Origin of the sequence: Flavobacterium labens (genome assembly GCF_048286755.1) — a bacterium.
Lineage (GTDB): Bacteria > Bacteroidota > Bacteroidia > Flavobacteriales > Flavobacteriaceae > Flavobacterium.
This window is the reverse complement of sequence record NZ_JBLVPL010000007.1, coordinates 1-57,671: the sequence shown is the minus strand read 5'-3', so window position 1 is coordinate 57,671 and position 57,671 is coordinate 1. Positions and strand designations below refer to the sequence as shown.

General features: G+C 32.2%; 49 protein-coding genes and 1 other RNA gene (1 of these 50 running past the window's edge). 37 read left to right on the top strand and 13 right to left on the bottom strand.

Annotated features, from left to right (window positions below; all coding sequences use genetic code 11):
- The 3 genes from pfkA to ACNQF8_RS13595 form a co-directional block, all read left to right on the top strand.
- Positions 1-625: the 3' portion of a 6-phosphofructokinase gene (gene pfkA / locus ACNQF8_RS13605; protein ID WP_417953774.1), read on the top strand. It extends 362 nt beyond the left edge of the window; the window shows 625 of its 987 coding nt (coding positions 363-987); its start codon lies off the left edge, out of view; its stop codon occupies positions 623-625.
- Between the two features lie 74 nt (positions 626-699).
- Positions 700-1,704: a type I glyceraldehyde-3-phosphate dehydrogenase gene (gene gap / locus ACNQF8_RS13600; protein ID WP_417952125.1), complete on the top strand. Its 1,005-nt coding sequence runs from the start codon at positions 700-702 to the stop codon at positions 1,702-1,704.
- A gap of 140 nt (positions 1,705-1,844) precedes the next feature.
- Positions 1,845-2,696 carry an N-acetylglucosamine kinase gene (locus tag ACNQF8_RS13595; RefSeq protein WP_282716405.1) on the top strand — a complete coding sequence of 284 codons (852 nt, stop codon included), beginning with the start codon at positions 1,845-1,847 and terminating at the stop codon, positions 2,694-2,696.
- 25 nt (positions 2,697-2,721) lie between these two features.
- On the opposite strand, the gene ACNQF8_RS13590 is transcribed toward ACNQF8_RS13595, so the two are convergent.
- On the bottom strand, positions 2,722-3,102 hold the full coding sequence (locus ACNQF8_RS13590) for a RidA family protein (protein WP_315208164.1): 381 nt from the start codon (positions 3,100-3,102) through the stop codon (positions 2,722-2,724).
- A 41-nt stretch (positions 3,103-3,143) separates the two neighbouring features.
- On the bottom strand, positions 3,144-5,894 hold the full coding sequence (locus ACNQF8_RS13585) for a putative LPS assembly protein LptD (protein WP_417952124.1): 2,751 nt from the start codon (positions 5,892-5,894) through the stop codon (positions 3,144-3,146).
- 83 nt (positions 5,895-5,977) lie between these two features.
- Between ACNQF8_RS13585 and ACNQF8_RS13580 the strand changes: the two genes are divergently transcribed.
- The 11 genes from ACNQF8_RS13580 (at position 5,978) to ACNQF8_RS13530 (ending at position 19,857) form a co-directional block, all read left to right on the top strand.
- On the top strand, positions 5,978-7,147 hold the full coding sequence (locus ACNQF8_RS13580; protein ID WP_417952123.1) for an N-acetylmuramoyl-L-alanine amidase family protein: 1,170 nt from the start codon (positions 5,978-5,980) through the stop codon (positions 7,145-7,147).
- Positions 7,148-7,195: 48 nt separating this feature from the next.
- The gene (locus tag ACNQF8_RS13575; RefSeq protein ID WP_417953775.1) at positions 7,196-8,365 is read left to right on the top strand and encodes an N-acetylmuramoyl-L-alanine amidase family protein; all 1,170 of its coding nucleotides are present in this window, start codon (positions 7,196-7,198) and stop codon (positions 8,363-8,365) included.
- A 50-nt stretch (positions 8,366-8,415) separates the two neighbouring features.
- Positions 8,416-9,381: an MlaD family protein gene (locus ACNQF8_RS13570; protein ID WP_417952121.1), complete on the top strand. Its 966-nt coding sequence runs from the start codon at positions 8,416-8,418 to the stop codon at positions 9,379-9,381.
- A gap of 5 nt (positions 9,382-9,386) precedes the next feature.
- Complete coding sequence (locus ACNQF8_RS13565; protein WP_417952120.1) at positions 9,387-10,718, top strand: 4Fe-4S dicluster domain-containing protein; 1,332 nt, start codon at positions 9,387-9,389, stop codon at positions 10,716-10,718.
- 103 nt (positions 10,719-10,821) lie between these two features.
- Positions 10,822-11,613, top strand: a complete 792-nt coding sequence (locus tag ACNQF8_RS13560; protein ID WP_114755209.1) for a (Fe-S)-binding protein — start codon at positions 10,822-10,824, stop codon at positions 11,611-11,613.
- A gap of 44 nt (positions 11,614-11,657) precedes the next feature.
- Entirely contained in the window at positions 11,658-12,140 is a 483-nt protein-coding gene (locus ACNQF8_RS13555; protein WP_131915911.1) for an ABC transporter ATPase, read from the top strand.
- Positions 12,141-12,153: 13 nt separating this feature from the next.
- Positions 12,154-15,150, top strand: a complete 2,997-nt coding sequence (locus ACNQF8_RS13550; RefSeq protein ID WP_417953776.1) for a glycoside hydrolase family 3 N-terminal domain-containing protein — start codon at positions 12,154-12,156, stop codon at positions 15,148-15,150.
- 155 nt (positions 15,151-15,305) lie between these two features.
- Positions 15,306-15,929 carry a phosphatase PAP2 family protein gene (locus ACNQF8_RS13545; protein WP_417952118.1) on the top strand — a complete coding sequence of 208 codons (624 nt, stop codon included), beginning with the start codon at positions 15,306-15,308 and terminating at the stop codon, positions 15,927-15,929.
- A gap of 205 nt (positions 15,930-16,134) precedes the next feature.
- Positions 16,135-18,147, top strand: coding sequence for a heavy metal translocating P-type ATPase (locus ACNQF8_RS13540; RefSeq protein WP_417953777.1), 2,013 nt, complete (start codon positions 16,135-16,137; stop codon positions 18,145-18,147).
- A 76-nt stretch (positions 18,148-18,223) separates the two neighbouring features.
- Entirely contained in the window at positions 18,224-19,357 is a 1,134-nt protein-coding gene (gene bshA / locus ACNQF8_RS13535) for an N-acetyl-alpha-D-glucosaminyl L-malate synthase BshA (RefSeq protein WP_417953778.1), read from the top strand.
- A gap of 71 nt (positions 19,358-19,428) precedes the next feature.
- Complete coding sequence (locus ACNQF8_RS13530; protein ID WP_417953779.1) at positions 19,429-19,857, top strand: protease complex subunit PrcB family protein; 429 nt, start codon at positions 19,429-19,431, stop codon at positions 19,855-19,857.
- A gap of 48 nt (positions 19,858-19,905) precedes the next feature.
- Here the strand turns inward: ACNQF8_RS13530 and ACNQF8_RS13525 are convergent, their stop codons facing one another.
- Both ACNQF8_RS13525 and ACNQF8_RS13520 read right to left on the bottom strand, forming a co-directional pair.
- On the bottom strand, positions 19,906-20,409 hold the full coding sequence (locus ACNQF8_RS13525; RefSeq protein ID WP_417952114.1) for a hypothetical protein: 504 nt from the start codon (positions 20,407-20,409) through the stop codon (positions 19,906-19,908).
- A 117-nt stretch (positions 20,410-20,526) separates the two neighbouring features.
- Positions 20,527-21,366, bottom strand: coding sequence for a UDP-2,3-diacylglucosamine diphosphatase (locus ACNQF8_RS13520; protein ID WP_417952113.1), 840 nt, complete (start codon positions 21,364-21,366; stop codon positions 20,527-20,529).
- Positions 21,367-21,560: 194 nt separating this feature from the next.
- On the opposite strand from ACNQF8_RS13520, the gene aroC reads away from it, so the two are divergent.
- The 3 genes from aroC (at position 21,561) to ACNQF8_RS13505 (ending at position 26,476) form a co-directional block, all read left to right on the top strand.
- Positions 21,561-22,619, top strand: coding sequence for a chorismate synthase (gene aroC / locus ACNQF8_RS13515; protein WP_417952112.1), 1,059 nt, complete (start codon positions 21,561-21,563; stop codon positions 22,617-22,619).
- Between the two features lie 149 nt (positions 22,620-22,768).
- On the top strand, positions 22,769-24,049 hold the full coding sequence (locus ACNQF8_RS13510; RefSeq protein ID WP_417953780.1) for a dicarboxylate/amino acid:cation symporter: 1,281 nt from the start codon (positions 22,769-22,771) through the stop codon (positions 24,047-24,049).
- A gap of 219 nt (positions 24,050-24,268) precedes the next feature.
- Positions 24,269-26,476 (top strand): response regulator, encoded by a 2,208-nt coding sequence (locus ACNQF8_RS13505; protein WP_417952110.1) that lies wholly within the window; start codon positions 24,269-24,271, stop codon positions 26,474-26,476.
- 128 nt (positions 26,477-26,604) lie between these two features.
- On the opposite strand, the gene ACNQF8_RS13500 is transcribed toward ACNQF8_RS13505, so the two are convergent.
- From ACNQF8_RS13500 to ACNQF8_RS13490, 3 genes are all read right to left on the bottom strand, one after another.
- The gene (locus ACNQF8_RS13500; protein WP_417953781.1) at positions 26,605-27,057 is read right to left on the bottom strand and encodes an Hsp20/alpha crystallin family protein; all 453 of its coding nucleotides are present in this window, start codon (positions 27,055-27,057) and stop codon (positions 26,605-26,607) included.
- A gap of 174 nt (positions 27,058-27,231) precedes the next feature.
- Complete coding sequence (locus ACNQF8_RS13495; protein WP_417952380.1) at positions 27,232-28,485, bottom strand: DEAD/DEAH box helicase; 1,254 nt, start codon at positions 28,483-28,485, stop codon at positions 27,232-27,234.
- A gap of 139 nt (positions 28,486-28,624) precedes the next feature.
- The gene (locus ACNQF8_RS13490; RefSeq protein ID WP_417952108.1) at positions 28,625-29,656 is read right to left on the bottom strand and encodes a formimidoylglutamase; all 1,032 of its coding nucleotides are present in this window, start codon (positions 29,654-29,656) and stop codon (positions 28,625-28,627) included.
- Between the two features lie 105 nt (positions 29,657-29,761).
- On the opposite strand from ACNQF8_RS13490, the gene ACNQF8_RS13485 reads away from it, so the two are divergent.
- Positions 29,762-30,646 (top strand): hypothetical protein, encoded by an 885-nt coding sequence (locus ACNQF8_RS13485; protein WP_417952107.1) that lies wholly within the window; start codon positions 29,762-29,764, stop codon positions 30,644-30,646.
- Positions 30,647-30,696: 50 nt separating this feature from the next.
- On the opposite strand, the gene hutI is transcribed toward ACNQF8_RS13485, so the two are convergent.
- The gene (gene hutI, locus ACNQF8_RS13480) at positions 30,697-31,935 is read right to left on the bottom strand and encodes an imidazolonepropionase (protein WP_417952106.1); all 1,239 of its coding nucleotides are present in this window, start codon (positions 31,933-31,935) and stop codon (positions 30,697-30,699) included.
- A 12-nt stretch (positions 31,936-31,947) separates the two neighbouring features.
- Positions 31,948-33,021, bottom strand: a complete 1,074-nt coding sequence (locus ACNQF8_RS13475; RefSeq protein WP_417953782.1) for a glutaminyl-peptide cyclotransferase — start codon at positions 33,019-33,021, stop codon at positions 31,948-31,950.
- Between the two features lie 88 nt (positions 33,022-33,109).
- Between ACNQF8_RS13475 and ffs the strand changes: the two genes are divergently transcribed.
- From ffs to fsa, 9 genes are all read left to right on the top strand, one after another.
- An RNA gene (gene ffs / locus ACNQF8_RS13470) (signal recognition particle sRNA small type) lies at positions 33,110-33,207 on the top strand.
- Positions 33,208-33,287: 80 nt separating this feature from the next.
- Positions 33,288-34,091: an SDR family oxidoreductase gene (locus ACNQF8_RS13465; protein ID WP_417953783.1), complete on the top strand. Its 804-nt coding sequence runs from the start codon at positions 33,288-33,290 to the stop codon at positions 34,089-34,091.
- 175 nt (positions 34,092-34,266) lie between these two features.
- The gene (locus ACNQF8_RS13460; RefSeq protein WP_417953784.1) at positions 34,267-35,448 is read left to right on the top strand and encodes a tyrosine-type recombinase/integrase; all 1,182 of its coding nucleotides are present in this window, start codon (positions 34,267-34,269) and stop codon (positions 35,446-35,448) included.
- A gap of 3 nt (positions 35,449-35,451) precedes the next feature.
- On the top strand, positions 35,452-36,150 hold the full coding sequence (locus ACNQF8_RS13455) for a hypothetical protein (protein ID WP_417952102.1): 699 nt from the start codon (positions 35,452-35,454) through the stop codon (positions 36,148-36,150).
- Positions 36,151-36,233: 83 nt separating this feature from the next.
- Complete coding sequence (locus ACNQF8_RS13450) at positions 36,234-36,509, top strand: helix-turn-helix domain-containing protein (RefSeq protein WP_417952101.1); 276 nt, start codon at positions 36,234-36,236, stop codon at positions 36,507-36,509.
- A 7-nt stretch (positions 36,510-36,516) separates the two neighbouring features.
- Positions 36,517-38,658 (top strand): VapE domain-containing protein, encoded by a 2,142-nt coding sequence (locus ACNQF8_RS13445; protein WP_417952100.1) that lies wholly within the window; start codon positions 36,517-36,519, stop codon positions 38,656-38,658.
- 316 nt (positions 38,659-38,974) lie between these two features.
- On the top strand, positions 38,975-39,277 hold the full coding sequence (locus ACNQF8_RS13440; RefSeq protein ID WP_417952099.1) for a hypothetical protein: 303 nt from the start codon (positions 38,975-38,977) through the stop codon (positions 39,275-39,277).
- A 114-nt stretch (positions 39,278-39,391) separates the two neighbouring features.
- On the top strand, positions 39,392-39,952 hold the full coding sequence (locus ACNQF8_RS13435; protein WP_417952098.1) for a hypothetical protein: 561 nt from the start codon (positions 39,392-39,394) through the stop codon (positions 39,950-39,952).
- Positions 39,953-40,261: 309 nt separating this feature from the next.
- A complete protein-coding gene (fsa, locus tag ACNQF8_RS13430) occupies positions 40,262-40,918 on the top strand; it encodes a fructose-6-phosphate aldolase (RefSeq protein WP_073353076.1) in 657 nt (218 codons plus the stop codon).
- Positions 40,919-41,033: 115 nt separating this feature from the next.
- On the opposite strand, the gene ACNQF8_RS13425 is transcribed toward fsa, so the two are convergent.
- The 3 genes from ACNQF8_RS13425 to ACNQF8_RS13415 all read right to left on the bottom strand — a co-directional run bounded on the left by ACNQF8_RS13425 (position 41,034) and on the right by ACNQF8_RS13415 (position 44,631).
- Complete coding sequence (locus ACNQF8_RS13425) at positions 41,034-42,695, bottom strand: MFS transporter (protein WP_417952097.1); 1,662 nt, start codon at positions 42,693-42,695, stop codon at positions 41,034-41,036.
- A 192-nt stretch (positions 42,696-42,887) separates the two neighbouring features.
- Entirely contained in the window at positions 42,888-43,589 is a 702-nt protein-coding gene (locus ACNQF8_RS13420; RefSeq protein ID WP_417953785.1) for a LytR/AlgR family response regulator transcription factor, read from the bottom strand.
- Entirely contained in the window at positions 43,579-44,631 is a 1,053-nt protein-coding gene (locus ACNQF8_RS13415) for a sensor histidine kinase (RefSeq protein WP_417952095.1), read from the bottom strand. The genes ACNQF8_RS13420 and ACNQF8_RS13415 overlap by 11 nt, the downstream gene beginning before the upstream one ends.
- 297 nt (positions 44,632-44,928) lie before the next feature.
- Between ACNQF8_RS13415 and nagB the strand changes: the two genes are divergently transcribed.
- From nagB to ACNQF8_RS13365, 10 genes are all read left to right on the top strand, one after another.
- Positions 44,929-46,866 (top strand): glucosamine-6-phosphate deaminase, encoded by a 1,938-nt coding sequence (gene nagB / locus ACNQF8_RS13410; protein WP_417952094.1) that lies wholly within the window; start codon positions 44,929-44,931, stop codon positions 46,864-46,866.
- A gap of 23 nt (positions 46,867-46,889) precedes the next feature.
- Positions 46,890-48,917, top strand: a complete 2,028-nt coding sequence (locus ACNQF8_RS13405; RefSeq protein ID WP_417953786.1) for a beta-N-acetylhexosaminidase — start codon at positions 46,890-46,892, stop codon at positions 48,915-48,917.
- Between the two features lie 182 nt (positions 48,918-49,099).
- Positions 49,100-50,719, top strand: coding sequence for an ABC-F family ATP-binding cassette domain-containing protein (locus ACNQF8_RS13400; RefSeq protein WP_417953787.1), 1,620 nt, complete (start codon positions 49,100-49,102; stop codon positions 50,717-50,719).
- Between the two features lie 459 nt (positions 50,720-51,178).
- The gene (locus ACNQF8_RS13395) at positions 51,179-52,363 is read left to right on the top strand and encodes a DUF418 domain-containing protein (RefSeq protein ID WP_417953788.1); all 1,185 of its coding nucleotides are present in this window, start codon (positions 51,179-51,181) and stop codon (positions 52,361-52,363) included.
- 85 nt (positions 52,364-52,448) lie between these two features.
- Complete coding sequence (gene pyrR / locus ACNQF8_RS13390; protein ID WP_282716456.1) at positions 52,449-52,988, top strand: bifunctional pyr operon transcriptional regulator/uracil phosphoribosyltransferase PyrR; 540 nt, start codon at positions 52,449-52,451, stop codon at positions 52,986-52,988.
- A 52-nt stretch (positions 52,989-53,040) separates the two neighbouring features.
- Positions 53,041-53,967 (top strand): aspartate carbamoyltransferase catalytic subunit, encoded by a 927-nt coding sequence (locus tag ACNQF8_RS13385; RefSeq protein WP_417952089.1) that lies wholly within the window; start codon positions 53,041-53,043, stop codon positions 53,965-53,967.
- Between the two features lie 71 nt (positions 53,968-54,038).
- Positions 54,039-54,371, top strand: a complete 333-nt coding sequence (locus ACNQF8_RS13380) for a ribonuclease Z (protein ID WP_282743709.1) — start codon at positions 54,039-54,041, stop codon at positions 54,369-54,371.
- A gap of 96 nt (positions 54,372-54,467) precedes the next feature.
- Entirely contained in the window at positions 54,468-55,373 is a 906-nt protein-coding gene (locus ACNQF8_RS13375; RefSeq protein WP_417952088.1) for a ribonuclease Z, read from the top strand.
- Positions 55,374-55,468: 95 nt separating this feature from the next.
- Positions 55,469-56,113 carry a pyridoxamine 5'-phosphate oxidase gene (gene pdxH, locus ACNQF8_RS13370; protein ID WP_417952087.1) on the top strand — a complete coding sequence of 215 codons (645 nt, stop codon included), beginning with the start codon at positions 55,469-55,471 and terminating at the stop codon, positions 56,111-56,113.
- A 163-nt stretch (positions 56,114-56,276) separates the two neighbouring features.
- Complete coding sequence (locus ACNQF8_RS13365) at positions 56,277-56,780, top strand: CAP domain-containing protein (RefSeq protein WP_417952086.1); 504 nt, start codon at positions 56,277-56,279, stop codon at positions 56,778-56,780.
- A gap of 329 nt (positions 56,781-57,109) precedes the next feature.
- Here the strand turns inward: ACNQF8_RS13365 and ACNQF8_RS13360 are convergent.
- Positions 57,110-57,671, bottom strand: a 562-nt coding sequence (locus ACNQF8_RS13360; RefSeq protein ID WP_417953789.1) for an OmpA family protein, incomplete at its 5' end; no start/stop codon positions are given.

Genomic DNA, 57,671 nt, shown 5'->3' with positions numbered 1-57,671 from the left:
TTTTCCAGTAATGGGAATTCCGGGAACTATTGATAATGATATTTTTGGGACGAGTCATACTTTAGGGTACGATACGGCATTAAATACTGTAGTTGACGTAATTGATAAAATTAGAGATACTGCAAGTTCTCACAACCGATTATTCTTTGTAGAAGTAATGGGTAGAGATGCTGGTCATATTGCTTTGAATGCTGGTATTGGTGCAGGAGCAGAAGAAATTTTAATTCCTGAAGAGGATTTAGGTTTAGACAGATTATTAGAGTCACTGCAAAAAAGTAAAGCTTCAGGTAAATCATCAAGTATAGTTGTTATTGCTGAAGGAGATAAAATTGGGAAAAATGTATTCGAATTAAAAGATTACGTTGAAGCTAATTTGCCTGAATACGATGTTAGAGTTTCGGTTTTAGGTCACATGCAGCGAGGTGGTTCCCCTTCTTGTTTTGACAGAGTTTTAGCCAGTAGATTAGGTGTAAAAGCCGTTGAATCGTTATTGGAAGGAAAGTCAAGTTATATGGTTGGATTGCAAAATGATAAAGTAGCGTTAACGCCTTTAGAACAAGCAATCAAAGGAAAAACAATGATTGATAGAGAATTATTAAGAGTTTCGGACATTATGTCCACATAAGTGGTTAAAGTTTATTGTGAGGAAATTAGACTTTAGGTTGAGTTAATAAAAATAAACAAAAAAATTAAAGTAAAATGTCAAAAGTAAAATTAGGAATAAACGGATTTGGAAGAATTGGAAGAATTGTATTCAGAGAATCTTACAATAGAGATAATGTAGAAGTTGTAGCTATCAACGATTTATTAGATGTAGATCACTTAGCTTACTTATTAAAATATGATTCAGTTCACGGTCGTTTCAATGGAACTGTTGAAGTTATAGATGGAAAACTTTTTGTAAACGGAAAAAATATTCGTATTACTGCTGAAAGAAATCCTGCAGATTTAAAATGGAATGAAGTTGATGTTGATGTAGTTGCTGAATGTACTGGTTTCTTCACAACAATTGAAACTGCAACTGAGCACATTAAAGGTGGTGCTAAAAAAGTAATTATTTCAGCTCCTTCTGCTGATGCTCCAATGTTTGTAATGGGAGTAAACCATGAGGAAGCTCTAGCAACTGATATGGTTGTTTCTAATGCATCTTGTACTACTAACTGTTTAGCTCCATTAGCTAAAGTTATTAATGATAACTTTGGAATTGTTGAAGCGTTGATGACTACTGTTCACGCAACAACTTCTACTCAAATGACTACTGATGGTCCTTCAAGAAAAGACTGGAGAGGTGGACGTGCTGCTTCATGTAACATCATCCCATCTTCTACAGGTGCTGCTAAAGCGGTAGGGAAAGTTATTCCTTCATTGAACGGAAAATTAACAGGTATGTCAATGCGTGTTCCTACAACTGATGTTTCTGTAGTTGATTTAACTGTAAAAGTTGAAAAAGAAACTACTTACGAAGAAATCATGGCTGTATTGAAAAATGCTTCTGAAACTACAATGAAAGGTATTTTAGGATATACGGAAGATTTAGTTGTTTCTCAAGATTTCGTTTCTGATTCAAGAACATCTATCATTGATGCTAATGCTGGAATTGGATTGAACTCTACTTTCTTCAAAATCATCTCTTGGTATGATAATGAATATGGTTATTCTAGCAAATTAATTGATTTATCTGTACATATTGCAGGTTTAAAATAATTCTTTATATTTACAAATCCCGTTATATTATATTTAACGGGATTTTATTTTTTGTTCCATTTTTTAAATGCAAATTTTATACGGCACGTATTTTAAATTAGAAAAACAAAATACAAAAAAACCAAAAAAACCAAAAAAAAATGAGATTATTAGTTGATAGTGGTTCTACCAAAGCTGATTGGATAGCGATTGATGATGCCGGAAAAGTATTGTTTACCACACAAACATTAGGGTTGAATCCAGAAATTCTAGATGGAGATGAAATTATTGAACGTCTAAATGATCGTTTTGATATTTTGCAAAATAAAAAGGAGGCTACTCATTTATTTTTCTATGGCGCAGGTTGTGGAACAGATAGAATGAAAATTTCACTTTCACAAATTTTTCAAAACTATTTCCCTAACGCAATTATTGTAGTTGAAGAGGATACATATGCTGCAGTTTACGCTACAACTCCTAAAGGTGAAAAAGCTATTGTTAGTATATTAGGAACCGGATCTAACTGTAGTTATTTTGATGGAAAAGAATTGCATCAAAAAGTACAATCATTAGGTTATATCGTTATGGATGATTGTAGCGGTAATGTTTTTGGAAAAGAACTAATCAGAAAGTATTATTTTAATAAAATGCCAAAAGAATTGGCAGTAGAATTTGAGAAAGAATACGATTTAGATCCTGATGCTATCAAAAGTAAACTATACAAAGAAGCAAATCCTAATGCTTATTTAGCAACATTTGCAAAGTTCTTAATTCAACATAAAGATACTGAATTTTGTAAAAAAATAATTTTCAAAGGAATGAAGTCTTTTGTGAAAAATTATATTAAACAATATGATAATTGCAAAGAAGTACCTGTTCACTTTGTAGGATCTATTGCATTTTATTTGAAAGATGAATTGCAAGAGACTTTCGATAAGTATGAATTAAAATTAGGTAACGTACTTAGAAGACCTATTGATGGTCTTATAGCATATCATATTGCCAACAAATAAAAATCTAAATAATTGCAATACTTAACTAAAGTATTGCAATCATTGAAATTTCTACATTTACATTTTTTGGCAAACATGCCACTTGAACCGTTTCACGAGCTGGAGCGGTTTTTTCGTTAAAATAAGAACCATATACGGTGTTTATTTTTCCAAAATCATTCATGTCCATGATGAATATAGTTGTTTTTACAACGTTTTCAAATGTCATTCCTGCTGCTTCAAGTACGGCTTTCATATTTTGCATTACTTGTTCTGTTTCTACTTCAATGTTGTCAGTAACCAATTCTCCATTTGCGGGATTAATTGCAATTTGGCCAGAAGTATATAACGTATTTCCTTTAAGAACTGCTTGGTTATAAGGTCCGATTGGAGCCGGGGCATTCTCTGTAAAAATTATCTTTTTCATAAAACAGTTGTTTTTTATATAGTGAAAAGTTTAAGAATCAATTATCGGTTTATGGTACTTCGCTTGTCCCATTTGATATCACTAAGAACACCAGATTTTATCCCGATAAAGAAACCCCAATTTGCATTTGTTCCAAATGGAGACCAGTTAAAATCCATTCTCCAGCTCAATAAATCCCTCTCAAAACGAAGCTGTGTGAAAGTAACTCCTTTTTGTACAAAATCATAACCTGTAGATACTCCAGCTTTCCATTTTGGTGTTATATCAGCATTAGCTGAAATCATTATCGAATTCCCAATGATTTTATTTTCTCTATTGTTATTTCCGTAAGTCAAAGAGTAGGCAAATGTCATGTCCCAAGGTAACTTTGAATTGAAAAATTCCGAGATTTTATCTTCGCCTTCATCTCCTTCCTCTTCTTCAAATTGACTTCTTCGGCTGTCGCCCAAATCAGTATTTGTTCCAAATAGATCATCTTCACGACCACCATTTCTCTGACTCTGGGTGTTCTTCTCCTTGTCTGTTTTGTCTTTTCCTTGGCTCGAAATAGAATAATTTAAGGTCATATTAGAACTGGTCATTCTAAAAAGACTTCCGCCATTATCAATATTAAACACATTAATTCGGTTTCCAGAATTGTCAATGGCATAAGGATCTAATGTTGCTCCAAAATTGACATTCATTTTGTTATCTAATAATGTAGTACCACCGCTAACTCGTATTGGTGAAAAAGCTAGAGAAGTTACACCATCGGCATCAAGATTATAACTAGTGGAAAGGTTTAAGTTGTTAAGAAGCATTATTTTTTTAGGCTCGACCTTAGTACTGTCTTTGTCTGTAACTTTTGCTTCAAAAGTATTGCTCAAATCAAAACCTAACGTGTTGGAATTATTTAATCCTGGAGCACCAAAAATTCCATTTTCAAATCTTGAATATTGCTTTGTCATGGTTCCGGTTGCATCAGAAGCATAAGTATCATAATATTTTTCAAAACTAGGAGTGTAGCCATACGAAACAGATGGTCTCATGACGTGTCTTATGGATTTGATTTTTTTGTCTTTACCAAAATTAAATGTTCCATATATTGTAGTTCCTACACTAGATGAAAAGGAGTAAGTTCTGAAAGCATCAAATCCATTTATTGTTTTATCAACAACTTTGCTTTGGTCAACATCATAACTTCTTTCAATTGTTTTGGTATACCAAATTTCTTCATAGTTCATGGAAGTAGAAGCACTGAAATATTTGAATAATTTAAAATTGGTACTTAATGGAATACTATGTTGAAAACCAACTTTTGCATCTCTGAACATTTGCGGTTTAAAGAATAAAGAATCAGTTGTTACAATACTGTTTCTACCGTTTAAATTATATTGTAAATTGATGTTTTTGAAAAAACCTTTTTTGACTCCATCTTTGCCTACAAAAGGATAAATCCTGTCCACACTTAATTGAAGTGTTGGTAAAGTCATATTAATTTCTTCTGTTTGAGTGTTTTGTGAATGTGTTGCTGTTAACGACATTCTAACTTGCGGAACTGAAGTAAATGTTTTTGAATACGATATCGAAGAGCTTAAAGTGTTATTAAGATTCGACCCAATATTGACTTGATTTATGGATTGCTTAAAATATTTACTGCTACCAAGATTCACAGATGCTGAAAAACTGGAGTTAGGATTTGATTTAGAGTCTTTGGAATGAGACCATTGAATGTTGTAAATGTTTTGTTTCAAATAATCCGGATAGCCTCTTTCGCTAGTAATTAAATTTTCAAATCTAATGTTTAAGTTTCCTCTATAATTATATCTTTTGGCATAACTGGATTCAAAACGCAACCCATAACTTCCATTAGTATAATAATCTCCCAACACGGTTAAATCATAATTGTCGCTAAGGGCAAAGTAGTATCCTAAATTTTGAAGCGAAAATCCCCTGTTATTAGAATCGTTATAGCTGGGCAAAATCAATCCTGAAATACTGGTTTCTTTGCTCATTGGAAAAAAAGCAAAAGGTAAAGCTATAGGAGTAGGAACATTTGCAATAACCATATTAGTCAATCCGGTAACTACTTTTTTACCCGGAATAAATTTCACTTTATTCGTTTGGAAATAATATTCAGGATTATCAACATCTTTTGAAGTGGTAAAACGAGCTCCTTTTAAAAAATAGACAGAATCATTTTCTTTTTTTGTTATAGCAGCTTTAATTTTGAATTCTCCTTGATCTGATCTGGAATTCCAGATTAAGGCTTTTTTTGTTTTAAAATTAAAACGGATAGAATCTGGTTCTACTACATTTGCGCCTTGTTTGAAGTTTGGGTATTGAGTATAAGCACCTGTTGAATCTTTGATACGTCCGGCATAGACTTCATTTTTTTCATAATCCATAACGATTATTCCAGATTTCAATTCGACATCTTGATAGTATAATTCCGCTTTATCATATAAGGTAATCAGCTTTTTCTTTTGGTCAATTTTAGCATATTGATCCGCCTTGTATCTCACTTTTCCATCAAGAAATGCTTTTTTAGGCTTTACACTGTCTTTTTTTATGGAATCGGTTTCTTTTGTAACCGTTATAATAGGTCTGTTCTTTTTATTAGTATCTAAATTGGTCGTGTCAGCTTGTTTGTTTGCGGATATAGCTGTCTTTTTTTTTGTTATATCTTGAGAATATAATTTACCAGACCCTAATGACAGGAAAATTGATAATAAAACGATATTAAATAAGTTTGTATGCAAAGGTTTAAATGCTATTTTTGTAAAATTATGGCCTGTTTTTTGACATGTCAAACTTACATATTATTTTTTGTCAAAAATAGCCAAATAAAAAATTTTATGACGGTAGTGTTTTAATTAAATTAACTTTTGGATTTATGCGTATTATATATAAAATAAAAATAATATTAACTTTTATTTTGACGATAATTTCTTTATCGAGCTTCAGTCAGTCTAATGTTTTCAAGGTGACTTTAGATGCAGGTCATGGAGCACATGATTTTGGAGCTGTTTATGAAGGACGTGTAGAAAAAAACATTGCTTTGGCAGTAGTTTTGAAAGTTGGAAAAATATTAGAAACTACACCACAGATTAATGTCAATTATACCCGAAAAACAGATGTGTTTATTGATTTAATTGAAAGAGCCAATATTGCCAATAGATTTAACGCTAATATTTTTGTTTCGATTCATTGTAATGCTAATAGAAATACGGCCGCAGATGGAACTGAGACATATGTAATGGGTTTGAGTAAAGTAGCGTCAAATCTTGAGGCTGCTAAAAAAGAGAACTCTGTAATAACATTAGAGAAAGATTACAAACAAAAATACGAAGGATTTGACCCTAACTCTCCGGAGACCATGATAGGAATGACCTTGATGCAGGAGGAATATTTGGACAATAGTATTTCATTAGCAAGTAAGGTAGAAGATTCTTTTGCAGATTTAGGAAAAAAAATAAGAGGAGGAGGAGTAAAACAGGCTCCTTTCATGGTGCTTCACAAAGCTTACATGCCTAGAGTATTGATAGAAATGGGATTTATCTCGAATTCTATTGAAGGAAATACATTAAATTCTGAAGACGGTCAAAATGAAATTGCCAGAGCTATCGCTGATGCAATTATCAGTTATAAGAAAGAATATTTTGGAAATGGTGAAACTGAAATTTTTGAAGAATTGCCTTCGCAAAAAATTAATGAAAAACCTATAAGAGATACGGTTGTTCCTGCGAAACCGAAAATGATTCCGCAAGCCGCAGCAGAATCATCACAAGTCAAAAAAACGGTTGATAATACTAAGCCTATTTTTAAGGTGCAGCTTTCAGCTAGTAGTAAAAGATTAGATTTAGTTCCAAGAAATTTTAATGGACTTAAAAATATTTCTGTAGCCTATGAAAACAGGGTTTACAAATATATGTATGGAGAAACTTCGGATTATGATGAAGCAAAAAAGCAATTAAGCGAGGCAAAAGAAAAAGGATATGATTCCGCATTTTTGATTGCATTTAAAAACGGAGAGAAAGTTAATATTCAAGACGTAATTAAATAATAGCTTATCTTTTTTATATTAAATTAGTAAAAAAAAAACATACACATTTTGAAAATAACTGTAGGATTCAAAACCACAATTTTAGCTCTATTTCTATTTTTCTACTCAAATACGTTTTCTCAATCCAATCAAAAGTTTACTGTTATTTTAGATGCGGGTCACGGAGGGAAAGATCCAGGAAATTCCTATCATGGCTTTGTTGAAAAAGAAATTGCGCTTAAAACGACTTTGAAATTAGAAAAATACCTCAAAAGAGATAATAATATTCAAGTTGTTTATACACGAAAATCAGATGTTTTCATAGAATTAAAGGATAGACCAAAAAAAGCAAATAGTATCGATGCTAATTTATTTGTTTCTATACATTGTAATTCAGTTGATAATCCAATTCCCTTTGGTACAGAGACTTTTGTAATGGGTTTGGCAAGAAGCAAAGGTAATTTAGAAATTGCTAAACAAGAAAATTCAGTGATATTATTGGAGAAAGATTATAAGCAAACCTACAAAGGTTTTGATCCCAAGAATCCTGAAACATTGATTGGATTAAAAATTCTGCAAGAAGATTATTTAGATAGAAGTATAAATCTAGCTTCAAAAATTGAGAGTAATTTTAAAAATAAATTGCATCGAAAATCAAGAGGGATAAAACAGACACCTTTATGGGTTTTGGATGCGGCTTATATGCCAAGTGTATTAATTGAATTGGGTTTTTTATCAAATAGCGAAGAAGGACATTATTTAAATTCAGAAGAAGGACAAAATAATATGGCAGAAGCTATTGCATCAGCTATTATTGCTTATAAGAAAGAATATTTTGGAACGCAATCTAATGATGATTATGAAGAACTTCCATCTAAAAAAGTAGTCAAAAATGAAGAGAAAGATTCTTCAAAGAGTACTAAATCAAAACGAATTATAGAAAAACAAGTTTCACAAAAGCAAGAGTCGAAAACACAAAATTCTGATGTGGTTTTTAAAGTTCAATTTGCAGCAGGAAATAAAAATATTAAATTAAATCCGTCAAATTTTAAAGGATTAAAAAATGTTTCGATGACTACAAGCAATGGGCCTTTATATAAGTATGCATATGGCTTAACATCAGATTATAAGACTGCAAAAGAGGATTTGAAAGTTGTAAAATCCAAAGGCTATACTTCAGCGTATATAATAGCAATTAAAGATGGAAAGAATATTAGTATTCAAGAAGCGCTTAAATAATTACAACAAGTCAAATATTTTATATTAAATTTGTAAAAAATACTTAAATTTTGAAAATAACACGAGAAATTAAAACTGCTATTCTAGTAATTGCATCTATATTATTATTTATCTGGGGCTACAGTTTTTTGAAAGGAAGAGATCTTTTTACCAATTATAAAACATTTTATGTAGAATATAAAAGTGTAGAAGGTTTAGCGACATCTGCGCCTGTTACGTTAAACGGATTAGTTATTGGTAAAGTCAGCAGTATAACAATTGATGAAAATACGGGTGTATTATTAGTTGAATTACAATTAAAAACTGATTTCCCAATTTCTAAATCGAGTACAGCTTCTATTTATGAGCCTGGATTTATTGGAGGAAAGCAGATTGCAATTATTCCTAATTTTGATGATAAAACATTAGCTGTTGATGGTCAAAAATTGCAAGGCGGAGTAAAACTTGGTCTGACTGATAAAGTTGGAGATCAATTAGCACCACTTCAAGAAAAATTAGAAAAGTTATTGGGAAGTACTGAAAAATTAATTTCAGGGTTAAATAATGTTTTGGACCAAAAAGGACAGCAGGATTTAAAACTTACCTTAGCGGAATTGAGTAAGACAATTGAACAATTTCATAAAGTTTCTTTAAGCGTTAATACTTTATTAGATGCGAACAAAACTCAAATAAACGGAGTTGTTACCAACTTTAATAAAATGTCCGGAAATTTTTCTAAAATATCTGATTCCTTGAATAAAGCTGATTTAGGAAAAACGGTTAAAAATCTTAATGCTACTTTAGCAAGAGTCGATGGTATCATGAGCAATTTAGAATCAGGTAAAGGTTCTATGGGTAAATTATTAAATGATGAAGCTTTTTACCAAAACATTAAAAGTTCTACAAAAGAATTAGAATTACTATTGCAGGACATCAGACTCTATCCAACAAGATATGTTAATATATCAGTTTTTGGAAAGAAAAATAAACCTTATGTTGGTCCTACGAACGATTCTGTACCTAATGTAAAAAATTAGTAATTATGAGCTATTTAGATAATATTTTATTTGCCATTCTTTTGGTAATTGGTTTTGGATATTTTTTCAACAGTGTAAAAAAAATTAGACGGAATATTAATCTTGGAACTGATGTAAATCGTTCAGATAATCCGAAAGCGCGTTGGACTAATATGGCCATGATTGCTCTGGGTCAATCTAAAATGGTGAAAAGGCCTATTGCGGGAGTATTGCATATTATAGTTTATGTAGGTTTTGTAATTATAAACATAGAATTATTAGAAATCATTATAGACGGGCTCTTTGGTACGCATCGTGTTTTTGCTTTTTTAGGAACAACTTATGATGTGTTGATCGCTTCTTTCGAAATTTTGGCCCTTTTAGTTTTGGTTGCTGTTTTTGCTTTTTGGAGTAGAAGAAACGCAATCAAACTAAAGAGATTTGTGAGCTCAGATCTAAAAGGCTGGCCTAAAAGTGACGCGAACTATATCTTATATTTTGAGTTAGTTCTAATGACATTGTTTTTATTAATGAATGCATCTGATTTGCATTTACAGAATGTCCCTGGAGGTTTTTCTCACTTTATTAAAGCTGGTTCATTTCCAATAAGTCAATTTATTGAACCATTATTTAATGGAATGTCAAATGAATTAGTAATGCTTCTTTCTGAAATATTTTGGTGGTTGCATATTACCGGAATTTTGATTTTCATGAACTACCTTTATTTTTCTAAGCATTTACACATTCTGTTGGCATTCCCCAATACGTATTTTGCGAATCTAAATCTTCAAGGTCAATTTGATAATTTAGAATCAGTTACTAAAGAAGTGAAGTTAATGATGGATCCTAATGCTGATCCTTTTGCAGCAGCTCCAGTGGATGAAAATGCGGTTCCAAGTAAATTTGGTGCAAGTGATGTTCAGGATTTAAATTGGGTTCAATTATTGAATGCTTATACCTGTACAGAATGTGGTCGTTGTACTTCATCTTGTCCTGCGAATATAACTGGAAAAAAATTGTCTCCACGTAAAATCATGATGGATACAAGAGATCGATTGGAAGAAGTAGGAAGAAATATTGATGCCAATAAAGGTGTTTTTATTCCGGATAATAAAACATTATTGAACGACTACATTACACCAGAAGAACTTTGGGCTTGTACTTCTTGTAATGCATGTGTAGAGGAATGTCCCGTAAATATTAGTCCGCTTTCAATTATCATGGATATGAGACGTTATTTAGTAATGGAGCAAAGCGCTGCACCAATGCCAATTAATGCAATGATGACTAATATAGAGAATAACGGTGCCCCATGGCAATACAATCAGCAAGATCGATTGAATTGGAAAAATGAATAGTCGTTAAATCGTTTAATTTGTTATTTGTTTAACGAATAACCGATTTATAAATTAAGAATTTGTGATTAAGTAAATAAGCAAATAACCGAATCAACAAAATAGTATGTCAGAGAATTTAATTGTGCCAACTATGGCCGAAATGTTAGCCCAAGGAAAACAACCAGAAGTTTTATTCTGGGTAGGTTGTGCTGGAAGTTTTGATGATAGAGCAAAGAAAATAACTAAAGCGTTTGTTCGAATTTTAAATCGTGCAAATGTTTCTTTTGCCGTTTTAGGTACTGAAGAAAGTTGTACTGGAGATCCTGCAAAAAGAGCCGGAAATGAGTTTTTGTTTCAGATGCAAGCCATGATGAATATTGAGGTTTTGAATGCTTACGAAGCAAAAAAAATAGTTACCGCTTGCCCGCATTGTTTCAATACTTTAAAAAATGAATATCCGGAATTAGGCGGAAAATATGAAGTAGTTCACCACACAGAATTTTTGAAATCACTATTAGATGATGGAAGACTGACTATTGAAGGTGGGCAATTCAAGGGAAAGCGAATTACTTTTCACGATCCTTGCTATTTAGGAAGAGCTAATAATGTTTATGAAGCACCAAGAGATTTGATTCTTAAATTGGATGCTGAATTAGTTGAAATGAAACGTTCTAAAGCTAACGGTTTATGCTGTGGTGCCGGTGGTGCCCAGATGTTTAAAGATGCTGAGCCAGGAAATAAAGAAGTCAACGTTGAAAGAACTGAAGATGCATTAGAAACTAAACCAGAAATAATTGCTGCGGGTTGTCCTTTTTGTAATACTATGATGACTGATGGTATTAAAAACAAAGAAAAGGAAGGCGAAGTAAAAGTTATGGATATTGCTGAATTGATTGCTAATGCACAAGATTTGTAAATCAATTAAAATTAAAAATTCATAACTCATAATTCATAATTGACATGTACGTTCCATTTGAAAATTTACCCGAAGAATCTAAGATCTGGATTTATCAATCAAACAGAAAATTTTCGGATGCCGAATTTTCTGAAATAGAAACAGCCTTGCAATCCTTTCTTGAAGGTTGGGCTGCACACGGTACGAGTTTAGAGTCATCGTATCAATTAAAATACAATCGCTTTATTATTATCGCCGTAAATCAGGATGTACAAGCAGCAACAGGTTGTTCTATCGATTCATCTGTAGAATTTATTCAAAGTTTAGAACAAAAATACACCGTTGATTTATTGGACAAAATGAATGTTACTTTCAAACTTGGAGAACATATTGCCCACAAGCCTTTGATTGATTTCAAGAAAATGGTGAAAGATAAAGCTGTTACTGAAAATACTATAGTTTTCAATAATTTAGTTAATAATATAGAAGAATACAATGAATCCTGGGAAGTTCCTGCCATTGATAGCTGGCATAGTCGCTTTTTTTAAACAAAACAGTTCAATGAGAAAAATAGGCGTCAAAATTGTTTTATTTTATGTCTTAATTTTCTTTGTAGCTTCAAGTTGTGTTGGGACAAAAATTAATAAGAATAAAGTAATTTTAACCAACGTTCCGTCCAAAATAGAAAATTTGGACAGTATAAAATCGAGTAATATCCCCACACTTTTTGAATTATCTCCTCAAGGAAATAAATGGGTTGATAGTGTTTACAGTGCTATGACTTTAGAGGAAAAATTTGGGCAATTATTTATGGTTGCCGCTTATTCTAATAGAGATACTGTTCACTTCAACGCTATTGATAAACTGATTCAGGAAAGTAAAATAGGCGGATTAATTTTCTTTCAAGGTGGTCCTATTCGTCAAGCTAAATTAACCAACCGTTTTCAATCGAAGTCAAAAAAACCATTGTTTATTGGTAGTGATGCCGAATGGGGTTTGGGTATGCGATTAGATTCTACCTATCGATATCCTTGGAATATGACACTTGGAGCCATCCAAGACATGAAATTATTGGAGAAAGTTGGTGCTCAAATGGGGGAACAAAGCAAGCGATTGGGATTGCAATTTAACTTTGCTCCAGTTCTAGACATCAATACAAATCCCAGAAATCCCATTATAGGTTTTCGCTCTTTTGGCGAAGATAAATTCAAAGTTACTGAACGTGCCATTGCAATAATGAAAGGTGTTCAGAGCCAAGGAATATTTTCCACAGGAAAGCATTTTCCGGGTCATGGCGATTCTGAAACAGATTCTCATAAAGGATTACCAACTATTAATTTTTCTAAAGAAAGATTAATGGACGTTGAGTTTTATCCTTATAAAAAAATGTTTCATGAAGGACTTTCGTCTGTTATGGTGGCACATTTAAACGTTCCCAGTTTAGAATCAAGGCCCAATTTTCCTTCTTCGATTTCCTATAATGTGGTAACGGATATTCTTCAAAAAGAATTGGGATTCAAGGGGCTTATTTTTACCGATGCTTTGAATATGAAGAGCGTAAGTAACTTTAAATTACCAAGCGAAATTAATTTTGAAGCTTTTATGGCTGGAAACGATGTACTTTTATTTCCCCAAGATGTTCCATCAGCAATTGAAAAATTTAAGCTTGCCTATTCGGCTAATTTATTTTCTGAAGAAAGATTGGCTTTTTCTGTAAAGAAAATTCTAAAGTTTAAGTACAAATCAGGTTTGAATAGTTACAAACCGATTGTAACGGAAAGTTTATACAACGATTTAAATACATCTGAAAACGATGCTTTACAATATGAGCTGTATGAAAATGCAATTACTGTTTTAAAAAATACAACTGCTGTTTTACCAATTAAAAATTTGGACAAACAAAAAATTGCCTATGTAAAAATAGGCGATGACAACAATGATGCTTTTGTTTCAACTCTAAAAAAATACGCTGAAGTCACTGTAGTTGCAGATACTAATCTGGATAGTTTGCAAATGAAATTGCAACCGTTTACAACAGTAATCATTGGATATCACAAATCAGATGTAGCTTTTAGAAACGACGATTTTAAATCTAATGAATTATTTAAAATCAATTTTTTAGCTAAAAATAATAATGTAATTCTAGATGTTTTTGCTAAACCATATTCGTTATTACCTATTACAAATTTTGATGATATTGAAGGATTACTTGTTTCCTATCAAAACAGTACGATTGCACAAATAGTATCGGCAGAACTTATTTTTGGAGCTATAGAAGCCAAAGGAAAATTACCAGTTTCTATTAATAATAATTTTAAGGTAAATGATGGTTTAGCAACTGAAAAGTTAAATCGTTTGGGATTTACTACTCCCGAAAATGTGGGAATGAATGCTGAAATTTTATCAAAAATTGACGGCATTGCTAATAAAGCGATTAATGGTAAAATGACGCCGGGAATTCAGGTTTTAGTTGCTAGAAAAGGAAAAGTTATTTATCAAAAATCATTTGGACACCATACGTATGATAAAACTATTAAAGTTCAAGATTCAGATATTTATGATGTTGCTTCGTTGACAAAAATTCTGGCTACATTGCCCAATGTAATGTTGCAATACGATAAGCAAAAAATAAATTTGGAAACTACATTAGGAACAATGTCTCCCATTTTTAAAGATTCCAATAAAGCGAATATTAATTTTAAGGATTTATTGTCTCATTACGCAGGACTTGCTGCAGGAATTCCATTTTATAAAGCGACAATAGATAAATCAAAATTTCCTTCGGAAGTTTATTTTAGAAAAACATCCGAAGAACAGTTTTCTAAACGAATGACAGATAGTCTTTTTATCCGAAATGATTTTAGTGACACCATTATGAAAATGATTGTCAAGAGTAAGCTCTCATTGAAAAAAGAATACAAGTACAGCGATCTTACCTTTATGATTCTGAAGGATTATTTAGAAAAAACAACAGGTAAAACATTAGATGTTTTAATTCAAGAGAATTTCTATCGTTCTCTTGGAATGAATAATTCAAGTTTCAATCCGTTAGGAAAATTTGATAAAAACAGAATTCCTCCGACAGAAACTGATACCTATTTCCGTCATCAACTTTTGCAAGGGTTTGTCAATGATTTATCAGCAGCTTTAGAAGGCGGAGTTTCGGGTCACGCCGGTGTTTTTTCGAATGCTATGGATGTGGCTAAAATAATGGAGCTTTATCTGCAAAAAGGAAATTATGGCAATCAGCAGTATTTTTCTGAAAAGACATTTGATGATTTTAATACGTGTTATTTTTGTGCGGCAGGAAATAGGAGAGGTGTAGGTTTTGATAAACCACAGTTGGGTGCAGAAGGACCTACGTGTGGTTGTGCTTCGATGACCAGTTTTGGTCATACCGGTTATACAGGAACGATGGCTTGGGCTGATCCTGAAACGCAAATTGTCTATGTATTTTTATCCAATAGAACTTTTCCTATTGCTGGTGAGAATAGATTATCTAAAGAAAACATTCGAGAAGATATTCAAAAGGTGATTTATGAAGCTATAATGCACTAACCTAATTTTGAAGTAATAACAGAAATAGTCCAAATGAAATTTTTAACAATTTCATTTGGACTATTTCTATTAAAAACGTTTTCAATACTTTTATAAGAAATATTTAGTTACAAATTGTAGCTGTATTATAGTATATTTGAGATAAAAATAGTTTGATGAAAAATAGGAATACCGTTTTTACAAAAGTCAGTTTAATTGTATTGCTTTTTTGCACGACTTTTGTAAATGCTCAAAATATTGATATTAATATTCTACGAGATATCAATGTTGATAGGAATAAGAATTTAGATCCTACTTTTAAATTAGTAACGAATAGTGCTGTTCCAATAAGTGTTGCAACTCCCATTATTTTATATTCGTTTGCTTTAATAAAGAAAGATAGTGCCATCAAGAAACAAGCAATTTTTATAGGAGAAACATTCTTAGTAAATGCATTTATTACCACTGCATTGAAACATACTATAAAAAGGAACAGACCATTTGAGACCTATCCTGATATTGATCAAGCTGCATCATCTTTGGGAAAATCATTTCCTTCGGGACATACTTCTTTAGCTTTTGCAACAGCAACATCACTGAGTTTAGCTTATCCCAAATGGTATGTTATTGCACCGTCTTTTGTGTGGGCTGGCGCAGTGGGATATTCTCGAATGCATTTAGGGGTTCATTATCCAAGTGATGTATTTGCAGGGGCAATTATTGGTAGCGGTTCGGCTTATCTTAGCTATAAAGTGAATAAATGGATGAATAAAAAAAGTTCTAAAAAGGATAAAAAGTAGCTAAAATACAGTGATTATTGTTTGAAAACGATAAAGAATTGAAGTCTAAATCATTTAACTGTAAATAAATAATTGTCGGGTTATTATTAACGGTAATTTTATGTGCTATATCAAAAGATAAAACATTAAATTCAACTAACTTTACAGTAATAGTAACACTTTTGATTGTTATTAGTTCTTTTTTTATTAAAATAAATTATCTAAAATGACACACAAACATGTTATAGATGATGAACAATCTTGCTGTGCTTTAGAAGAAAAAAAAAACAATAAATCAGACCAAGATTCAGGATGTTGTTCTTCTCACAGTGAGTCAGAAAACCATAATGAGCAAGATCACGATCATTCTAATGGTGATGAAAGTACCTTCAGAATGTTTTTTCCTTCCATTATTAGTTTTATAGTATTACTAATTGCTATACTATTTGATAATTACGTTCCTCAATCTTGGTTTAATGGTTGGATTCGAATTGTTTGGTATGTTATAGCTTATATTCCGGTAGGTATTCCGGTTTTGAAAGAAGCGTATGAAAGTATTCGCAAAGGAGCTGTTTTTTCTGAATTTTTCTTGATGGGAATTGCCACGTTAGGCGCATTTGGAATTGGTCAATATGCCGAAGGTGTTGCAGTAATGTTATTTTACGCCATTGGTGAATTATTTCAGATGTTAGCCGTAAAAAGAGCAAAATCGAATATAAAATCATTATTAGATCAAAGACCGGATGTAGCGAATGTTCTTGATGGGGTTAGTATTGTTCCCAAAAAAGCTTCAGAAGTTACTATTGGAGAAATCATAGAATTGAAACCAGGTGAAAAATTGGCATTAGATGGAAAACTGCTTTCGGATTACGCCACTTTCAATACTGCAGCATTAACAGGCGAAAGTAAACCTGATACCAAATCAAAAGGAGAAACAATTCTTGCAGGAATGATTAATCTTAATACGATTTCTCAAGTTGAAGTTACTACAGTATTTACAGATAGTAAATTGTCTAAAATTCTGGAAATGGTTCAAGAAGCTACTGCAAAAAAAGCACCAACCGAATTGTTTATTCGGAAATTTGCTAAAATTTACACGCCAATTGTGGTTTATCTCGCAATAGCAATTTGTGTACTGCCAATTGTATTTATAGACAATTATATTTTTAAGGATTGGTTATATCGAGCATTAGTTTTCTTGGTAATCTCTTGCCCTTGCGCATTGGTAATTTCTATTCCGTTAGGGTATTTTGGAGGAATTGGAGCAGCAAGTAAAAACGGAATTTTATTCAAAGGATCTACATTTTTAGATATAATTGCATCAGTTAAAGTAGTCGTTTTTGATAAAACAGGAACATTGACTAAAGGGGTTTTTAAAGTTCAAAAAGTGGTAGCTGTTGGGATTTCAGAAGCTGATTTGATAAAATACGCATCCGCAATAGAAACTAAATCGACACATCCAGTAGGTTCAGCAATTATAGAATTTGCCAAAGAGCAGGCAAAAGATAGCATTGTAACTGAAGTAACGGAAATTGCTGGTTTAGGATTAAAAGGGTTTGTGGATGGAAACGAGATTTTGGTAGGAAATGCTAAGTTGATGAAAAACTACAATATTGCTTATGATACTGAAATTGATACAATTCCATTTACAATTATAGTTGTTGCTGTCAATCAAAAATATGCGGGTTATTTTATTATTGCTGATGAAGTTAAAGAAGATGCAAAAGAAGCAATTCAGAGCTTACACAAATTAAATGTAGCAACCATTATGCTTTCTGGCGATAATCAAGCAATAGTTTCTGTTGTTGCAAAACAATTGAATATTGAACAGGCTTTTGGAAATTTGTTACCTGAAAATAAAGTTGAAAAATTAGAAGCTCTATTGAAGCAAAATTTAATTGTTGCATTTGTTGGTGACGGAGTAAATGATGCTCCGGTAATTGCTTTGGCAAATGTTGGAATCGCAATGGGAGGTTTAGGAAGTGATGCCACCATTGAAACTGCTGATGTTGTCATTCAAAATGATCAACCCACAAAGATTTATACAGCAATTAATATTGGAAAAAAGACAAAAGAAATCGTTTGGCAAAATATTTTTTTAGCCTTTACAGTTAAATTGATTGTATTGGTAATGGGAGCAGGAGGATTAGCTACGATGTGGGAAGCTGTTTTTGCTGATGTTGGTGTGGCTTTGTTGGCTATTTTAAATGCCGTAAGGATACAGCGCATTAAGTTTTAAACTTGAAAGGATTTAACTTAAATTTCCATAAAACACATTCCTATTTTTAGTAATTTCGTTTCATTAAAATACATAGATGAAAATTGCAATAGTTTGTTATCCTACCTTTGGAGGAAGTGGTGTTGTCGCTACAGAATTAGGTCTTGAATTGGCAAGACGTGGTCACGAAATCCATTTTATAACGTATAGTCAGCCTGTACGTTTGGCTCTTTTAAACCCAAATGTGCATTACCACGAAGTGAATGTACCTGAATATCCGTTATTTCATTATCAACCTTACGAATTGGCTTTGTCAAGCAAATTAGTGGATATGGTAAAACTTTATAAAATCGAATTATTGCACGTGCATTATGCTATTCCTCATGCTTATGCAGGTTATATGGCTAAACAAATGCTGAAAGATGAGGGAATTAATATTCCGATGGTGACGACACTTCACGGAACTGATATTACATTAGTTGGTAATCATCCATTTTACAAACCAGCGGTAACTTTTAGCATTAACAAATCGGATTTTGTTACTTCGGTTTCCCAAAGTTTGAAAGATGATACCCATAAATTATTTAATATAAAAAATGAAATTGAGGTAATTCCTAATTTTATAGAATTAGATAAAAATCTGAATGATCCCAGTACAGCCTGTCATCGTTCCGTAATGGCTAATAAAAATGAGAGAATTATTACGCATATCAGTAATTTCAGAAAAGTAAAACGAATTCCGGATATAATTAAAATTTTCTATAATATTCAAAAAGAAATTCCTGCTAAATTGATGATGGTAGGGGATGGTCCTGAAAAAGAAAAAGCGGAATATTTATGTCAGGAATTAGGAATTCAGGATAAAGTCATCTTTTTTGGAAACAGTAATGAGATTGATAAAATTTTGAGTTATACTGATTTATTCTTGTTGCCATCTGAAACAGAAAGTTTTGGACTTGCAGCTTTGGAGGCAATGGCTTGGAGTGTTCCCGTAATTTCAAGTAATTCAGGGGGGTTACCAGAAGTGAATTTTGACGGTATTTCCGGATATTTAAGCAATGTTGGGAATACAGATGAAATGGCACAAAACGCTTTGAAAATTTTAAAAGATGACGCTACTCTTAATAAATTTAAAGAAAATGCGCTGTCAGTTGCAAAACAATTTGACATCAAAAACATCTTGCCACTTTATGAAGCATTATATAAAAAAGCCATAAAAAAATATGTATAGATTTTACATTTTTCCAATATAGAATGTTTTAAAACTTTCGAATTTTATCTATTAATCAATAAAATCCTTCAATGAAAAAAATAATAGTATCACTAGTGGCTTTGGCTTTATTTTCCTGTGGTGCAACAACTACAAAAAGTTCCGATAAAAATTCTTTATACGAAGTCTTGACACAACAGACGAACGGAGGTGCAAGTATTCGTTTTTTTGAGATTCTTTCGGAGCCAAATGAAATTGTAATGTTGCAGAACGATGAAAATTTAAAAAATAAAATTAGTCCAAATGATGTTCAAACTTCTAATTTTTTAGTTTTGAATATGGGAGAAAAAACATCGGGAGGGTATAGTATAGGAATAGATACTGTAGTTGAAACCGATAAAAATATTGTTATCACCATTAAAGAAACTAGTCCGGAACCGGGTAGTATGGTTACACAAGCTTTTACAAATCCTTTTTGTGTAGTCAAAATAAATTCTAAGAAAGCTATTATTTTTAAATAAAAAAACGCCACTATTGCTAGTGGCGTTTTTAATATATTTTCTAAAATATTAGAATTGGTATCTAAGACCTAATGCAATATCAGAACCGTAATTATTTTCGTAATATCCATTTCCTCCAAACTCAGGTCTGAAATCTAATGAAATTAACAATGGAATATCAAAATTGTATTCAATACCAATATCTCCAGCAGCAAATACAAAAGTATCATTAAATGATTCGTTATTATTATCATAACTGTAGCTTCCTACACCACCCCCAACACCTGCATACCAGTTGAAACCACCATCAATGTTCCATACCCATTGGTACAAAGCTGCTAATTTTATTGCATCGTCATCATAACCATTATTGTTGTAATTACTTCTGTTTCTCCAACCTAAATCAAGTTCAAGTCTATTGTTGCTTCCTAATGCTCTTTGGTAAGAAAGTTCTCCACCAAAACCATTATTACCACCTAAACGTAATCCCAATGCGTTTTTTGAAATGTCTTGTGCTTGTGAGGAAAATGCTAATCCAATTAACATTATTGCCGATAAAATAATTTTTTTCATAAGTAAGTTTTTATAGGTACAAATGTATAATTAAGTAGGGTATGAAGTTTATAAAATTTTATAGAAAAGTTATATAATTTACGTTTTTTAGCATTTTGAAACCATTTTATATTGGTTTTACATCAGGATATTTTGTTTCGAAAAAAGTGCTGAAGCCACTATTTGATTACTTAAAATATCTTCCATTTCAAAAAGGTTCTCTTCTTCGACATAGTTTGCTTCGGAATAATTATATAATTTCCAACGTTTTTTGTTGTACTCCAATGCTGTTAAATTCTCAACCCAATCTCCAGAATTTAAATATAAGGTAGTTCCATTTTTGGTTTCTTTATGAATCATTTTTGGTTCATGAATGTGTCCACAAATAACATAATCATATTTTTTCTCGATGGCTAATTCAGTTGCAGTTGCCTCAAAATCAGAAATGTGTTTTACTGCTTTTTTTACGCTGGCCTTTATTTTTTTAGAAAAAGAATATGGTTCTCTTCCTATTTTGGATAAACACCAATTGACAAAACGGTTTGAAAGTATTAAATAGTCATAGCCTAAGCCACCAAGTTTAGCTATCCATTTTGAATGTTGAACTGAGGCATCAAAAACATCACCATGAAATATCCACGCTTTTTTGTCATCAAGATCTAAAACTAACTTGTCTACTAAAGCGAAATTACCCATATTCATGTCGCTAAATTTCCGGAGCATTTCGTCATGATTTCCTGTGATGTAGTAAACCTTTGTTCCTTTGGAAGCAAAGCTTATAATTTTTTGTATGACTTTTAAATGCGCTTTTGGAAAATAGGATTTTCGGAATTGCCATACATCTATAATATCACCATTCAAGACTAACGTTTTAGGTTTTATAGAAGATAAATAATTATAAAGTTCTTTAGCATGGCTGCCAAAAGTTCCTAGGTGTACATCAGAAATGACCACTAACTCGACTTTTCTTTTTTTCAATGTATTTGAATTTGAAGTTTACCAAATTAATAGAATTATTAGCAATAGAAATGGAATTAAAGGTTAAGAAATCTAAGACAAGATTAAATTAATATCAATAAATGTGAAATGTTTCTTAAAACTTTATCCCGAAATCTCGGGATAAGCTTTTAAACTTTAAACTAAAATGGTACTTTTGTTCAAAACTAATTATAATGGCAGGAAATAGCTACGGAACACTATTTAGAATAACAACTTTTGGAGAATCACATGGTGAAGCATTAGGCGGTATAATTGATGGTTGCCCTCCTGGAATAACTATAGATTTAGATGCAATTCAATTTGAAATGTCAAGAAGAAAGCCTGGTCAATCGGCTATAGTTACCCAACGTAAAGAGCCGGATGATGTACAATTTTTATCCGGAATATTTGAAGGAAAAACTACAGGAACACCTATAGGTTTTATTATTCCTAATACCAATCAAAAATCAGACGATTATTCTCATATAAAAGATAATTACAGACCCAGTCATGCTGATTATGTGTATGAGAAAAAATATGGTGTTCGTGATTACCGTGGTGGCGGACGAAGTTCTGCACGCGAAACGGCCAGTAGAGTAGTGGCAGGAGCAATTGCAAAACAAATGCTGTCAGATATAAAAATCAATGCTTACGTTTCTTCTGTAGGTCCTATATTTTTAGAAAAACCATACCAAGAATTAGATTTTTCAAAAACCGAAAATAATCCTGTGCGTTGTCCTGATGAAGCATCAGCGGTAATCATGGAGGAGTATATACGAGATATTCGTAAACAAGGTGACACTGTAGGTGGAACCGTAACATGCGTGATTCAAAATGTGCCTATTGGTTTAGGAGAACCTGTTTTTGACAAACTTCATGCTGAATTGGGTAAAGCCATGCTCTCTATTAATGCCGTAAAAGGATTTGAGTTTGGAAGTGGTTTTGATGGAGCAAGAATGAAAGGAAGCGAGCATAATGATTTATACAACCCTGACGGTACTACTAAAACCAACCTTTCTGGTGGGATTCAAGGTGGAATTAGTAATGGAATGGATATTTATTTCCGCGTGGCCTTCAAGCCTGTGGCTACCATTATGCAAAAACAAGAATCATTGGATAACAAAGGGGATATTACTGAAATGACAGGAAAGGGACGTCATGATCCTTGTGTAGTACCACGTGCTGTGCCTATAGTTGAGGCTATGGCTGCTATTGTACTAGCTGATTTTTATTTGATAAACAAAACCTATTAATTTTAATTTTTGAAGTTTTTCCTGCTTAACACTTTATGTTTTCTTGCTTGTAAGCAAACAAGAAATGAATTATTGTAAAGAAAATTTTCTAAACACATATAATGTTGAGTGAAGTAACAGGCTAAGACTAAAACCTAACAATCAATTTAATGAATACCAAAACAACTAAAAAACCATCTTTTTTTTCAGGATTAACGGGACAAATATTAATTGCGATGGTTTTAGGTGCTATTTTAGGCATTGTAATTCATAATTCTATTTCCCCAGAAGCAGCCCAAGGTTTTAGCGCAAAAATTAAAATTCTGGCAACAGTTTTCATTCGATTAGTACAAATGATTATCTCGCCATTAGTTTTTACAACACTTGTTGTAGGAATTGCAAAGTTGGGCGATATTAAAGCTGTTGGAAGAATTGGAGGAAAAGCAATGGGTTGGTTTTTTACAGCTTCATTCATCTCTTTATTATTGGGAATGTTTTTTGTAAACATCCTTGAACCGGGAGTTGGTCTTAATTTATCAAATGTTGATTTGGCCTCTGTTTCAGAAGTTACTTCAAAAACTCAAAATATATCTTTTGAAAATTTTATTGAGCATATTGTTCCCAAAAGTATTTTTGAAGCAATGGCTACCAATGAAATTTTACAAATTGTGATTTTCTCTATTTTCTTTGGTTTGGCAGCAGCATCATTGGGAGATTATGTTAAGCCAGTTACAAATGCTTTAGATAAAACCTCACACATAGTTCTTAAAATGGTGAACTACGTAATGAAATTTGCTCCAATAGGAGTTTTTGGAGCTATTGCCGGAGTTTTCGCGGTAAGAGATTTTCAAGAATTAGCGATTACATATTTCAAATTTTTTGGTTCATTCTTAGTTGGAATTTCATCACTTTGGTTGGTATTAATAGTGGTGGGTTACATTTTTCTTAAAAGCAGAATGACTGTTTTGCTTAAAAGAATTGTAAGTCCTTTGATTATTGCTTTTGGAACAACCAGTAGTGAAGCAGTTTTTCCAAAATTGACAGAGGAATTAGAACGTTTTGGAGTAAAAGACAGAATCGTTTCTTTCATGTTGCCATTAGGTTATTCATTCAATTTAGATGGAAGTATGATGTACATGACTTTTGCTAGTATTTTTATTGCTCAAGCCTACGGAATTGATTTAGATTTAGGAACACAAATGACTATGCTTTTAGTTTTAATGCTTACCAGTAAAGGGATTGCAGGTGTTCCAAGAGCAAGTTTAGTTGTAGTTGCCGCAACTTGTGGTATGTTTGATATTCCAATTGAAGGAATAGCATTAATTTTACCTATAGATCATTTTTGTGATATGTTTCGTAGTGCAACAAATGTTTTAGGAAATGCTTTGGCTACATCAGTGGTTGGGCAATGGGAAGGTGATGATGAAAATGAAATTGTAGCTTCAGAATAGTTATAACGTTACATTTTTACAGTAAATAATATAGTTAAAACCTGTTCAATTAGTTGAACAGGTTTTTTTTTAATTTAAAATTTTTAATTATTCCTTATTTTAAAGGTAGGTATTGCTGTTTTTAAAATGTGTTTATTTAATTTATTTTTAATAGAAAATATGCGCATATTCCTCTTTTTTTTATTAAAAAAATGTATATTTGATAAACTTTAATTGTATATGTATCATTTACGTATTGTTTTATTGCTATTGTTTGGATTAAATTATTTAGGTAATAATTCAATTGCACAGACAAGAACATATTCTAAGAAAGAAATCACTAAACTAACTGATGAGGCTTCTCGATACTTAAAGGAGGCTAATTTTGAAAAATCTCTGGATATTTCTAAATTGGCACTTCGTTCCTCTATTAATGCTAATGATTTATATTCAACAGCTATTTCCTATATTACAATTGCGGCAAATTATGCTGAGATGGCTGAATTTGATAAAGCGATATTCTTCTATAATAAGAGTTTGTCTTATGCTGATAAAACGAGTAATGACACCTTAAAAAAACGGATAAATAATAATTTAGGCAATATCTATTGTTTTGAGAAAAAGCAGTATGAAAAAGGGATAAATTTTTATGAAAACTCTCTTAAATACAGTCAAAAATTAGCAGATACCAATCAGGTTTTTATGACTAAGCTTAATATCGCTTGGGCCTATTTTGATATTGGTCTATTTGAAAAAGGTTTTCCAAGTTTAGAATTCATCAACAAATACAATAAAAAATATGGTGATGAAACAAACGCTGTAGCGGTAAACATGCTTAATGGAATGTATTATAGTTACAAAGGAAACCATAATAAAGCTACATCATCTTTTGTAAATGCTATAAAATTTGGAAATGAAGGGATTGAGAAGTCAGATTTATCTTTTTCGTATCTTGAATATTCAAAATATTTATTAAAGAAAGGCGATTATAAAAATGCCTATGAAAATCTCGCACGTTACAATATAATTACTGACGAATTATACAATGAGGAAAAAATTAAGAAAGCTAATGTAGCTGGAATAAATTTAGAATTAGAAGAATATAAAAGAGAGATAGATAAAATTGAAACGGAGAAAGATGCTCAGCTTCAGAGTTTAAGAAAGTCAAAAGTCATTGTATTGCTATTTGCAGTAGTTTTTTTCTTTTTGTTATTATTACTCTACATTTTATTTAAGAATAATAATTTTAAGAAAAAAACCAATGCGGAGCTTTCTCAAACTAATATAGAATTACTGGTTGCAAAAGAAAAAGCAGAGGAAGCGTCTATAATAAAATCACAATTTGTCTCTACTATAAGTCATGAATTAAGGACTCCTTTATATGGTGTGGTAGGAATTACAAATATGTTGCTTGATGAACATAAAGAATTAGCACATAGTCCACATCTAAGTTCTCTTAAATTTTCGGCTCGATATCTATTATCATTAGTAAATGATATTCTTCAAATTAATAAAATTGAAGACAATAGAATTATTCTTGAAAGTTTAACTTTTAATATTTCTGATGAAATTAATATGATTAAAAGTTCCTTATCTTTTATAGCTAAAACAAATGATAATGTTGTCCAAGTAAATGTCGACCCTAATATTCCGGAATATTTAATAGGTGATAAGTTAAGACTTTCTCAAATCATTATGAATTTAGTTAGTAATGCTTTGAAGTTTACAAAAAAAGGCGAAGTAAGTATTAATGTAAACTTGGTTAAAGTAGAAGGGAAATCTCATTTTCTGGAATTTCAAATCCAAGACAACGGAATAGGAATTCATGCCGCTGATCAGGAAAAGATTTTCGATAAATTTGTTCAGGTTAGTAGGAAAGAGACTGATTATCAAGGTACTGGTTTGGGGCTTTCTATTGTTAAGCAACTGCTAGGGTTGTTTGATAGTGATATTTCTCTAGAAAGTACCATAGGAAAAGGTACATCATTTAAATTTGTCATTGCATTTGAATTTAACCCTGAGCGAACAACTGAAATAATCAATAACATTCAAGTTGATATGAGTTCAACTCAAATCGTCAATGTTTTAGTAGTAGAGGATAACCATATAAATCAAGTTATTACCAGAAAAACAATCGAGAAGAACAACTATAAATGCAGTGTTGTTGACAATGGTTATGCAGCATTGGAAATATTAGAAAAAGAGAATTTTGATGTGATATTAATGGATATTAATATGCCTTTAATCAATGGTTTTGAAACCACAAGAAAAATTCGTCTTAAAGGAATTGGAATTCCCATTGTAGCGTTAACGGCATTTGATAAAGCTGAAATAACCGAAGAAGCTCTTTCTGCGGGAATCAATGATATCATCATTAAACCATTTGATTCGATTAAATTATTTGAGATTATCAGTATTCTAATATCAAAACCTAAAAGTATAGCTTAATCTATTTTTTCTATTCCTATTTTGAAAAATTGCCTGATGAGGATTTTAATAAATCTTGTATTAAAATTAAAATCGTTAAATCTTTAAAACCATTTACTGATTCTAAGGATTTAACGATTTTAATATAATTATTTAATGGCTATGGTTTTGTGTGCATTTTTCTTGCCATTTTCTTTTTTGGCAATGTCCACATGTAAAATTCCATCTTTATAACTAGCTTCAACTTTACTCTCATCAATGTATTCAGGTAAAGTAAAAGTTCTGCAAAATGATTGGTAATTAAATTCTTTACGAACGTAATTATCTTTTTTTCTTGTTTCTTCTTTTTCTTCCTTTCTTTCAGATGAAATCATAAGCGTGTTCTTGTCAATTTCAACTTTAAAATCCTCTTTTTTCATTCCTGGAGCTGCTAATTCTACTTGTAATTTATCATCAGTTTCTTTTAAATTCACTGAAGGTAAATTACTCCCAATAGCAGTTAAATTTTTATCATTCCAATCAAAAAGATCTCTTGAAATAAAATCATCGAAAAATGTATTCACTGTGGGAAATAAACCGTTTCTTTTTACTAAAGTTTCCATAGTTTTATGTTTTAATTGTTTGAAATAAGTTGAATCAAATTTAATGATATTATTTATTTACAAATATTTTTTAACTTGTAAAACGTTGAAGACTAAGTTATTAACGATTAAATACCTTTTTCTGTAAAACTTAAAAAGGTATTTCTTACGGATGAAAAATAAGTTCAAAAGATTTTAATACCAGCGCTTTTTATTCTGTTTTGAAACTTCAGATTTTCTTGATTTATGAGCTCCACCACTACGGTTTGAATTTTTTTGTTGAGAACCAGAAGCCGTTTCAGGGCTTCCAGAATGCCAATGATACGGATGGTCATTTACCGTTTTTACATCGACTTTTATTAGTTTTTGGATGTCTTTCCAATAGGTATGTTCGTCTTTACTGCAAAAAGAGATTGCAATCCCTCCATTTCCAGCACGACCGGTTCTACCAATACGGTGAACATACGTTTCAGGAATATTAGGTAAATCAAAATTGATTACAAAAGGCAATTGGTCAATATCAATTCCTCTAGCTGCAATATCAGTAGCAACGAGAACACCAACTTCTTTGTTTTTGAAAGCATCCAAAACGCGTTGTCTTGCATTTTGTGATTTGTCACCGTGAATGGCTTCTGCGGCAATATTGTTTTTTCGTAATGCTTTTACAACATTATCAGCACCGTGTTTGGTTCTTGAAAAAACCAAAACATCTGATAGGTTTTCATTTTTAATTAAATGATATAGTAAGTTTCTTTTTTCTGCTTTTTCAACAAAATAAACGCGTTGTTCTACATTTTCAGCAGTTGAAGATACAGGAGAAACGGTTACTGTTGCTGGATCAGTCAAAAACATTTCAGCTAATTCTCGAATAGCAATTGGCATTGTAGCTGAGAAAAATAATGTTTGTCTGTTTTTTGGCGTAAGCTTTACAATTTTCTTTACATCATTTACAAATCCCATATCAAGCATTTGATCAGCTTCGTCAAGAACTAAAGTATGTAAATGGTCTAAATCAATAAAACCCTGTTTGTGAAGATCAAGCAATCTTCCAGGGGTTGCAATCAAAATATCTACACCATTTTTTAAAGTATCTACTTGTGGATTTTGTGAAACACCACCAAAAATGGTAAGTTGTGTCAAGTTTGTGTATTTTCCGTAAGTATCAAAGCTTTGTCCAATTTGGACAGCTAATTCACGCGTTGGAGTAACTACTAAAGCACGAATTTGTTTGGCTTTTTTTGATGAGCCTACTATTCTGTGTAATTGATGTATAATAGGAATAGCAAATGCTGCTGTTTTTCCAGTTCCGGTTTGTGCGCAACCTATTAAATCTTTTCCCGATAATACAATTGGGATAGACTGTTCTTGAATAGGAGTAGGGTTAAGGTAGCCTTGTTCAAATACGGCTTTTTGTATACTTTTTGAGAGCGATAAATCTTCGAATAACATATTTTTGGTATTAAATATCATGTATTAAGTACATAGATAGCGCAACAAAGATAGTATTATTATTTTTGATGATAATTTATATGGTATTTAGGATTAGAACTTCTGGAATTTAAATCCAGAAATCCATCAATAAAACAGACTAAATAGTATTAGATTTAATAAAATCAGTTACTAAATATCCTATAAGTTTACCTATTAAATGATTGTTTTTTTCTTCACCTAAATCGGGCGCACCTTCGCAAATGTGTAAATAGGCTGCGTTTTTATTTTTTGCAAAATAGGAAATAAATTGACGAAGTTGCTCCACTGAGAAACCACTCAAAGTCATTGCGCTACAAGCAATATTAGGAATCGAATCTAAATCTATCTCAATTCCAAAAAAGTCGTCATTTATAAACTCTAAGGCTAGAGCCATTTCCTGATTGAAATCTTTTTCTTTTCGAATATTTACACTATCATAAGTATTGAAGCGTACGCGGTCTTCTATTTTTTTAATGATGTCTAATACACTTTTGGAAGTATAATTTTCGTGTAAACCAAAAATAAAATATTTTTTTAAAAACCCTTCTTCAAATGCATAAGAGAAACCATTACCGCTGTGACGTCCTTCTAAAATTCTAAAATCGGAATGAGCATCAAAGTTTATAGCATTGATGGGTTTTCCTTTAGCAAGCGCAGTTCCTTTTATGTTTCCATAGGAATTATTATGTCCGCCACCTATAATTATAGGTATTTTCCCCAGTTTTATAATGCTGAAGATGATATGAGAAACATCTTTATCAATTTTTTCTACTAATTGACTTAATTTAGATCGATCATCAATATCATTAAAATCCAAATGTTCCACTTCTTTCATTTCGACGCTAACATTCAATTGGCCTAAAACAAAAAGTTGACTTCCTTTACAAAATCGATTATGCTGAATATTAGCGATGCTTTTAATGGCACTATCCCAGGCTGAGGCCGCACCAGGCCTGCCAAAATTAGCTCTTATGCCTATATCTTCCGGAATTCCAAACAATACATATTTTGCTTCGCAAGTTTTAAGAAACTCAACAGGATCGGTCTCTTTTGGAACAGTTATCATTTTCTCTCCAAATTTTATTTCACCACTTCTATGGTTCGTAATTTTTGCAAGATCTTTGATGGTAAATGGGATAATTTTTTCCATTAAAAAAAATATTTTTTTTCCAAAAATAATATAATTACGTTAACTTACGTTATTACGTTGTTATATATTGTTAAATTTGTAAAATAAATTAAAGTAAATTAAAAGATGGAAAATCAAAAAAGCAGTTCAAGTCTTAAAGCGGTTATAGCAGTATTAGCTATTTTATTAGTGGGAAGTTTAGTTTATATTTTTAAAATGACTTCAGATACCGAAATCGTAAAAACAGAATTGAAATCCACATTAACTGAGAAAGAATCAGTTATGAAAGATCTACAAGAATTGAAATCAACATATGATGCTGCAATTGCAGAAAACACTTCTATGTCTGAAGAGTTAATTCAAGAAAGAGATAAAGTGGTTAATTTAATGACTGATTTAAGTAAATCTAAAGGCGATGTAGCTTCATTATCGAAATACAGATCTCAATTCAATGCTTTGCAAGGGAATATGAAGGTTTTAATGGCTGAGAATGATAACTTAAAAAAGGCCAATACAACACTTACTACACAGCGTGATAGTACTGTTGTAGTATTAGGAGAGACTAAAAAGAATGTTGAAGCATTAACTGGTCAAAATGAAGAGTTGGCAAAAGCAGTTGAAATTGGTTCAAAATTGACGGTTTTAAACACTAGAGGTTCGGCTTTTAAATTAAGAAGTTCTGGTAAACAAATTGAAACAGATAAAGCGAGTAGAGCTGACGTTCTTAGAGTTAATTTTACAATTGCTGAAAACCAAATTGCTAAATCTGGTGATAAAACATATTATGTTCAAGTAATTGACAGTAAAAACAATGTTTTAGGCGACAAAAAAACAGAGACTTTTGGAGATAATACTTTAACATATAGTTTTTTAACTAATGTTAAATATGAAAACAAAACAATTAGTGTTACTGAAGATTTAAGAGGAAAAGATTTTGCTAAAGGAACATATTATATCAATATTTTTGATAGAGATATATTGGTTTCTAAAACAAGTTTTGTTTTAAGATAAGAACAATAATTAGACATAATAAAAAAGAGGAACATTATGTTCCTCTTTTTTTATGCGAAAATTTCACCTTCGATCAATACAGTATCAATTAGATTACTGCCGAAAGCGTATGGTAATTGATAGTACGAGGGAATAGGTTTAGTGAGTATAAGGTTAGCTTTTTTACCAATGGTTATGCTTCCGTGGGTTTCAGAAATCCCCATAGCATAGGCTCCGTTTATTGTGGCCGCATTTATGGCCTCTTCTGGAGTCATTTTCATTTTGATACAAGCAGTTGCAACTACAAAGTTCATATTTCCGGAAGGAGTAGAACCTGGATTATAATCTGTTGCAAGGGCTAGAGGAAGTCCGGCTTTTATCATTTCTCGTGCTGGCGTATATGGAATACTTAAAAAATAGGAACATGAAGGCAACGCCACTGGCATTGTTTCAGTATTTTTTAAAGCCTCAATATCTTCTGTGCTTATAATTTCTAGATGATCTACAGAAAGCGCATTGTATTTTATTCCGGCCTGAATTCCGCCAATAGAGTTGAACTGATTGACATGAATTTTTGGCTTTAAGCCAAATTCAATTCCAGCTTCCATTATTTGTTGGGTTTCTTCAACAGTAAAATAACCGGTTTCACAAAATACATCGATGAATTCTGCCAGATTATTTTTGGCAATTTCAGGAAGTATTTCGTTAATGATTAAATCAATATATCCCTGATGGTTTTCTTTATACTCTAATGGGAAAGCGTGAGCACCAAGAAAGGTTGCTTTAATGGTTATAGGATAGTTTTGAGCTAGACGCTGAATCACACGAAGCATTTTTAATTCTCCATTAACCGTCAATCCATATCCAGATTTAATTTCAACGGCGCCAGTTCCTAAACGCATGACTTCTTCAAGCCGTGCTTTGGATTGATCATAGATTTCGGCTTCAGTAGCTTCATTGAGTTTTTTAGCTGAATTTAAGATTCCACCGCCACGATTAGCAATTTCTTCATAGGTCATGCCGTTGATTCGATCGACAAATTCTTGTTCTCTATTACCGGCATAAACAATATGAGTATGACTGTCACACCAAGATGGCAAAACCATTTTTCCAGTGGCATCAATCGTTTTATCAGCATGTATTGGAGGTAAATTCTCCATAGCACCAAAATCAGCAATCAAATTGTCTTCAATTACTAAAAAGGCATTTTTGATTGTTGGAAGAATAGCCATTTCGGCACCAGAAACTTTAGCTGTAGCTGTTTCCCGAACCTGAAGTAACTCTTTTATATTGATAATTAACGTTGTCATTTTATATGATAATTACTCTGAAATTTTGATTTCAAACATTTTATTCCAGTTTTTACCGGTAACAAAAATGGTTTTTGTTTTTGGGTTGTAGGCGATTCCGTTTAAAACGTCAGTATCTTCTAATTTAGCAATTTTTGTAGTCAAATCTGCAAGATTAATTATTCCTTCAACCGCCCCGTTTTTAGGGTTAATGACAGCAATAGCTTCTTTTTGGTACACATTTCCATATATTTTTCCATCAATCCATTCCAGTTCATTTACTCCTTTTACTTTAGATTTTAGAGAGTAAACATTGATATGGTCAATTGCTTTAAAAGTTTCAGGGTTTAATATGTGTATGGTTTCGGAACTGTCAGTCATATATAAGTTTGTACCATCATTGACTAAACCCCAGCCTTCCATATTTTTGTAATATGGAACTGTTTTTTCTTTTTTGAAAGTATCTGCATTATAAACATACCCTTCATTATTTTTATACGTCAATTGATATACTTTGTTGTTTAGAATTGTAATTCCTTCGCCAAAATATTGAGCATCTAGTTCTACTTTCTTATAAACTTCCCCAGTTTTATAATTTGTTTTTCTTAAGCTGGAGATTCCTCTTTTTCCAGATGGTCCTGAACCGTTTCCAGTTCCTTCATAAAGTGTATCACGGTAAAATTCTAGTCCTTGCGTGTAAGCCTGAATATCGTGCGGATACGTATTTACGATGGTATATTTCAATAATTTTGGTGCAATATTAGAAACTAATTCCACTCTTGTGGTAGCTTCTGAACTTTGTCCCTCATAATACACTAGAGCCTTTAGGTTTTGATAGCCCAATTTTTGATCTTTTAATTCAAAAGTTAATTTGTCAACTCCTTTTTTAGAACCAATTTTTTTATCGTTCACATAGTAAATAATGCTGTCGATCGTTTTTGAATTTGAGTTCAAAATTTCCAAAGAAAGTGCCTCTTGAGGTTGGTATTGTTCCTTAAATTTTGAATTATCAAAAGTAAATAAAGAATTTTCACCTTTTTTTGTATCACCACAATTAACCAGTAAGGTTCCTAATAAAATGATAGATAGTATGTTATAATTTTTCATAGCGTAAAATTTGAATACCCCAATATACAACGTTATTTTAATAGCTGCAAAGCACTTGCAAAAATATAAAAAGGTTGTATATTTGCACCGGCAAGTCCTACACGACCAGCTCCTGCAGACTCCCCCAGGATGGGAACATAGCAAGGGTACGTGGTTGAGCGGTGCGATGTAGGTCGCTTGCCATTTTTTTATTTCTTACAAAAGTAGTCTTCCTTCGGGAGGATTTTTTTATTTTTGGACCTTTCGTACAACAAACATCAATAATCATGAATAAAGTAGTTTTAATTACAGGAGGTTCTTCGGGAATAGGAAAATCTATTGGCGAGTTTTTGCATCAAAAAGGTTTTGTTGTTTACGGAACCAGCAGAAATCCGGAACGAGTTTTAAATTCGATTTTTCCATTGGTTGCTTTAGATGTTAGGGATACGGATTCAATTCATTCTGCTGTAGCCAAAGTAATTGCTATTTCAGGAAGATTGGATGTTGTAATTAACAATGCAGGAGTTGGAATTACTGGGCCTTTGGAAGAAATTCCAATGCATGAAATCAAGAATAATTTTGAGACCAATTTTTTCGGTCCAATTGAAGTGATGAAAGCCGTGTTACCACAAATGCGTTCGCAAAAATCAGGATTGATTATCAATATCACTTCGATTGCTGGTTATATGGGTTTGCCGTATAGAAGTGTTTATTCAGCTTCTAAAGGTGCTCTTGAACTCATCACGGAAGGATTGCGAATGGAAGTAAAATCTTTTGGCGTTCATATTACGAATGTGGCTCCGGGTGATTTTGCTACGAATATAGCTTCGGGACGTTTTCATGCTCCAGTTATAAAAGGTTCTGCTTATGAAAGTCCCTATGGAAATACATTAAAAACTATGGATGAACACGTGGATAGTGGTAGTAATCCTAATGAAATGGCTGAAGCGGTATATAAAATCATACAAACTCCGGAACCTAAAGTCCACTATAAAGTAGGTGTTTTTATGCAAAAATTTTCGATTGTCTTGAAGAGAATTCTACCGGATAAAGTATATGAAAAAATGCTTATGAATCATTATAATTTGTAACACCACATTAAAATACTATTACGTACTATTCCCAATAAACAAAAGAGCTTAACCCTTTATTTATTGGGTTTTTTTTATTTTTAAGAATTAGCCCAAAACGCAATAAAACGCAATCATACGTAAAATAATGTCCACACTTTTGACCACAAGTTTGTTAATTCACTATCTTTGAAGTATGAAAACGATCACTTTTGAATTAAGGGGAAATACAGATATAAAAACTATTCAATGTAGAGTTGAAAGCGGGCGTGTAAATCGTGTTAGGTGTTCTACAGGCTTAAAAGTAAAAATTGAAAATTGGGACGCTGGAAAACAACGACCTTTTGCAAATGATGCGATCAATAAAAAGATTAAGAATAAATTAAACGAAATAGAAAGTTTAATTAATGATGATGCAGAAACGGCAACACTAACAACTGATTGGTTAAAAAATATTGTTGATGTCGTAAACGGAAAAATCAAAGCAGATGACAAACTTTTGTTTCTTAATGCGTGTACTCAATATATCCAGTCTAAAGAGCTAAAACTTGCAAAGAATACAATTGCATCATACAATAGAGTTTTTGATCTATTGACTGAATTTATAGGCAGTGACCGCCCGCAGATAAAAGATATTGATAAAGCTTTTATGTTGAACTTTGAAAGCTGGCTAAAAACGGTTAAAAAAGTATCTTCAAATACAGCCGTACAACACACAAGGTTTATAATCATAATTTTAAATGATTTTGTTGATAATGGGCTGGAGGTTTCAAAGTTGAGAAAATACAAAGAGAAGCCAACCAAAAGAGACAAACGTGAAATTGTGAGGCTGGACAGGCTAGAGCTTCAAAAAATTAAGGATTTACAGGATTTGCCCCAGCATTTAGAAAATTCCCGCAAATGGTTTTTAGTAGGTTGTGAAGTAGGGCAAAGGGCAAACGATTTATTGAGTATAACACCCGGAAACATAAGCAACAACAGATTAAGACTAAGACAGCAGAAAACAGGTAAAGATGTTGTAATTCCCTTGAATAGCGATACACAAGATATTTTAAAGGAGTTCCCGAAAAAGTGCGATATTATAACACTTAACAGAAATATAAAAACCCTTTGTGAGCTTGCGAAAATTGATTCTCTAGTATTGAAAAAAGTAAAAGAGGGTAACAATGAGTTTTTAAAAGAAGTACCGAAATACAAAGCCGTTTCAACACATACAATGAGGCGAAGTTATGCGAGTAATTATTATACTGTTATCCCTACGGCTTTAATCCTTTCAGTAACTAAGCACGCCACAGAAACCCAATTAATAAAGTATATTGGTTTGACTGATGATGATGTTGCAGACGCATACGAAAAGGCAATTAATAAAATATCTTAATTTATGAGAGAGTATAAAGATTATATCAAAAGTGAAACTGATAAAAACGGGGTTTTGTGTTATTGGATAGATGAACCGATTTTTACAGCTTTTGACTTTAAAGAAGATATAGAGAACAACTATAACCACCTTTTAAAAAGGCGGGTTAAAAGTGATCTAAATAATGAACTAGAAATTGAAATTATAAAAGAAGTAATTCAAGATTTTGAACAAGCTGAAAATTTAAAACCTACCTATGATTACAATAAACTTTTATTTCCGGAAAAAAGTTTCGGAGGCTGGTTTTCTGATGATACTATTGAGGAATTTAAAAGATATTTTGCAAAATACAGCGATTACAAATATTTAGAGTCCTACAATGAATTTTTGAAAAATAGACTTAATGAAATTGAAAACCCTAAAGAAAAACTTTTAGTGAATAAGTACACGCACATTTTTAAAGATGATTTTGAATTTACATTATTTCAAGAGATGCGCAAAATTTACAAAGAGGATACAAAGCACGATTTGGCAAATTATAGTTTCTTATTTTATGCTATGCAAAAAGATAAATTCATTATTTGCAAACAAAAAGAATTTCTTGAATTTTTAGGGAAATACGATATTTCAATTCCTAAAATTGATAGTAGGCAAGTAGGGGAAAACGTTAAAAAAGAACCACTTTACAAAGCTACAAAAGAAAACCTATTCAAAAGAACGTAAAAGCACGTTTTAAGCACGTTTGCGTGTTGTTAAAACATTGAAAATCAACGCAATTTTGCCTATAACTTTAAATATAGTGCAAAATGCAAAATTCAATCCTACTTCAAAATGTAAGCCCTGAGCAATTAACCGAGCTTATAAATAATGGTATTAAAACCCATTTAGAACCCTTCCTAAAAACGCCAATAATTCAAAATGAAACTTTACTTTCTAAAAAGGAAGTACTAGAGTTATTAGGTATTACAATGAACACCTTAGATAAGCACGTAAAAAACGGCACTATTCCCGCTTATGGTTTAGGGGCTAGATTGATGTTTAAGAAAGATGAAGTTCTAGCGTCTTTAACTAGAATAAATTAAAAAGGGCATGGATAGTAATTTAACCACCCAAAGCCCTCAAAAATTTTGTTCTACGCTGGACAAAGATATAAAAGTTTCTTACTTTAAAAATGCAAAATCTTCTAAGAAAACAAAAGATATTTTTATTTCTGAATATTTAGCCCTTGTAAGCGATCAAACAAAAAAAGCCGAAGCCGAAAGATTAAGAGCCTTACCAGCAGACGAATATAAAAAAGCCAAACTTTTAAAGCCTTGCATTACTGGTTCGTGCGTAATGGATGCGGACGGACGTTCTTTAAAAAATATCTTGTTCTTAAACGGTTTAGCTGTTTTAGATTTTGACGTATTACCAAACGGTTACAATGATTGGCAGGAACTCAAAAAAGACTTAGAAAACGATCTTTATACTTTTATAGTTCACTTTTCATTAAGTGGGCGGGGCTTGTGCGTTTTCGTTAAAATTCCCAAAGAAAACAACTTCAATGAAATTTTTCTTTCGTTTGCTGAATACTATTCTTTAATGTTTGGGGTAAAGATTGATTTTTTAAGCGATCAAACCCGTTTGAGATTTATAGCTTTTGACTCAAACCCGTTTTATAATCCTACTTCACAAGTTTACAAAGATACTTTGAAGCTGGAGGAAACAACCGAACCGACCCAACAGGATAACGATAATGTTTTAGACCGTTATTCCAACGATCCCGCAACAGCCTTTAATAATACCGGGTTGTCAGGCTTAGAAATAGTTAACAACGAACTTATTGATTTAGGTTATTATATTAAAAAAGGGAGAAAACCGACAATCTTTGAATACCAACGTGCGGGCGGTTCTCCGAAAAGTATGGTTTGTTTCTTCAATGACGGCGTTGTAAAATTCCAAGTTTTTAGCCCTAATACTGGACTAAAGAAAGAAAATTATAACCTATTCGATTTATACAAGGAACTGAAAGGACTTACAGACTATGAAGCACAAAGGAATTTAGCTGTTTTAGGTTTTGGAACTTTCATTGAACCTCAGATAGTGAGGCAAAACGGAAATGAGACATATAGTAAATCGTTGGAATTTTTAGAGCCTAAAGATATTCGATTAAACCAACTAACAGGAATTACCGAAATAGCGGGACAGCCTTTGAACGATACCCACACCGCACAAATGTTAACAGAACTATCATTGCTAAGTGGTAAAAATCAATCAAAGGATATTTTGCAAACTTGTTTGGATGTGATCAGTAATAAAAATCAATTCCATCCATTTTTACAATTTGTAAAAACATTGGAAGATTTACCGGTAACTGATTTTTCAAAACCTACTGCGTTAGATAAGTTAATTGATTGTTTTGAGAGTTCTACACCTAAAGAGTTGATCAAAATATATCTAATCCGCTGGATGCTGGGGTTGTTCGATTTGCATTTATTGCAGAGAATGACAAAACTCGTTTTAATTCTTAGTGGAACGCAAAACAGTGGGAAAACATCTTTTGCAAAAAACATACTCACCGACAGTTTAAAGATGTACGGCAAAGTCATTGAATTTAATCAAAATAAAATGACTGATTCTAAGATAGCGTTATGTTCAATTTTGATTGCTGTTTTTGATGAATTTGAAGACGTCCTGACAAAAAGTAAAAGTCTTTCAGACTTCAAAAACCTGACAAGTTCATACGATATTTTCGAGCGAAGAGCATACAGACGAAACCATGAGCAAATGTTTAGAGCTTCAATAATAATGGCTACTACTAATGAGAAATCTATCTTAAATGATTCCACTGGGAATACAAGATTTTTGACAATTGACGTCAAAGCGTTCAACCTTGAAAAGTACTTCACAGTCGACTTAAATTTAGTTTGGCTTGAAATATACGAACTACACCTGAAAGGCGAAACCAGTGTCTTATCAGAAAGCGAACGAGCCTTGCAGACTAATGAGAATATAAATTTTGAGAGCGAAGATTTTATAGTTGGTTTAATTGAAAACAGCTTCCATGAAGACGAAAACGGTTTTGTGAATACAACTGAAATATTAATTGAATTAGAAAAGAACAGTAAGCAACACATAAGCCTAAAACGTATCGGTTGTGCATTGAGAAAAATGGATATTGAGAGAGTCGCCAAAAAAGTAAACGGAAAAGTTTTAAAAGGCTATAATCTAAAATTCAATTATGAGAGTTAGAGTTTACAGGTTGTCTCGTTGGTTTACATTTAGTGTATCGAAGTGTAAACCGCCTTAACTCAATGATAACAAGGCTTAACGATAAAGGTTTACAGGTTGACAGATTAATATGAATAAAGACTTATAATAATAACACCATAAGTAAAACACATAACAACGGATATATTATACACAGCGTGTTTACCTACTCCGTGTGAATTTAACTGTCAACCGTGTCAATCGGCAACCTTTAAAACGTAATAACTTGAAAATCAATTAATTAAAAGGTTGCCTCTTTTTACTAAATATGAATATTAATATCTTAAATTTCTAAAAAATGGATTCACAAGTAATCAAACTACTTTTTTTACGTGCAATTAAGCCAAAGCGGGCTAATTACGTAATCGTTCACAGCACGTCAAAAGCATTTGCAGAAACCCCAAAGGGTAGAAACTATCAGATACTTTGCGAGGGACCCTCAAAACCTTTGCCGTTCACTCTTGCAGAAATTGAAAACCTCGATAATTTGCAAATTATTGAACTGGAAACAATGATTGAATTAAGAAGACGCAAAAGAGCAATTGAGAAACAAAAGACCGTATATGATAAGCTATTCGCCTCAATAATTAAACGGTCCTAAATGCTTTTTTATGGTCCTACGCATTGGCAAAGCTTGGCATTAAGTGGCAAAAACTGGCAGTAGATTAACCATAGATAAAATCAATTAAAATTAATAATAAATTAAATTAAAACTATGTTACAGACTTTTCAACCAATTTTATTAAATGATGGATCCGTTAAAACAACAGATTCACTTAATTACGAACGCACTAAATTAGAACGCAAAGCCGGATTAATTCCTTTAGTACTGGCAGTGTTACCCACAGCGGACCGTAACGAAATCCATAAATTAACGTGGAGCGAATTAGACAGCAAAATAAAACAAAACTTCCCTTTTCCGGCTGGAGATGAAAAGTTTAACCTCGATGCGTTGGGGATTTACGCAGCATACAACACCCTGAAAGAATACCATAGAATAAATTCATTTGCGTTCGATGTAGAGCCTCTCACAGCTGAAAAAATTGAGGCTATAACAGAAAGTAACCGCATTTACAGTACAACACCGGAGCAAAACGAGGCGTTCCAATTAGCACAAATACTATTTGACAATCTTAATCGGGCAAAAGAACTCGGATTAATTCCAACAGTTCAGGACTTGTTTCATTTCAGATCAGTTTTTAGAATGAGTCAATACACCGGCAAAATGGAAATTGATACTTTAAAACTGCAAAACATTGTCATAAATCTAAAGTAGTTTAATGTAGTATGAAAATTCAAAACCCTGATAGCTTCAAAAACTATCAGGGTTTTTTATTATTGTATTTTTATTTAATTTAAGTACTTTTGTTAAAAATAAGCACAAAGCATTAAATTAAGTGCATTTTCTTACAAAATTTTAAGGTATAAAAACAAGTATGTCCACAAGGCAACTATAAAGCATTGTAAACATTGAAACGAGCCGTTATAAGTTGTAATTTTGCACCAAATTTAGAACAAAATCCCTTTAGGGTTTTAATCTCTGGAAGGGTTACTTTTTTTAAACACACAATTAAATAGATATATTATGAAGTTTTTTATTGACACGGCTAATTTAGCTCAAATTAAGGAAGCACAAGCATTAGGCGTTTTGGATGGTGTTACAACTAATCCATCATTGATGGCAAAAGAAGGAATCACAGGTAAAAACAGCATTTTGAAACATTATGTTGACATTTGTAACCTAGTTGATGGAGATGTTAGTGCCGAAGTAAATGCTTTAGATTACGACGGAATGATTAAAGAAGGGGAAGAATTAGCGGATTTACACGAGCAAATCGTAGTAAAATTACCTATGACTAAAGAAGGAGTTATGGCTGCTAAATACTTTTCGGATAAAGGAATTAAAACGAATGTAACTTTAGTATTCTCGGCTGGTCAGGCTTTATTAGCTGCAAAAGCGGGTGCTACTTATGTTTCTCCGTTTATTGGTCGTTTGGATGATGTTTCTACGGACGGATTGGCTTTGATTGAAGAAATCAGATTGATTTATGATAACTACGGCTATGAAACTCAAATTCTTGCTGCTTCAGTTCGTCATACAATGCATATTGTAAACTGTGCAAAAATTGGTGCTGATGTTATGACTGGACCATTATCTGCTATTTACGGTTTGTTGAAACACCCATTGACTGATATTGGATTGGCACAGTTTGTTGCTGATTTCGAGAAAGGAAATAAATAATAGTTTGAGTATTTAATGTTTAGTTAAATACATTGAAGTTCTCAATAAAAAAATCCCATCAACCTAGGTTGATGGGATTTTTTATTGGTTTGGTTTTGGTTAGTTTGTTTTGAAATTAGTGTCCTCCACCAACTTCTATTTCTTTTCCGATTCCTTGTTTTTCTAAAATTCCGATTACTTTCCAACCGTAGAATGCGATGAATGCAAAGCATAAAACGGGAATAAAATAGGAAGTATGGATACCAATGATATCAGCTAGTTTACCTTGTAATGGCGGTATAATTCCACCACCTAAAATCATCATTACTAAGAATGCAGATCCTTGAGATGTATATTTTCCTAAACCTGCAATTGCTAATGAGAAAATGCAAGGCCACATAATACTTAAGAATAATCCACCGCTCATAAAAGCAAAAATAGCTATCGTTCCTGTAGTGAATAATCCAATAAGCATAGCAGTCATTCCCATTATACCAAAAATCATTAATGTTCTTGACGGTTGGTCTTTTCCTAAAAAGAAACCAGCGATTTGGAACAAAATTACAAATGCGTACGCATATAAAGGCGTTACATCTTGTCCTGAAATGGCATTAGCAGTCAATACAACTCCAAATGCTACATAAGGAACAACGATAAGTAAAATTTTCTTTAATTGAGATGACGGGTTGAAAACCGTAATAGCTCCCGCCCAACGTCCAATCATTAAACTTCCCCAATACATAGACATGTATGGCGCCAAAGCTGGACCTGAAATAGAACCAAAATCAGCGGTTATTAATAATTCACCTAGGTTACTTCCAATGGTTACTTCGACACCTACGTAAGCGAAAAGGGCTAACATTCCCAAAACTAATTGTGGGTATTTCATTGCTCCCCATCCTTCAGGATTTTTTTGTGCTGTTGTATTGGCGAAAAACAATCCAATAACAACTACCAAAAGAGTAGAAACCGTTAAGGCCAATCCTAAGTAATCTTTTTCTTTATTCTCAATAAAACGAGTGATAAATTCAGCATCTTCATAACGAGAAAAGATATAAGCAAAAATTGCAACTAAAATTACTGTGATTGCAATCAATGTTTTCATTGCTTTGTTAGCCGTTTCAAAAGTAGAATCGCTTTTTCCGGACGGTAACTTTTTAGAAAAATGAAATAAGGCTGCTGCCAATAAAAATAGACCTCCTACAAATACATAAAGGATTCTCATTGAATCTAATGAATCTGGTTTTTGAGCAAATTCTTCAATATTTACACCTGCAATAACTCCAAATAAGGCGATAGAAACAACTATTGGTCCTATAGTGGTTCCAAATGAATTGATTCCTCCTGCAAGATTCAATCTGCTGGAAGCTGAATGTGCTTCTCCTAAAGAAGCCGCAAATGGTTGTGCAGAAGTTTGTTGTAATGAAAAGCCTAATGCAACTATGAATAAAGCTCCTAAAATAAACAAATAACTTCCTTGTGTTACCGCGATAATCATAAGTACAGCTCCAAATGTGCTGACCAATAATCCGTAAATAATTCCTTTCTTGAATCCCCAATCATTTAAAATATCCTTTTTTGCGATGCTGCTAAAAATAAATAAAAGCAATGCTCCAATATAATATGCTCCGTAAAAAGCAAAATCTATAAGTTGACTTTGAAATTGATCTAAACCAAATTTGGCTTTGCAAAAGGGAATGAAAATACCGTTTGATGCTCCAATAAATCCCCAAAAGAAAAATACTGTTATGAGCGTATAAAGCGCGGAATTATTAGACTTTGTTTGTTCTGAATTCATAATTTTAAATAGGTTAATGATTAAGTTAATTACTTTTATAGCTGCAAGACCGTAAATATATTTGTTAAGTAAATTAAAAAAAAATTATTTAGACTAAATATTGTTAGAATTATAGAATAATCACTTTTTGTTAAAAAACGATGCTTTTTTTTCGAAGTTTTTGCTTTTTCAAATAAAATATTGAAATGGAATTTACTTTAAAATTTTACTTTTTACATCTTTAGCGTAATTTCTACCAATTGGAAGCGTGTAAGAAAGGATTTGTATTCTGTTACCTTCAATAGATTTCACTTTATCAATCGCTATGGTGTATGATTTATGGATGCGTATGAACCTGTCAGCAGCTAATTCTTCGGATAAAGAGGTCAATGATTTGTGGGTAATATATGTTTTATCTGATGTTACTACTTTAATATATTCCTTCATTCCTTCAATAAACAGGATTTCATCGATTGTTATTTTCACCATTTTCTTATCGACTTTGATAAAAATATGCGGTTCAATTTTATGCGGTTCAATTTTGATATTATTTTTTAAATTGAAATCGGCTTCAATTTTATGAATGCATTTTATAAATCTTGGAAGTGGTATTGGTTTTACTAAATAATCTAATACGTCTAAATCATAACTTTCTGCAGCAAATTCTCTAAAGGCTGTGGTGATAATAATTTTGGTCTTATATTCTATCAATCGGATTAATTCAAAACCAGTCATCATTGGCATATTAATATCCAAAAAAACTGCATCAACAGTATTGTTGTTTATGAACTCCAGAGCCTCCAGAGCATTATTGAATGTAGCAGTAATTTCAAAGTCGGCAAAATTATTAAAATAATTCTGCAATACTTTTATGGCTAATGGTTCGTCGTCAATCAAAACACATTTAATCTTCATTAGATAGCGGTATTTGTAAGCGAATGATATAAAAATTGAACTTTACCTGTTGTTCTAATTTATATTTTTTCTTGAAAATTAACTTTAATCTCTTTTTAGTATTCGTTAGCCCAATTCCTTTTTTTTCTTTTGAATCTGGTGAAAGTACAAAATTATTTAGTATTTCAAAATGAAGGGTGGACTCATCAATAATTTTACAATTTATCTTTATTTTAAGATTGTTATTATTTACCCCACCGTGTTTAAAGGCATTTTCCAAAAAAGAAATCAGCAGTAACGGCGGTACTTTGACTTCGTCAATATTCGATTCTAGGTTAATACTGACTTCTACGTTTTTAAACCGAAGTTTTTCAATTTCAATATAATTTTGAATGTAATCAATTTCTTTTATTAATGGTACAAATTTAGTGTCTTCGATATCATATAATACATATTCCATCAATTTTGACAACTTAATTATCACAATGGGAACTTTACTTGATGATTCCAGTGACAATGCGTATAAATTGTTTAAGGTATTGAAGAAAAAATGAGGCTGAATTTGAGTCTTTAAATACTTTAGTTTCATCTTGGATTGGTTCTCAATTATGGCTCTGTTTCGTTCTCTTTCTTTGAGCCAAATTTGGGTAAGGTAAATGGATGAGGCGATTGCAACAACATACAATTCACCAATACATACGGCAACAATATGATTGATTTCAAATGGTGTATATTCTCTGTTTGCTTCGGGCCAAATATCCTCAGAAATGATATAATAGGTTAATCCTGTTTTTAATAAATAGATAATCATTAAACTCAAAAGTAAAGCAAATGTATACTTATAATATTTTGATGTTAATACATAGCGGGGAATTAGAACAAATAAATTGAAATAGACTAATGGAATATGAAGCGAGAATTCTAAGACATTCGATTTAAAAGAATATTCATAATCATTGAAATACGCTCCCCATCGAAGAAAGTTCATTAAAAAAAATAGTCCCCAGAACCAAAAATGATTTTGAAGTTTGATATCGAATATTTTCCCTTTTGTATGATTCATTTTTTGTTAGAATTATTTTTTGGACAGCCCATTTTTAAAGAAAGTACTTTTCGAGAACTTAAATCAATTTAGTAATAAAAATTTTAAAATAGAAATATCAAAAATATGCAAATTGATAAGAAAAACTCCTAATTGTTGTAGTTGAAAACGCGTTGTTGACAGAATTGTGTCGTTGGTTTAAAATAAACGGCCGTTGGTATAAATTATTTTTTCAGGAAAAACCTTTCAGTTACTTTTATACTTAGATTAAAACAATTAATATCAAAGAAGTAATTAAATCGAATAAATAAAAATAAAATGAAAAGTGCTTTAGAAATTAAACCTGACATCAGCTATAAAAGTGCCGGTAAATTTGAAGAAACGAGATTTGAAAAAATTCATAATGAAATTTTTAAAAACTCAGTAGAAGCGTCTGTCATTGTCGCTCAGGAAATTGCACAATTAATTAGATCTAGACAAGAAAAAAACAAACCTTGTGTTTTAGGTTTAGCAACAGGTTCTTCGCCTATAAAAGTATATGAAGAACTAGTTAGAATGCACAAAAAAGAAGGTCTTAGTTTTAGTAATGTAATCACTTTTAATTTGGATGAGTATTATCCAATGACAAAAGAGAATAATCAGAGCTATCATTATTTCATGCATCAGCATCTTTTTAATCACATAGACATTAAACCTGAAAATGTCAATATTCCAGACGGTACAGTGGCTATTGAAGAACTGAACCAATATTGTATTGATTATGAAATGAAAATAAAAAATGCAGGTGGTCTTGATTTTCAATTATTAGGAATTGGGCGTACAGGTCACGTTGGATTTAATGAACCGGGTTCGCATATCAATTCAGGGACTCGAATAATTACATTGGATCATATTACAAGAGTAGATGCTTCATCGGATTTTAATGGTATTGACAACGTTCCTAAAAGAGCAATTACCATGGGCGTTTCTACGATTCTTAGATCTAAAAGAATTGTATTGATGGCATGGGGCCAAAATAAAGCCGATATTATAAAAAGAACTATTCAAGGCGATATCAGCTCCGAAGTTCCTGCTACTTTTTTGCAAAATCACACCAATACAACTTTTGTTTTAGACCAGTTGGCAGCTTCAGAATTAACCCGATTCAAAACGCCGTGGTTAGTGGGAGAATGCATTTGGACTCAAGAGTTAAAAAGTAAAGCTATCGTTTGGCTGTGCCAAAAAACGGATCAATCTATTTTGAAACTGACCGACAGGGATTACAATAATAACGGAATGTCTGATCTTTTGGCTTTAGAAGGCTCTGCGTACGATTTAAATATTAATATGTTTAATGTGTTGCAGCATACCATAACTGGATGGCCGGGAGGAAAACCTAATACTGACGATACTTACAGACCGGAACGCGCTAATCCTTCTAAGAAAAGAGTAATTCTTTTTAGTCCGCATCCAGATGATGATGTAATTTCTATGGGTGGAACTTTTTCAAAATTGATAAAACAAGGACATGATGTTCATGTAGTGTATCAGACTTCAGGAAATATTGCTGTTACAGATGATGAAGCTTTAAAGTTTGCCGAAGTTTGTAATGATTTTGTTGGTACAGATGAAACTAAAATTAATTTTAAAGCAGTAATCAATTTTCTAAATAACAAAACAGAAAATCAAGTAGATTCTCTAGAAGTTAGAAAATTAAAGGGACTTATTAGACGTCGTGAGTCTTACGCAGCAACAAGATATATAGGATTGAAAGATGAAAATATTCATTTTTTAGATATGCCTTTTTATGAAACAGGACAAGTAAAGAAAAATCCAATAGGCGAGGATGATATTGCCATTGTAAAAGATATAATTGCAAAAATTAAACCCCATCAGGTTTTTGCCGCAGGCGATCTTGCGGATCCGCACGGAACGCATGAAGTTTGCCTAAACGCTATTTTTGCGGCAATGGGAGCTTTGAAACCCGAACCGTTTATGAAGGATTGTTGGTTGTGGCTTTATCGCGGCGCATGGCATGAATGGGAAATTCATGAAATAGACATGGCAGTTCCGTTAAGTCCCGAGGAAGTAATGTTAAAAAGACACGCTATTTTGTACCATCAATCGCAAAAAGATCGCGTGATGTTTCAAGGAAATGATTCCAGAGAATTTTGGGTGCGTGCCGAAGATCGAAATAAACATACAGCAAAATTGTATGATGATTTGGGATTGGCTGAATATGAAGCCATCGAGGCTTTTAAACGTTTTGATTATTAAAATATCTTGAATACCTATAAACTATGAAATACTTTTTAATACTATTATTTGGAACTTTTGTTTCGAATGCTCAAATTACCACCGAGCAATTAAACCTGATGCCTTGGCCGCAAAACATAAAGTTGTCCGCTGGTACTTTTGCTTTAAGCAAAAATTTTAAAGTGAATATTACTGGGAATCCAAATCCCAGAATTTTCATAGGCACAACCAATTTCCTAAGGCGATTGGATGGCAGAACGGGATTGTTTCTAGAACAAAGTTTTTTGACGAAAGTCAACGAAAGTCCAGAAGCCGAATTACAAATTAATTGTACTCGCAATGGAAAAATAGAAATTAATGAGGATGAAAGTTACCAACTGACAATTACATCCAATAAAATAATTATTAATGCCGCCAATGATTTAGGAGCGTTGCATGGCTTGGAAACTTTATTGCAATTGCTGCAAAACAATAATACATCTTATTACTTTCCGGTTGTTGAAATTTCGGATTCGTCACGTTTTACTTGGAGAGGTTTGATGATTGATGCCGCCCGACATTTCCAGCCCGTAGATGTTATTAAAAGAAATCTAGACGCTATGGCTTCGATGAAAATGAATGTTTTTCATTGGCATTTAGCCGATGATCAAGGTTGGAGAATTCAATTAAAAAATCATCCTAAATTAACTGAATTAGCGTCAGATGGATATTTTTATACTCAGGAAGAAATCAAAAACATTGTAAAATATGCTGATGAAAGAGGGATTCTCGTTATTCCCGAGATAGATGTTCCGGGACATGCTTCGGCATTGCTGACTGCTTATCCGGAAATAGGAAGTAAAGTAGGCGAGGGGAAAATTACATATGAAGTACAAAGAAATTCAGGAATTTTCAATGCGACTCTTGACCCAACAAATCCAAAAACCTATGAAATATTAAGCACAATTTTTGACGAAGTGTGTCCGTTATTTCCGGGGAGTTATTTTCACATTGGTGGTGATGAGAATAATGGAAAAGAGTGGAATGCAAATCCTGCAATTCAGCAATTTAAGAAGGAAAATAATTTAGTCAACAACCATGATTTGCAGACTTATTTTAATATGAAGTTAATTCCTATGCTCAAAAAACACAACAAAAAATTGATGGGTTGGGAAGAAATAATGACTGAAAACATGTCAAAAGATGCCATAATTCATGCTTGGAGAGGAACTAATGAAGGTGAAGAAGCCGGCGGAGCATTAATCAAAGCTGCAAAAAACGGTTACAATACTGTTTTGTCTAATGGATACTACATAGACCTAATGCTGGGTTTAGAAAGTCATTATTTGAATGATCCCTTGCCTAAAAAGATTATTCTCACTCCGGAAGAAAAAGCAAGGATTTTAGGAGGGGAAGCTGCAATGTGGAGCGAACTCGTAACGCCATTAAATATAGATTCCAGAATTTGGCCACGAACCGCCGCAATAGCCGAGCGATTATGGTCAAGTGCGGAAGTGAATGATATGAACAGCTTGCGCAAAAGGTTGAAAACAATCTCTTTTCGATTAGAAGAACTAGGAATTACACACATTAGAAACAAAGAAGTGATTTTGAGAAACATCAGCAACAATCAAGATACACGGGCATTGAATGATTTTTCGAACCTTTGTGAACCTCTGAAAAATTATAAACGCAACGGTGGCGGAAAGAAATACCGTATGCATTCTCCGCTAACCTTGTTTGCGGATGCTTGTAATGCGGATGCTTCTGAAGCGCTAGATTTTAATCTTGCAGTCAATGCGTATTTAGCGGATAAAAGCAAGGAGAATAAAGTTTTGGTAACCGATTTTTTCAAGAAGTGGATTGTTATGAATACCGATTTGATTGCTTTGAGTGCCAATGCTCCGTTGGTACAACCTCTTTTGCCTTTGTCTAAAAGTTTGAGTGATGTATCTGAGCAGCTATTGCTTTTAATGGATAAAAAACAAAAAGTTAATCAAGCGTTATTAGAGGATTTATTAGAAAAATGCAATACCAGAAGTCCGGCTGATGTAGAATTAGCAGTTTACGGGAGTTTGAAGAAGTTGCTTTAATAAAATAAAACATTGGTTTTTTCGATACTAAACTCTAGAATCCTGACTATTTAAGTCAGGATTTTTTATGTGTATTATTATCCTATTCCATAAATTTAAACCCTTGAAAACGGATTTTTCTGGAATTCAGTAAATCAGTATTTTTTTCGTATTTTTGCAAAAATTTTATAAAATAAACATTCATGTTAACAGTAAATAATTTATCAGTTCAGTTTGGCAAACGAATTTTGTTTGACGAAGTAAATACTACCTTCACACACGGTAATATCTATGGAGTTATCGGAGCCAATGGCGCTGGAAAATCTACTTTTCTTAAAATAATTGCAGGTGAAATGGACCCAACTTCGGGACATATTCATTTGGAGCCAGGAAAACGTATGTCGGTTTTAAACCAAAACCACAATATGTTTGACGAAAGCACCGTATTGGAGACCGTTATGATGGGGAATAAAACCTTGTATGCGATCAAAAAAGAAATGGATGCTTTGTACTTAGATTACAATGATTCAATTGCAGACAGAATAGGCGAGTTGCAAGTGCAATTTGAAGAAATGAACGGATGGAATGCTGATTCTGATGCTGCATCGATGTTGTCGAATCTTGGCATTACCGAGGAACATCATTATACTTTAATGGGAGATTTGGAAGGGAAAATAAAAGTTCGTGTCCTTTTGGCACAAGCACTTTTTGGAAATCCGGATTTACTTATTATGGATGAGCCTACAAATGATCTGGATTTTGAAACTATTGCTTGGTTAGAAAATTTCTTGGCCAACTATGAAAACACCGTAATCGTAGTTTCTCACGACAGACACTTTTTGGATTCCGTTTGTACACATATTTCGGATATTGACTTCAGTAAAATAAATCATTACTCAGGAAACTATACATTCTGGTATGAGTCAAGCCAATTAGCAGCGAAACAACGCGCGCAACAAAACAAAAAAGCAGAAGAAAAGAAACAGGAATTAGAAGAATTTATTCGTCGTTTTAGTGCGAATGTAGCCAAATCAAAACAAGCTACTTCGCGTAAAAAAATGATTAGCAAGTTGAATATTTCTGAGATAAAACCATCAAGTCGACGTTACCCGGCAATTATTTTTGACCAAGAGCGTGAAGCAGGAGATCAAATTTTGAATGTTCAAAATTTAAGCGCTTCCATAGATGGAGAAATTTTGTTTAAAGGAGTAGATTTGAATATGGCCAAAGGCGACAAAATCGTTCTTTTCTCTAAAGATTCCCGTGCAACAACTGCATTTTATGAAATATTAAACGCAAATCAAACCGCAGATTCTGGAACTTTTGATTGGGGAGTTACAACAAACCAAGCCTATTTGCCGGGTGATAATCATTCATTTTTCGAAAGTGATTATTCGCTTGTGGATTGGTTGCGACAATGGGTAAAAACTGAAGAGGAACGTGATGAGGTAAACATTCGTAGTTTTCTTGGGAAAATGATTTTCTCTGGTGAGGAAGCGTTGAAAACCTGTAGAGTATTATCAGGAGGAGAAAAAGTACGTTGTATGTTGTCTCGAATGATGATGGAAAGAGCCAATGTTTTAATGCTTGACGAACCTACAAATCACTTGGATTTAGAATCGATTACGGCTTTTAATAACTCATTAAAAAACTATAAGGGTTCCGTAATCTTTACTACACACGATCATGAATTTGCTCAAACCGTTGGAAATAGAGTTGTCGAATTGACACCAAATGGCGCTATTGATAGATATATGACTTTCGATGAATACTTGGATAACGAAGGTGTTCAGGAATTAAGAGCTAAAATGTACACCGTATAAAAAGTGATATATTAAATAGAAAATCTCCCGCAATAACGGGAGATTTTTTTGTTTAATGAATATTCATTAAAATTATTTTCGTCTACTTCCTACTGAAAATTTTACTCACAATAAACGCGATAATGGCTAGCACAGCAATCACAATAAAAATACCTACTCCAACTCCTGCTTTAAATATACCTTCTATAATTGAACAACTCGTAAACGATAGTAATACTACTAAAAGCATTAACAATCTGGTTAGTTTTTTTTGCATGATTTTTTTCTTTAATTAGAAATATAAAAATACTAAATAGGAGCGCTTATTTGTTATATAATTTCTACTGTTTATTGTAAAATTTTTCAATAGTTTCAAAAAAAATCACAAAATGCACCTTTATAAATATTTTTTAAACCACTATTTATGTAAAAAAATATATTTTTGAGTTTTATTATTTTTATTTAATCCAAGCTATTAATATGACCAACATTACTTTAAATTTAAAATCTCCTAGAATAGAAGTGGTAGATGCCTTACGTGGTTTTGCAATTATGTCTATTATGTTACTTCATAATGTAGAACATTTTGAATATTATCATTTGCCTGAAAATTTTCCAGCTTGGCTTGTCGCTATGGATAAAATAGTTTGGGACTCTATGTTTTTCATTTTTGGAGGAAAATCATATGCCATTTTTGCGCTTCTTTTTGGGTTTAGTTTTTACATTCAAAATGACAATCAAGCTAAAAAAGGAAATGATTTCCGAGGTCGTTTTTTTTGGCGTATGATGCTATTATTAGTTTTTGGACTAATAAATACTGCATTTTATCAAGGAGATATCCTAACCTTATATGCTTTTCTTGGGCTTTTATTGATACCGGTTGTCAACTGGAGTAACAAAGCCATTTTTATAACAGCTGTTGTTTTGATGCTGCAACCTTTAGAATGGGCAAGATGTATTTATTATATGTTGAATCCAGATTATGTTGCACCACCTAATTTGTCTAATGGTTATTATGAAAGTATTGCACTTTTTATGAAAAATGGTTCTTTTGTAGATTATGTAGTTGGTAACTTGACATTAGCAAAAATCGCTTCTTTATTATGGTCATGGGAAAATGGTAGGTTTTTTCAGGCTCCGGCTTTATTCTTATTTGGAATGTTACTGGGTCGAAAACAACTTTTTAACATAACCGATGCAAACCAACAGTTTTGGAAAAAAGTATTACTGTATTCAAGTATTTTATTTGTACCATTATTTGTTTTAAAAACTCATACGGTAGACGTAATAGCAAGAGTAACATTATCTAATAAACTCACCATTATATTTGCTTCTTGGTCAAACGTAGCATTTATGTTAGTTCTCGTTTCAGGATTTATTTTATTGTATCAAAAGGATTCTGTTAATAAAGTATTTTCTAAGCTGATTCCTTTTGGAAAAATGAGTTTGACTAATTACATCATGCAATCCATGATTGGTTCCTTTCTTTATTACCGATACGGATTGGGGCTTTTTGAATATACAGGAGCAACATATTGTTTATTGATAGGTATTGTGTTATTTTTTATACAATTAACATTTTGTACTTGGTGGCTTAAAACGCATAAACAAGGACCTTTAGAAACGATTTGGCATAAAGCTACATGGATTTCTTGGGGCAAATAATAAATGCCTCTATTTTCTCTCTTTATAATTATAAAATCATAAATCGGAATTCGTATATTTGCAAAACCAAACAACACACTTTACAATGAGTCAAAAAGTATTACTTACTGCAAAAGAAGTTACTATCATATTACATCGTTTGGCCTGTCAATTAATTGAAAAACACTTAGATTTTTCAGACACTATTTTAGTAGGTATTCAACCTAGAGGCGTTTTTTTAGCAGAACGTTTAAAAGAAATATTAGAAAAAGAATACCAAACGCCTGAAATTCAATTAGGCTATTTGGATATTACCTTTTTCAGAGATGATTTTCGAAGAACAGATAAGCCATTAGAAGCAAATAAAACCAAGATTAATTTTATCGTTGAAAACAAGAAAGTTATTTTCATTGATGATGTTTTATTTACCGGACGAAGTATTCGTTCCGCTTTGACAGCTATTCAATCTTTTGGCAGACCATCAGAAATTGAACTTCTAGTTTTGATTGACAGACGTTTTAGCCGCAATTTACCTATTCAACCGGATTATAGAGGAAGACAGGTAGATGCCATCAATAACGAAAAAGTCAAAGTGAGTTGGAAAGAAAATGATGGTGAAGATGGTGTCTATTTAATTACAAGTTAGATTATAATTTGTTTAAAAGTCTAACATTAAAAACTAATAATCGTAAAAAGAAATGAAAGAATTAAGCGTAAATCATTTATTAGGAATAAAATACATCAACAAGAATGATATTGACTTAATTTTTGAAACAGCCGATCATTTTAAAGAAGTTATCAATCGACCAATTAAGAAAGTACCTTCCTTACGAGATATTACCATTGCCAATATTTTTTTCGAAAATAGTACTAGAACAAAGCTCTCTTTTGAGTTAGCACAAAAACGTTTATCTGCCGATGTTATCAGTTTTTCGGCAGCACAATCTTCAGTCAAAAAAGGGGAAACTCTAATAGATACCGTTAATAATATACTTTCGATGAAAGTAGATATGGTAGTCATGCGACATGCAAATCCAGGTGCTGCTTATTTTCTTTCCAAAAACGTAAAAGCCAGTATTGTAAATGCGGGAGATGGCGCACATGAGCATCCTACACAAGCCTTATTAGACAGTTATTCGATTAGAGAAAAATTAGGCGAAGTGGCCGGAAAAAAAGTAGTGATTGTAGGTGATGTTTTGCATTCCAGAGTTGCCTTGTCCAATATTTATGCTTTGCAGATGCAAGGTGCTGAGGTGAAAGTTTGCGGGCCAAAAACACTTATTCCAAGACATATTGAATCGCTAGGTGTAACGGTAGAACCTGATTTAAGAAAAGCATTAGAATGGTGTGATGTTGCGAATATGTTACGCGTGCAAAATGAACGTATGGATGTCAATTATTTCCCGTCCACAAGGGAATATGCACAGCAATATGGAGTTGATAAAACTATTTTAGATTCTCTAAATAAAGAAATCATAATTATGCATCCGGGACCAATAAATCGCGGTGTCGAAATTACCAGTGAGGTGGCTGATTCGCAACAATCGGTGATTTTAAATCAAGTTGAAAATGGTGTGGCGATTAGAATGGCCGTAATTTATCTTTTGGCATCAAAAATCCAGTAGTTTAATATAAAACTTTGTAAATTAGCTGTTTATAAACTTCTCTACCTTGAGTAGACTTAGAAATTAAAAAGATGAAAGTAGATCAAAAAGGACACACAATTAGCATTAGAGATACGCAAGGTGATTTTACCTCTTTTTTAATGAAGGTTACTCATCAATATAAGACATTTGAAAAGCATAATTTAATCATAGATCTTTTGTTGTACAAAGATTTATCGGCAGGTAATATAAAATTATTTATGCCTTTATCAAAACTTCATAAAAAAGCTAAAAAATCATTTGTTATTGTTACTTCTGATTTTGATTACAATGCCGTTCCAGAGAAATTAACTGTTGTTCCTTCTTTATTAGAAGCACATGATATTATAGAAATGGAAGAGATTGAAAGAGATTTAGGCTTTTAGATAAGTTTATTCGGTTACTGGTTTAGCCGCCTGATTTATTTAACCATATAAGCATAACCGATTAAACAGTTAAACAAATAACCGAATAAATTAAACTTGAAACTAACAATCCTTGGTTGCTATGCCGCAACACCCCGAACTTTTACGAATCCAACCTCACAGATTCTAGAAATAAAAAACAGACTTTTTTTGATTGATTGCGCAGAAGGAACCCAAGTGCAATTGCGAAAAAATAAAATCCGATTTTCTAAGATTAATCATATCTTCATTTCTCATTTGCACGGAGATCATTTTTTTGGATTAATAGGTTTAGTTTCTACTTTTACTTTACTGAACAGAACAACTGATTTGCATATTTATGGTCCAAAGGGAATCCAAGAAATCATCAAGTTACAATTGAGATTATCTAATTCTTGGACTAATTATGGTTTGTTCTTTCATGAACTGGAATCCAATGATAGCGAGGTTATTTTTGAAGATGAAAAGGTTTTAGTAAAAACCATTCCTTTAAAGCATCGTGTTTACACAAATGGGTTTTTATTCCAAGAAAAAACAGGAGACCGCAAACTTAATCTCGATGCCGTCCAAAATTATGAAATTGATACGTGTTATTATCAAAAAATAAAAAACGGAAAAGATATTACTTTAGATGATGGGCGAGTTATTGAAAATGACAAATTAACATTTGATCCTATTCCTGCAAAAAATTATGCTTTTTGCTCAGATACCGCATATAATGAAGCAATAATTCCAATCATTGAAAACATTGATGTTTTATATCATGAATCTACTTTTCTGCAATCAGAAGAAAATTTAGCTAAAAAGACCTTGCATTCCACGGCAAAAGAAGCGGCTACAATTGCTTTGAAATCTAATGCAAAGCAATTAATTTTAGGGCATTATTCTACTCGATATGAAAATATTGATCTTTTTAAAGAAGAAGCAGCAACTATTTTTCCGGAAGTGCTTTTAGCTGATGATGGGAAAAGCTTTGAGTTTTAAATAAAAATAATTTATTTCATCTGAATTCACATTTGGATATTTGAATCTTCCTAAATTGGATCATTCAAATATCGAATAATCATAAATTAAAAAACATGAACGATTTAAGTAACTACAGAAAATCTTACGAAAAGAGCGAACTATTAGAATCAAATATCCCTGAAGACCCAATAAACCTTTTTAATAGATGGTTTCATGAGGTTGAGGATTTTGGTGGGGATAGCGAAGTTAATGCTATGACGGTATCTACAATAGGTTTAGATGGATTTCCAAAGGCCAGAGTTGTTCTGTTGAAAAAATTTAATGAGGAAGGGTTTATTTTTTACACTAATTATAATTCAGAAAAGGGTAGGGCTATCACAGCAAATCCGAATGTTTGCTTATCGTTTTTTTGGCATACTATGGAGCGTCAGGTTATTATTAAAGGTATAGCTCATAAAACTTCTGAAGTCATTTCAGATAGTTATTTCGAATCAAGACCTGATGGCAGTAAATTAGGAGCAATAGTTTCTAATCAAAGTGAAATTGTACCTTCACGTGAATATTTAGAAAATAATCTAAAACAGTTAGAAAAGGATTTTGATAGTATGGTAATTCCTAGACCGAAACATTGGGGAGGATTTCTTGTAACACCTTTAGAGGTAGAATTTTGGCAAGGAAGACCTAATAGATTGCATGATAGAATTAGATATAATAGTCAGGAAGATTTTTCTTGGAAAATAGATCGATTATCTCCTTAATGTAAGAAATATATATATTTAATTATTTTTATGATGTAGTTCGTCGATTTTTTTTGGTATTTTAACGATAAAATAAGTATGTTTGAATAAGAAATAAGAACATATTATTTATTTATTAAAGAAGTTTGCCCCACAATCTACTTTAAACTTAAACTACTATATTATGAAAATAAAATTACTTCGTGCATTATTCCTTGTTACTGTTATTTGTACATTGAATTCTTGTTCTTCAGATGATTCTGAGACACAAACTACTGAAGCAACTACACAAAAAGTAGTAAGCTATTCTTATAATTCTATTGAGCTAGAAACAATGGATTTAATTAATAAACACAGAATTAGTGTTGGATTAAAACCTTTGGAAAAAATCAATCACATGTCATTTAAGTCAGAAGAGCATGATAATTACATGATTGCAAATAATGTAGTTAATCATAATGATTTTGTAGCTCGTTCTGAAAATATTATTAAAACTTTAGGAGCTAAAACGGTAAGTGAAAATATAGCTTACAATTATAATACTCCTGAGGCTGTTTTAGATGCTTGGTTAGCTAGCCCTAGTCACAAAGCTAACATTGAAGGTGATCATACTCATTTTGGAATTGCAATTAAAGAAAATCCTGCAAATGGTAGAAAGTATTACACAAATATTTTCGCAAAAATATAGTTAGAGTTTGTTTTTTAAAACTAAAAGGCTGTCTTCTCCCCAAAAGGCAGCCTTTTATATTTAACAGAATCTAAAAGATAATTAATAACGTTTAGCTAATTTAGTGTGGTTGTTTGAATAAAAGTCCAATGAAATAATTTTCATTGGACTTTTTTGTTTTGAGTAATTATCTTATGGGTTTTAGTTAACTCTAAAAAGAGCTTATTTTAAGGTCTTAGAGCAAAAATAAATAGTACATAGTTTATATAGTGATTCCTTATTTCATAAAGAGGTATTAAAAAAAATAGGCTATCTAATTAAAGATAGCCTATTAAATTTTATGATAATAATTACAAAGCAGTAATAATAAATTCACTTCTTCTGTTAAGTTGGTGTTCTTCTTCGGAACAAATTACATCATCAGCGCAATTGTTTACCAGTTGAGTTTCACCGTATCCTTTACCTGTTAATCTGCTTGCATCAATTCCATTTTTAACTAACCAGTTAATGGTTGATTTAGCTCTTCTTTCAGATAATGCTTCATTGTATTTGAAGGTTTGTCTGCTGTCAGTATGCGAACGGATGTCAATTTTCATTGTTGGATTCTGATTTAAAACATCTAATATTTTTTCTAAATCCAGAGCTGCTTCTGATCTAATATTCGATTTGTCTAAATCAAAATAAATCATTTTGATACCAAAACATTTACCCAAATCATCACCAACGGCTACTTTACATATTTCTTTTTCTAATGCAATAGGTAAATATGTTTTTCCAGTTGTTGCAGCGATAGTGATTTTTTCTTCTTTGGTTGTGTATTCTGGTTTTTCAGCCCTTACACTGTAAGTCTTTCCACATTCAACCTTAAAGCTATATTTTCCTTTATCATCAGAAGTGGCAGTATTGACAACT

Excerpts from the sequence above, each read along its gene's own strand:
- ACNQF8_RS13405 (WP_417953786.1), top strand. The coding sequence starts at position 46,890 with ATGAAATACTTTTTAATACTATTATTTGGAACTTTTGTTTCGAATGCT.
- ACNQF8_RS13590 (WP_315208164.1), bottom strand. The coding sequence starts at position 3,102 with ATGAAAAAGATAATTTTTACAGAGAATGCCCCGGCTCCAATCGGACCT.
- ACNQF8_RS13545 (WP_417952118.1), top strand. The coding sequence starts at position 15,306 with ATGAAAAATAGGAATACCGTTTTTACAAAAGTCAGTTTAATTGTATTG.
- ACNQF8_RS13450 (WP_417952101.1), top strand. The coding sequence starts at position 36,234 with ATGCAAAATTCAATCCTACTTCAAAATGTAAGCCCTGAGCAATTAACC.
- aroC (WP_417952112.1), top strand. The coding sequence starts at position 21,561 with ATGGCAGGAAATAGCTACGGAACACTATTTAGAATAACAACTTTTGGA.
- ACNQF8_RS13435 (WP_417952098.1), top strand. The coding sequence starts at position 39,392 with ATGTTACAGACTTTTCAACCAATTTTATTAAATGATGGATCCGTTAAA.
- ACNQF8_RS13395 (WP_417953788.1), top strand. The coding sequence starts at position 51,179 with ATGACCAACATTACTTTAAATTTAAAATCTCCTAGAATAGAAGTGGTA.
- ACNQF8_RS13560 (WP_114755209.1), top strand. The coding sequence starts at position 10,822 with ATGTCAGAGAATTTAATTGTGCCAACTATGGCCGAAATGTTAGCCCAA.
- ACNQF8_RS13455 (WP_417952102.1), top strand. The coding sequence starts at position 35,452 with ATGAGAGAGTATAAAGATTATATCAAAAGTGAAACTGATAAAAACGGG.
- ACNQF8_RS13555 (WP_131915911.1), top strand. The coding sequence starts at position 11,658 with ATGTACGTTCCATTTGAAAATTTACCCGAAGAATCTAAGATCTGGATT.
- ACNQF8_RS13445 (WP_417952100.1), top strand. The coding sequence starts at position 36,517 with ATGGATAGTAATTTAACCACCCAAAGCCCTCAAAAATTTTGTTCTACG.
- ACNQF8_RS13440 (WP_417952099.1), top strand. The coding sequence starts at position 38,975 with ATGGATTCACAAGTAATCAAACTACTTTTTTTACGTGCAATTAAGCCA.
- ACNQF8_RS13500 (WP_417953781.1), bottom strand. The coding sequence starts at position 27,057 with ATGGAAACTTTAGTAAAAAGAAACGGTTTATTTCCCACAGTGAATACA.
- pyrR (WP_282716456.1), top strand. The coding sequence starts at position 52,449 with ATGAGTCAAAAAGTATTACTTACTGCAAAAGAAGTTACTATCATATTA.
- ACNQF8_RS13490 (WP_417952108.1), bottom strand. The coding sequence starts at position 29,656 with ATGGAAAAAATTATCCCATTTACCATCAAAGATCTTGCAAAAATTACG.
- ACNQF8_RS13365 (WP_417952086.1), top strand. The coding sequence starts at position 56,277 with ATGAAAATAAAATTACTTCGTGCATTATTCCTTGTTACTGTTATTTGT.
- ACNQF8_RS13415 (WP_417952095.1), bottom strand. The coding sequence starts at position 44,631 with ATGAATCATACAAAAGGGAAAATATTCGATATCAAACTTCAAAATCAT.
- gap (WP_417952125.1), top strand. The coding sequence starts at position 700 with ATGTCAAAAGTAAAATTAGGAATAAACGGATTTGGAAGAATTGGAAGA.
- ACNQF8_RS13385 (WP_417952089.1), top strand. The coding sequence starts at position 53,041 with ATGAAAGAATTAAGCGTAAATCATTTATTAGGAATAAAATACATCAAC.
- ACNQF8_RS13525 (WP_417952114.1), bottom strand. The coding sequence starts at position 20,409 with ATGAAAAAAATTATTTTATCGGCAATAATGTTAATTGGATTAGCATTT.
- ACNQF8_RS13425 (WP_417952097.1), bottom strand. The coding sequence starts at position 42,695 with ATGAATTCAGAACAAACAAAGTCTAATAATTCCGCGCTTTATACGCTC.
- ACNQF8_RS13580 (WP_417952123.1), top strand. The coding sequence starts at position 5,978 with ATGCGTATTATATATAAAATAAAAATAATATTAACTTTTATTTTGACG.
- ACNQF8_RS13505 (WP_417952110.1), top strand. The coding sequence starts at position 24,269 with ATGTATCATTTACGTATTGTTTTATTGCTATTGTTTGGATTAAATTAT.
- ACNQF8_RS13595 (WP_282716405.1), top strand. The coding sequence starts at position 1,845 with ATGAGATTATTAGTTGATAGTGGTTCTACCAAAGCTGATTGGATAGCG.
- ACNQF8_RS13495 (WP_417952380.1), bottom strand. The coding sequence starts at position 28,485 with ATGTTATTCGAAGATTTATCGCTCTCAAAAAGTATACAAAAAGCCGTA.
- ACNQF8_RS13400 (WP_417953787.1), top strand. The coding sequence starts at position 49,100 with ATGTTAACAGTAAATAATTTATCAGTTCAGTTTGGCAAACGAATTTTG.
- hutI (WP_417952106.1), bottom strand. The coding sequence starts at position 31,935 with ATGACAACGTTAATTATCAATATAAAAGAGTTACTTCAGGTTCGGGAA.
- ACNQF8_RS13530 (WP_417953779.1), top strand. The coding sequence starts at position 19,429 with ATGAAAAAAATAATAGTATCACTAGTGGCTTTGGCTTTATTTTCCTGT.
- ACNQF8_RS13510 (WP_417953780.1), top strand. The coding sequence starts at position 22,769 with ATGAATACCAAAACAACTAAAAAACCATCTTTTTTTTCAGGATTAACG.
- pdxH (WP_417952087.1), top strand. The coding sequence starts at position 55,469 with ATGAACGATTTAAGTAACTACAGAAAATCTTACGAAAAGAGCGAACTA.
- ACNQF8_RS13465 (WP_417953783.1), top strand. The coding sequence starts at position 33,288 with ATGAATAAAGTAGTTTTAATTACAGGAGGTTCTTCGGGAATAGGAAAA.
- ACNQF8_RS13540 (WP_417953777.1), top strand. The coding sequence starts at position 16,135 with ATGACACACAAACATGTTATAGATGATGAACAATCTTGCTGTGCTTTA.
- ACNQF8_RS13460 (WP_417953784.1), top strand. The coding sequence starts at position 34,267 with ATGAAAACGATCACTTTTGAATTAAGGGGAAATACAGATATAAAAACT.
- ACNQF8_RS13380 (WP_282743709.1), top strand. The coding sequence starts at position 54,039 with ATGAAAGTAGATCAAAAAGGACACACAATTAGCATTAGAGATACGCAA.
- ACNQF8_RS13485 (WP_417952107.1), top strand. The coding sequence starts at position 29,762 with ATGGAAAATCAAAAAAGCAGTTCAAGTCTTAAAGCGGTTATAGCAGTA.
- bshA (WP_417953778.1), top strand. The coding sequence starts at position 18,224 with ATGAAAATTGCAATAGTTTGTTATCCTACCTTTGGAGGAAGTGGTGTT.
- fsa (WP_073353076.1), top strand. The coding sequence starts at position 40,262 with ATGAAGTTTTTTATTGACACGGCTAATTTAGCTCAAATTAAGGAAGCA.
- ACNQF8_RS13475 (WP_417953782.1), bottom strand. The coding sequence starts at position 33,021 with ATGAAAAATTATAACATACTATCTATCATTTTATTAGGAACCTTACTG.
- ACNQF8_RS13565 (WP_417952120.1), top strand. The coding sequence starts at position 9,387 with ATGAGCTATTTAGATAATATTTTATTTGCCATTCTTTTGGTAATTGGT.
- nagB (WP_417952094.1), top strand. The coding sequence starts at position 44,929 with ATGAAAAGTGCTTTAGAAATTAAACCTGACATCAGCTATAAAAGTGCC.
- ACNQF8_RS13550 (WP_417953776.1), top strand. The coding sequence starts at position 12,154 with ATGAGAAAAATAGGCGTCAAAATTGTTTTATTTTATGTCTTAATTTTC.
- ACNQF8_RS13420 (WP_417953785.1), bottom strand. The coding sequence starts at position 43,589 with ATGAAGATTAAATGTGTTTTGATTGACGACGAACCATTAGCCATAAAA.